The 55589-nt window shown below is 72.8% G+C and carries 54 protein-coding genes, 2 tRNA genes and 1 pseudogene (2 of these 57 cut by a window edge); 23 read left to right on the plus strand and 34 right to left on the minus strand.

Annotation, left to right across the window (positions count from 1 at the left end; genetic code table 11):
• Window positions 1–1248 carry the 3' portion of a tetratricopeptide repeat protein gene (locus tag ACQPYA_RS26405; protein WP_433529758.1) on the plus strand. 558 nt of this gene lie to the left of the window's left edge, so only the last 1248 of its 1806 coding nucleotides appear in the window; its start codon lies beyond the left edge, outside the window; it ends in the stop codon at window positions 1246–1248.
• A gap of 171 nt (window positions 1249–1419) precedes the next feature.
• On the opposite strand, the gene ACQPYA_RS26410 is transcribed toward ACQPYA_RS26405, so the two are convergent.
• Window positions 1420–3000, minus strand: coding sequence for an MDR family MFS transporter (locus ACQPYA_RS26410; RefSeq protein ID WP_433529759.1), 1581 nt, complete (start codon window positions 2998–3000; stop codon window positions 1420–1422).
• Between the two features lie 107 nt (window positions 3001–3107).
• On the opposite strand from ACQPYA_RS26410, the gene ACQPYA_RS26415 reads away from it, so the two are divergent.
• Both ACQPYA_RS26415 and ACQPYA_RS26420 read left to right on the plus strand, forming a co-directional pair.
• Window positions 3108–3701 carry a TetR/AcrR family transcriptional regulator gene (locus ACQPYA_RS26415; protein ID WP_433529760.1) on the plus strand — a complete coding sequence of 198 codons (594 nt, stop codon included), beginning with the start codon at window positions 3108–3110 and terminating at the stop codon, window positions 3699–3701.
• Between the two features lie 34 nt (window positions 3702–3735).
• Window positions 3736–4110, plus strand: a complete 375-nt coding sequence (locus ACQPYA_RS26420; protein ID WP_433529761.1) for a hypothetical protein — start codon at window positions 3736–3738, stop codon at window positions 4108–4110.
• Here the strand turns inward: ACQPYA_RS26420 and ACQPYA_RS26425 are convergent.
• On the minus strand, window positions 4094–4606 hold the full coding sequence (locus tag ACQPYA_RS26425) for a GNAT family N-acetyltransferase (RefSeq protein WP_433529762.1): 513 nt from the start codon (window positions 4604–4606) through the stop codon (window positions 4094–4096). The genes ACQPYA_RS26420 and ACQPYA_RS26425 overlap by 17 nt on opposite strands.
• The gene (locus tag ACQPYA_RS26430; RefSeq protein ID WP_433529763.1) at window positions 4603–4818 is read right to left on the minus strand and encodes a biotin/lipoyl-binding carrier protein; all 216 of its coding nucleotides are present in this window, start codon (window positions 4816–4818) and stop codon (window positions 4603–4605) included. Before ACQPYA_RS26430 ends, ACQPYA_RS26425 begins: the two co-directional genes overlap by 4 nt.
• Window positions 4819–5020: 202 nt before the next feature.
• Between ACQPYA_RS26430 and ACQPYA_RS26435 the strand changes: the two genes are divergently transcribed.
• On the plus strand, window positions 5021–5095 hold the full coding sequence (locus ACQPYA_RS26435) for a 50S ribosomal protein bL37 (RefSeq protein ID WP_370461611.1): 75 nt from the start codon (window positions 5021–5023) through the stop codon (window positions 5093–5095).
• A gap of 145 nt (window positions 5096–5240) precedes the next feature.
• Here ACQPYA_RS26435 and rsrA read toward each other — a convergent pair whose 3' ends face one another.
• The 5 genes from rsrA to ACQPYA_RS26460 form a co-directional block, all read right to left on the minus strand.
• The gene (rsrA, locus tag ACQPYA_RS26440) at window positions 5241–5528 is read right to left on the minus strand and encodes a mycothiol system anti-sigma-R factor (protein ID WP_131303717.1); all 288 of its coding nucleotides are present in this window, start codon (window positions 5526–5528) and stop codon (window positions 5241–5243) included.
• Window position 5529: 1 nt separating this feature from the next.
• Window positions 5530–6345 carry a sigma-70 family RNA polymerase sigma factor gene (locus ACQPYA_RS26445; protein WP_433529764.1) on the minus strand — a complete coding sequence of 272 codons (816 nt, stop codon included), beginning with the start codon at window positions 6343–6345 and terminating at the stop codon, window positions 5530–5532.
• A 341-nt stretch (window positions 6346–6686) separates the two neighbouring features.
• Window positions 6687–7301, minus strand: coding sequence for an alpha/beta hydrolase family protein (locus tag ACQPYA_RS26450; RefSeq protein ID WP_433529765.1), 615 nt, complete (start codon window positions 7299–7301; stop codon window positions 6687–6689).
• Window positions 7302–7333: 32 nt separating this feature from the next.
• On the minus strand, window positions 7334–7726 hold the full coding sequence (locus ACQPYA_RS26455; RefSeq protein ID WP_433529766.1) for a WhiB family transcriptional regulator: 393 nt from the start codon (window positions 7724–7726) through the stop codon (window positions 7334–7336).
• A 193-nt stretch (window positions 7727–7919) separates the two neighbouring features.
• Window positions 7920–8630, minus strand: a complete 711-nt coding sequence (locus tag ACQPYA_RS26460) for an SOS response-associated peptidase (protein WP_433529767.1) — start codon at window positions 8628–8630, stop codon at window positions 7920–7922.
• A 101-nt stretch (window positions 8631–8731) separates the two neighbouring features.
• On the opposite strand from ACQPYA_RS26460, the gene aroA reads away from it, so the two are divergent.
• The 4 genes from aroA to ACQPYA_RS26480 all read left to right on the plus strand — a co-directional run bounded on the left by aroA (window position 8732) and on the right by ACQPYA_RS26480 (window position 13227).
• Entirely contained in the window at window positions 8732–10036 is a 1305-nt protein-coding gene (aroA, locus tag ACQPYA_RS26465) for a 3-phosphoshikimate 1-carboxyvinyltransferase (RefSeq protein WP_433529768.1), read from the plus strand.
• The gene (gene rsgA, locus ACQPYA_RS26470; RefSeq protein WP_433529769.1) at window positions 10006–11130 is read left to right on the plus strand and encodes a ribosome small subunit-dependent GTPase A; all 1125 of its coding nucleotides are present in this window, start codon (window positions 10006–10008) and stop codon (window positions 11128–11130) included. Before aroA ends, rsgA begins: the two co-directional genes overlap by 31 nt.
• A 277-nt stretch (window positions 11131–11407) precedes the next feature.
• Window positions 11408–12211 carry a histidinol-phosphatase gene (gene hisN / locus ACQPYA_RS26475; RefSeq protein ID WP_433529770.1) on the plus strand — a complete coding sequence of 268 codons (804 nt, stop codon included), beginning with the start codon at window positions 11408–11410 and terminating at the stop codon, window positions 12209–12211.
• A gap of 59 nt (window positions 12212–12270) precedes the next feature.
• Entirely contained in the window at window positions 12271–13227 is a 957-nt protein-coding gene (locus tag ACQPYA_RS26480) for a hypothetical protein (protein ID WP_433533634.1), read from the plus strand.
• Here the strand turns inward: ACQPYA_RS26480 and ACQPYA_RS26485 are convergent.
• Entirely contained in the window at window positions 13182–14384 is a 1203-nt protein-coding gene (locus tag ACQPYA_RS26485) for a glycosyltransferase (RefSeq protein WP_433529771.1), read from the minus strand. The genes ACQPYA_RS26480 and ACQPYA_RS26485 overlap by 46 nt on opposite strands.
• Window positions 14385–14520: 136 nt before the next feature.
• On the opposite strand from ACQPYA_RS26485, the gene ACQPYA_RS26490 reads away from it, so the two are divergent.
• Complete coding sequence (locus ACQPYA_RS26490; RefSeq protein WP_433529772.1) at window positions 14521–15513, plus strand: SDR family oxidoreductase; 993 nt, start codon at window positions 14521–14523, stop codon at window positions 15511–15513.
• Between the two features lie 95 nt (window positions 15514–15608).
• Complete coding sequence (locus tag ACQPYA_RS26495; protein WP_433529773.1) at window positions 15609–16181, plus strand: DUF5709 domain-containing protein; 573 nt, start codon at window positions 15609–15611, stop codon at window positions 16179–16181.
• A 14-nt stretch (window positions 16182–16195) separates the two neighbouring features.
• On the opposite strand, the gene ACQPYA_RS26500 is transcribed toward ACQPYA_RS26495, so the two are convergent.
• The gene (locus ACQPYA_RS26500; RefSeq protein ID WP_433529774.1) at window positions 16196–16858 is read right to left on the minus strand and encodes a response regulator; all 663 of its coding nucleotides are present in this window, start codon (window positions 16856–16858) and stop codon (window positions 16196–16198) included.
• Window positions 16855–18117, minus strand: coding sequence for a MacS family sensor histidine kinase (gene macS / locus ACQPYA_RS26505; RefSeq protein WP_433533635.1), 1263 nt, complete (start codon window positions 18115–18117; stop codon window positions 16855–16857). Before macS ends, ACQPYA_RS26500 begins: the two co-directional genes overlap by 4 nt.
• Window positions 18118–18222: 105 nt before the next feature.
• On the opposite strand from macS, the gene ACQPYA_RS26510 reads away from it, so the two are divergent.
• Window positions 18223–18693, plus strand: coding sequence for an ATP-binding protein (locus ACQPYA_RS26510; RefSeq protein ID WP_433529775.1), 471 nt, complete (start codon window positions 18223–18225; stop codon window positions 18691–18693).
• 28 nt (window positions 18694–18721) lie between these two features.
• On the opposite strand, the gene ACQPYA_RS26515 is transcribed toward ACQPYA_RS26510, so the two are convergent.
• The 6 genes from ACQPYA_RS26515 to ACQPYA_RS26540 form a co-directional block, all read right to left on the minus strand.
• A complete protein-coding gene (locus ACQPYA_RS26515) occupies window positions 18722–19555 on the minus strand; it encodes a phosphoribosylaminoimidazolesuccinocarboxamide synthase (protein WP_433529776.1) in 834 nt (277 codons plus the stop codon).
• 108 nt (window positions 19556–19663) lie between these two features.
• Entirely contained in the window at window positions 19664–19906 is a 243-nt protein-coding gene (locus ACQPYA_RS26520; protein WP_433529777.1) for a hypothetical protein, read from the minus strand.
• Window positions 19907–20021: 115 nt separating this feature from the next.
• Window positions 20022–20095, minus strand: a tRNA-Met gene (locus ACQPYA_RS26525).
• Window positions 20096–20388: 293 nt separating this feature from the next.
• Window positions 20389–20462 (minus strand) — tRNA-Met (locus ACQPYA_RS26530).
• A 217-nt stretch (window positions 20463–20679) separates the two neighbouring features.
• Window positions 20680–23673: a UPF0182 family membrane protein gene (locus tag ACQPYA_RS26535; protein ID WP_433529778.1), complete on the minus strand. Its 2994-nt coding sequence runs from the start codon at window positions 23671–23673 to the stop codon at window positions 20680–20682.
• Window positions 23674–23773: 100 nt separating this feature from the next.
• The gene (locus tag ACQPYA_RS26540) at window positions 23774–24787 is read right to left on the minus strand and encodes a YlbL family protein (RefSeq protein WP_433529779.1); all 1014 of its coding nucleotides are present in this window, start codon (window positions 24785–24787) and stop codon (window positions 23774–23776) included.
• A 260-nt stretch (window positions 24788–25047) separates the two neighbouring features.
• On the opposite strand from ACQPYA_RS26540, the gene ACQPYA_RS26545 reads away from it, so the two are divergent.
• Window positions 25048–26277 carry a zinc-dependent metalloprotease gene (locus ACQPYA_RS26545; RefSeq protein WP_433533636.1) on the plus strand — a complete coding sequence of 410 codons (1230 nt, stop codon included), beginning with the start codon at window positions 25048–25050 and terminating at the stop codon, window positions 26275–26277.
• Window positions 26278–26445: 168 nt separating this feature from the next.
• Here ACQPYA_RS26545 and ACQPYA_RS26550 read toward each other — a convergent pair whose 3' ends face one another.
• Window positions 26446–27090 carry a hypothetical protein gene (locus ACQPYA_RS26550; protein WP_433529780.1) on the minus strand — a complete coding sequence of 215 codons (645 nt, stop codon included), beginning with the start codon at window positions 27088–27090 and terminating at the stop codon, window positions 26446–26448.
• Window positions 27091–27207: 117 nt separating this feature from the next.
• Window positions 27208–27729 (minus strand): M48 metallopeptidase family protein, encoded by a 522-nt coding sequence (locus tag ACQPYA_RS26555; protein ID WP_433529781.1) that lies wholly within the window; start codon window positions 27727–27729, stop codon window positions 27208–27210.
• 535 nt (window positions 27730–28264) lie between these two features.
• Here ACQPYA_RS26555 and ACQPYA_RS26560 point away from each other — a divergent pair.
• From ACQPYA_RS26560 to ACQPYA_RS26570, 3 genes are all read left to right on the plus strand, one after another.
• Window positions 28265–28432, plus strand: coding sequence for a DUF5679 domain-containing protein (locus ACQPYA_RS26560; RefSeq protein WP_012014940.1), 168 nt, complete (start codon window positions 28265–28267; stop codon window positions 28430–28432).
• A gap of 193 nt (window positions 28433–28625) precedes the next feature.
• Window positions 28626–29744 carry a TOMM precursor leader peptide-binding protein gene (locus ACQPYA_RS26565; protein ID WP_433529782.1) on the plus strand — a complete coding sequence of 373 codons (1119 nt, stop codon included), beginning with the start codon at window positions 28626–28628 and terminating at the stop codon, window positions 29742–29744.
• Window positions 29741–31069: an ABC1 kinase family protein gene (locus ACQPYA_RS26570; RefSeq protein ID WP_433529783.1), complete on the plus strand. Its 1329-nt coding sequence runs from the start codon at window positions 29741–29743 to the stop codon at window positions 31067–31069. Before ACQPYA_RS26565 ends, ACQPYA_RS26570 begins: the two co-directional genes overlap by 4 nt.
• A gap of 313 nt (window positions 31070–31382) precedes the next feature.
• On the opposite strand, the gene ACQPYA_RS26575 is transcribed toward ACQPYA_RS26570, so the two are convergent.
• The 3 genes from ACQPYA_RS26575 to ACQPYA_RS26585 form a co-directional block, all read right to left on the minus strand.
• On the minus strand, window positions 31383–31748 hold the full coding sequence (locus ACQPYA_RS26575) for a WhiB family transcriptional regulator (RefSeq protein ID WP_433529784.1): 366 nt from the start codon (window positions 31746–31748) through the stop codon (window positions 31383–31385).
• Window positions 31749–31880: 132 nt separating this feature from the next.
• On the minus strand, window positions 31881–32168 hold the full coding sequence (locus tag ACQPYA_RS26580; protein ID WP_433529785.1) for a hypothetical protein: 288 nt from the start codon (window positions 32166–32168) through the stop codon (window positions 31881–31883).
• Between the two features lie 138 nt (window positions 32169–32306).
• A complete protein-coding gene (locus ACQPYA_RS26585; protein WP_433529786.1) occupies window positions 32307–34460 on the minus strand; it encodes an ATP-dependent DNA helicase UvrD2 in 2154 nt (717 codons plus the stop codon).
• 92 nt (window positions 34461–34552) lie between these two features.
• Between ACQPYA_RS26585 and ACQPYA_RS26590 the strand changes: the two genes are divergently transcribed.
• Window positions 34553–34795 carry a mycoredoxin gene (locus ACQPYA_RS26590; RefSeq protein ID WP_433529787.1) on the plus strand — a complete coding sequence of 81 codons (243 nt, stop codon included), beginning with the start codon at window positions 34553–34555 and terminating at the stop codon, window positions 34793–34795.
• 62 nt (window positions 34796–34857) lie between these two features.
• Here ACQPYA_RS26590 and ACQPYA_RS26595 read toward each other — a convergent pair whose 3' ends face one another.
• Window positions 34858–35505 carry a flavoprotein gene (locus tag ACQPYA_RS26595; protein WP_433529788.1) on the minus strand — a complete coding sequence of 216 codons (648 nt, stop codon included), beginning with the start codon at window positions 35503–35505 and terminating at the stop codon, window positions 34858–34860.
• 71 nt (window positions 35506–35576) lie between these two features.
• Between ACQPYA_RS26595 and ACQPYA_RS26600 the strand changes: the two are divergent.
• A pseudogene (locus tag ACQPYA_RS26600) lies at window positions 35577–35735 on the plus strand (helix-turn-helix domain-containing protein); the annotation flags it as partial.
• Window positions 35736–36327: 592 nt separating this feature from the next.
• Entirely contained in the window at window positions 36328–36633 is a 306-nt protein-coding gene (locus ACQPYA_RS26605; RefSeq protein WP_433533724.1) for a hypothetical protein, read from the plus strand.
• Between the two features lie 94 nt (window positions 36634–36727).
• Here ACQPYA_RS26605 and ACQPYA_RS26610 read toward each other — a convergent pair whose 3' ends face one another.
• Window positions 36728–38059, minus strand: coding sequence for an MFS transporter (locus ACQPYA_RS26610; RefSeq protein WP_433529789.1), 1332 nt, complete (start codon window positions 38057–38059; stop codon window positions 36728–36730).
• A 226-nt stretch (window positions 38060–38285) separates the two neighbouring features.
• On the opposite strand from ACQPYA_RS26610, the gene ACQPYA_RS26615 reads away from it, so the two are divergent.
• From ACQPYA_RS26615 to ACQPYA_RS26625, 3 genes are all read left to right on the plus strand, one after another.
• Entirely contained in the window at window positions 38286–39266 is a 981-nt protein-coding gene (locus tag ACQPYA_RS26615; RefSeq protein WP_433533637.1) for a helix-turn-helix domain-containing protein, read from the plus strand.
• Window positions 39267–39339: 73 nt separating this feature from the next.
• Complete coding sequence (locus ACQPYA_RS26620) at window positions 39340–39576, plus strand: DUF397 domain-containing protein (RefSeq protein WP_433529790.1); 237 nt, start codon at window positions 39340–39342, stop codon at window positions 39574–39576.
• A 213-nt stretch (window positions 39577–39789) separates the two neighbouring features.
• The gene (locus ACQPYA_RS26625; protein ID WP_433529791.1) at window positions 39790–40062 is read left to right on the plus strand and encodes a hypothetical protein; all 273 of its coding nucleotides are present in this window, start codon (window positions 39790–39792) and stop codon (window positions 40060–40062) included.
• Window positions 40063–40191: 129 nt separating this feature from the next.
• Here the strand turns inward: ACQPYA_RS26625 and nudC are convergent, their stop codons facing one another.
• From nudC to ACQPYA_RS26670, 9 genes are all read right to left on the minus strand, one after another.
• Window positions 40192–41145 (minus strand): NAD(+) diphosphatase, encoded by a 954-nt coding sequence (gene nudC, locus ACQPYA_RS26630; RefSeq protein WP_433529792.1) that lies wholly within the window; start codon window positions 41143–41145, stop codon window positions 40192–40194.
• A 58-nt stretch (window positions 41146–41203) separates the two neighbouring features.
• Entirely contained in the window at window positions 41204–42529 is a 1326-nt protein-coding gene (locus ACQPYA_RS26635; protein WP_433529793.1) for a M16 family metallopeptidase, read from the minus strand.
• Window positions 42526–43839: a M16 family metallopeptidase gene (locus ACQPYA_RS26640; RefSeq protein WP_433529794.1), complete on the minus strand. Its 1314-nt coding sequence runs from the start codon at window positions 43837–43839 to the stop codon at window positions 42526–42528. Before ACQPYA_RS26640 ends, ACQPYA_RS26635 begins: the two co-directional genes overlap by 4 nt.
• A 43-nt stretch (window positions 43840–43882) precedes the next feature.
• The gene (locus tag ACQPYA_RS26645) at window positions 43883–44071 is read right to left on the minus strand and encodes a hypothetical protein (protein WP_433529795.1); all 189 of its coding nucleotides are present in this window, start codon (window positions 44069–44071) and stop codon (window positions 43883–43885) included.
• Between the two features lie 215 nt (window positions 44072–44286).
• On the minus strand, window positions 44287–44490 hold the full coding sequence (locus ACQPYA_RS26650; protein ID WP_013735772.1) for a cold-shock protein: 204 nt from the start codon (window positions 44488–44490) through the stop codon (window positions 44287–44289).
• Window positions 44491–44719: 229 nt separating this feature from the next.
• Entirely contained in the window at window positions 44720–48136 is a 3417-nt protein-coding gene (locus ACQPYA_RS26655) for an ATP-dependent helicase (protein ID WP_433529796.1), read from the minus strand.
• Between the two features lie 34 nt (window positions 48137–48170).
• The gene (locus ACQPYA_RS26660) at window positions 48171–51662 is read right to left on the minus strand and encodes an ATP-dependent helicase (RefSeq protein WP_433529797.1); all 3492 of its coding nucleotides are present in this window, start codon (window positions 51660–51662) and stop codon (window positions 48171–48173) included.
• Window positions 51663–51814: 152 nt separating this feature from the next.
• On the minus strand, window positions 51815–52375 hold the full coding sequence (locus ACQPYA_RS26665; protein WP_433529798.1) for a TIGR00730 family Rossman fold protein: 561 nt from the start codon (window positions 52373–52375) through the stop codon (window positions 51815–51817).
• 4 nt (window positions 52376–52379) lie between these two features.
• Window positions 52380–53216, minus strand: a complete 837-nt coding sequence (locus tag ACQPYA_RS26670) for a TIGR00730 family Rossman fold protein (RefSeq protein ID WP_433529799.1) — start codon at window positions 53214–53216, stop codon at window positions 52380–52382.
• A gap of 139 nt (window positions 53217–53355) precedes the next feature.
• Between ACQPYA_RS26670 and ACQPYA_RS26675 the strand changes: the two genes are divergently transcribed.
• A complete protein-coding gene (locus ACQPYA_RS26675) occupies window positions 53356–53511 on the plus strand; it encodes a hypothetical protein (protein WP_433529800.1) in 156 nt (51 codons plus the stop codon).
• Window positions 53512–53548: 37 nt separating this feature from the next.
• Here the strand turns inward: ACQPYA_RS26675 and dapE are convergent, their stop codons facing one another.
• Window positions 53549–54622 carry a succinyl-diaminopimelate desuccinylase gene (gene dapE, locus ACQPYA_RS26680; RefSeq protein WP_433529801.1) on the minus strand — a complete coding sequence of 358 codons (1074 nt, stop codon included), beginning with the start codon at window positions 54620–54622 and terminating at the stop codon, window positions 53549–53551.
• A gap of 136 nt (window positions 54623–54758) precedes the next feature.
• Here dapE and dapD point away from each other — a divergent pair, with 136 nt between their 5' ends.
• A protein-coding gene (gene dapD / locus ACQPYA_RS26685) for a 2,3,4,5-tetrahydropyridine-2,6-dicarboxylate N-succinyltransferase (RefSeq protein ID WP_433529802.1) crosses the window boundary here: on the plus strand, window positions 54759–55589 show its 5' portion. It continues 129 nt past the right edge of the window; only the first 831 of its 960 coding nucleotides appear in the window; it begins with the start codon at window positions 54759–54761; the stop codon falls past the right edge of the window.

A 55589-nucleotide genomic window follows, 5' to 3' on the forward strand; every position in this document is an offset into this window, starting at 1 on the left:
GTCCCGCTCGCGGTCCGCTGGGCCAGCCGGAGCGTACGCGCGGCGCCGTCGAAGATGGGCGAGGTCTGGCTCGGGTACGCGCTGCGCAGCGCCGGCCGGACCCGGGAGGCGCTCGCCGCGCTGCGCCGCGCCGTCGACCACGACCCGGACGACCTGGCGGTCTACGCCGACATCGCCGGCACCCTGGCCGACCACGGCCGGCTCGACGAGGCGCTGGGCTGGATCGAGCGCGCACTGGCCCGCAACCCGTCCTTCGACTGCGCGGTGCACACCGCACACCGGCTACGGTTCCAACGCGACGGAGACGTACGTCACCTGGTCGCGCTGGCCGACTTCATCCGGGACAACCCGGACGACTCACACGAGCACGGCGACCTTGCCGAGTGCTGCCGCGGCCGTCCGTGGCTGGGGCAGTTGACCCCCGCCGCACCGGCCGCCGAGGAGCCGGAGCCCACCGGTATCAAGGCGGGGCCGGCCGCCAGAGAGCTGGAGCCGACCACGGCGGAGACGGGGCCCGCCGCCAGGGAATCGGGGGCGGCCGCAGCCGAGGCGGGGCCGACCGCGGACGAGCCGGGTCCGGTCACGGCCGAGGCGGCCACGCTGGCCCCGGTGGCCCGTCCGGCGCCACCGTCGGCGGAGGCGGCGCGCCGGCTGCGGCAGCTCGCCCATCCCGCCTGGCCCCACCCACCGGCGGCGTACGACGCGGCGGTCGCCCTGGCCACCCTCGACCTGCCGGATCTGCTCGGCCTGCTGGCCCACCCGCCCGAGGCCCCGCAGACCGCGCTCGGCCGGGTTCTCGCCGACCAGGACCCGACGCTGTGGGTGCGTTGCGTGCAGGTGTGGACCTGCCTCGGCCTGCTGCACCACCGCACCGACGAGCCGTGGGCGGACTCGACCCGGCAGCGGGTGCTGGTGGGGCTGGCCCGCGGGGCGGAGGTCACCGAGGCGGCCCTGTTCGCCCTGGTGACCGCCGCCTGGGTCGATCCGGCGGTCCGGCCGGATGTGGCCCGGTTGGTCACCGAACGGCTGACCACGGTGGCCGAGGCGGCCCGGGAGCGCCCGGTGCCGGTGGCCGCCTCGCTGGCCCACCTGGCCCTGGCCACCCCCGACCTGGACCCGGGCACCCGCGCGCTGGCCCGGTCGCTGGCGGGCGTGCCCGGCGGCCGGCAGCGCGGCCGGCTACGCGCCCTGCTGCGTCGCCTGCTCCGACCGCTGCGACCGCGCATCCCCGGCCCCCCGATGCCCTGACCGCGACAGCGCGCCCTACCCCCCGCACCGCGTACCCTCCTCCCACCGCGCCCCCGTTCCCCACTGCACGCCCGTTCCCCACCGCGCGCCCGTTTCGCGCCGTGCGCCACGGACGGGTTGTTAAGAGGGGGCCCCTCCTCTACGCGAGGCGTTAAGAAGGGGCCCTTCCTTTCAGGCGGATGGGGAGCGGGCTAGGGCGGTTTCGGCCTGCTCCTCCGGGGTGGCCGGCGTCTCGTTGCTGGTGCGCAGCGGGATCTCCCGGATGAACCAGGCGAGCACCGGCACCACCGCGGCGAAGAGCACCGCCCACAGGAAGACGTGCGAGATCGCGTCGGCGAGCCCGCCCAGCACCAGCTCGCGGGCCTGCGCCGGCAACTCCTTGAGCTGCTCGATGTCCAGGCCCGCGCTGCCCTCGCCCCCGCCGCTGAACGCGCCGCCGGCCGCACTGCCGGCGAGCCGGTTGGCGAAGATGGCACCGAACAGCGAGATGCCGAACGACCCGCCGATGGAGCGGAAGAAGGTGGCCGCGCCGCTGGCCGCGCCGAGGTCCTTCTGCTCGACGCTGTTCTGCGCGATCAGCATCGACGTCTGCATCAGGAAGCCCATGCCGACGCCGAGCACGATCATGTAGAGCGACGACTCGGTCTTGCTGGTGCCGACGTCCAGCAGGCTGAGCAGGGTGAGCCCGAGGGCCATCACCACACCGCCGACGATCGGGTAGATCCGGTACCGCCCGGTGCGGGTGATCGCCCGGCCGACGATCAGCGAGACCACCAGCATGCCGAACATCAGCGGTAGCAGCAGCAGGCCGGAGTTGGTGGCCGAGGCGCCCTGGACGGTCTGCTGGTAGAGCGGTAGGAAGTTCATCGCGCCGAACATCGCGAAGCCGAGCAGGAAGCCGATCACCGAGATGAGGGCGAAGTTCCGGTTGGCGAAGAGCCCCAGCGGCAGGATCGGCTCGACGGCCCGCCGCTCGACGAACCCGAAGGCCACCAGGGCGACGACGGCCAGCCCGGCGAGGCCGAGGATCTGCGGTGAGGCCCAGGCGTACTCGTTGCCGCCCCAGGTGGTGATCAGCACGATGGCGGTGATGCCGACCGAGAGCAGCGCGGCGCCGAGCCAGTCGATCCGGTGCTCGGTGCGGTACTTGGGCAGGTGCATGGTGGCGATGAGCAGCACCAGCGCCACGCCGCCCAGCGGCAGGTTGACGTAGAACGCCCAGCGCCAGGAGAGGTGGTCGGTGATGAAGCCGCCGACCAGCGGGCCGGCCACCATCGCGATGGCCATGATCCCGGCGATCATGCCCTGGTAGCGGCCCCGCTCCCGGGGCGGGACCAGGTCGCCGATGATCGCCATCACCCCGACCATCAGGCCACCGGCGCCCAGACCCTGCACGGCCCGGAAGGCGATCAGCTGGACCATGCCGTCGTCGGGGCCGCCGAAGATTCCCGAGCCGGCCATGCCGCAGAGCGCGGAGCCGATCAGGAAGACCACCACTGCGGTGAGGAAGACCGCCTTGCGGCCGTAGAGGTCGCCGAGCTTGCCCCAGATCGGGGTGGAGACGGTGGTGCCCAGCACGTACGCGGTCACCACCCAGGTGAAGTGGTTGAGCCCGCCGAACTCCCCGACGATGCGGGGCAGCGCCGTGCTGACGATCATATTGTCGAGCATCGCCAGCATCATGGCGATCATCAGACCGAAGAGCACGACCCGGATGTTGGGTCGCACAGCAGCCTGGGTTTGCTGGGCCATCGGTAAACTCTCCCCCCGAGATGTGGCGCACTTACTTGCCGTCCGGCTAGCCACCTTACTAGCCGCACGGTAAGTTTGGCGGCAAGCGACGTCAAGCGGACTAGGTGGTGCGGGTGAGCCAGAGCACAGGCGGCGGCACGCGGGAGCGGATCAAGGCCGTCGCGCTGGAACTCTTCACCGAACAGGGTTACGAGGCGACATCGTTGCGCGAGGTCGCCGAACGGCTGAACGTGACCAAGGCCGCCCTCTACTACCACTTCAAGAGCAAGGACGAGATCGTCACCAGCGTGGTCGAGGACCGGCTGGAGCGGATGGACACGCTGATCGCCTGGGCCGAGTCCCAGCCGGCAACCCTGGCCACCCGCCGTGCGGTCATCGAGCGGTACGCCGACGCGATGTTCAGCGGCGAGGAGCCGTCGGTGATGCGCTTCTTCGAGCAGAACCAGACGGCCCTGAAGAACCTCTCCGCCGGCCGGGAGATACGTGGGCGGATGTTCCGGTTGGCCACCGTGCTGTCCCACGGGGACGACTCCCCCGGCGCCCAACTGCGGGCCGTGCTGGCCATCTTCGCGGTGCACACCAGCTGGTTCGCCGTACGCACCCCGGACATCACCGACGCCGAGCGCAAGCGGATCGCGCTGGAGGTCGCCGACGAACTCCTCGCCGCGATCACCGCGAGGTCACCCTCCGTCAAGGAGTGACCGGCGCGGGCCCGATGATCACTACACTGGCCCGGTGCCCCTCGCTGCGGTCACCCTCGTCGTCCTGCTCGCGGTCCTCGCGGCCGGCCAGGTGGCGCTCGCGCTCGGCGCACCGCTCGGCCGGTTCGCCTGGGGCGGCCAGCACGACGTGCTGCCGCTGCCGCTCCGGATCGGCAGCGCCGTGTCGATCGTCCTGTACGCCCTCATCGCGGCGATCGCCCTCGACCGGGCCGGACTCATCGACGTGTTCGCCGAATCGGTCTCGCGCGTCGCGATGTGGATCCTGGTCGGCTACTTCGCGCTCTCCATCGCGCCGAACGCGCTCTCCCGCAGCCGCTCGGAACGAGCCGCCATGGTGCCGCTCTCGATCACACTGACCGCGCTCGCCCTCCTCATCGCGGTGCGGTGAGGGAGAGGCGGAGGGCCAGCAGGTCGACGCCGGGGATCGGCGTCCAGTCCCGCTCCGGGACGCGGACGAACCCACGACGCCGGTAGAGCCGGTGGGCCGAGGCGGCGAGCCCGTCGCGTACACAGATCAGCAGGGCCGTGCAGCCCAGCTCGGTCGCCCGCGCGACGCACGCCTCGACCAGTGCCGCGCCCGCGCCCTGGCCCTGCGCCGCCGGGTCCACCGCCAGCATCCGGAACTCGGCCTCGCCCGGGCCGCACAGCTCGGCGTACCGGCTGCCGGGCAGGACGAAGATGACCGAGCCGAGCAGCCGGCCGGTGGCCGGGTCGGTGGCGACCAGAATCTCGCCGTGCGCCGCCCGGCCGGCCACGTCGGCCAGCACGTCGCCGTAGCCGTTCTCACCCTTGAGCTGGCCGTCGGCCTCGTACGCCGCGACGGTGAGCCGGGCCACCCCGGCGAAGTCGGCCGGCTCGGCCGAGCGGAGCAGCGGGACGGTCAACCGATCACCGCGATCAGGTCACCGTCCTGCACCACGTCGCCCTCGTTCACGACAAGCTGCTGGACGACACCATCGGACTCGGCGACCACCGGGATCTCCATCTTCATCGACTCCAGGATCACCAGGGTGTCCCCCTCGGACACGGTGTCCCCGGCCGACGCGACGACCTTCCAGACGTTCGCCACCATCTCGGCGCGGATCTCCTCGGCCATCTCCCGGCCCCTTCTCTCGCGACTGCCTGCGACGTATCAAATCATGAGACGACCGCCCGTGGGCGGGGAGCGGCCCCGGCAGCCGCCCACCGGTGTCGACCGCACTAGCATCAACGGGTCGGACCCTGGCGCCGGGAGGACCGGTGCGTGCACCGGCGCCGAGGTCGTGCGCAGGTGATCCGACCATCACGAGGAGGTCAGCATGGCGAAGAAGGCCCGGAAGAAGAAGGCCCGGAAGAAGAGCGCCGCCAACCACGGCAAGCGCCCCAACTCCTGAACGCCCGATCGGCCGCGGCGCGCGGCCGCGGACCGGTCAGCGAAACGCCGGTGGCCCGAAGTCGGGCCACCGGCGTCGTCGTCCGGGATCCCGCTCGGAAACGGAGATCGGGGCGGAAAAGCGGAGGTCGGGGCGGAAACGGGCCTCAGTCGGCCAACTCGCGCGACTCGGTGGTCTCGAAGACGACCAGCTCGCTCAGCCGAACCCGGAGCCGCTCACGCAGTTCGTCCGGCGCGGACTCGTTGCCGCAGCAGCGGGCCACGAGCGCCCTCACCTCCTGCTCGATGCCGTACTCGCGCAGGCACGGGCCGCACTCGTCGAGGTGGTGGCGGATCAGCGTACGACGTTCCTGTGCGCACTCCAGGTCGAGGTAGAGGTAGACCTCGGCGAGAACCTCACGGCAATCCGTCTCGTGCGGGTCTCCACAGCTCACGTCACACCTCCCGGCCACTGGCGGCGGCCGAACTCCGGGCCGACGACGCGGCGGAGAAACCGCGCTCCGCGGCGTAGCCCTCAAGCAGCTTGCGCAGATTACGACGACCGCGGTGCAACCGCGACATCACGGTACCGATCGGCGTGCCCATGATGTCGGCGACCTCCTTGTAGGAGAACCCCTCGACATCGGTGAGGTAGACCGCCAGCCGGAACTCCTCCGGCAACTGCTGGAGGGCCTCCTTGACGTCGCTGTCGGGCAGCCGGTCGAGCGCCTCGGTCTCGGCGGACCGCAGCCCGCTGGAGGTGTGCGACTCCGCCTCGGCGAGCTGCCAGTCGGTGATCTCGTCGGTCGGCGCCTGCACCGGCTGCCGCTGCCGCTTCCGGTACGAGTTGATGTACGTGTTGGTCAGGATCCGGTAGAGCCAGGCCTTGAGGTTCGTGCCCTGCTCGAACTGGTGGAAGGCGGCGTACGCCTTCAGGTAGGTCTCCTGGACCAGGTCCTCGGCATCGGCGGGGTTACGCGTCATCCGCAGGCCGGCCGCGTACAGCTGATCGACGAATGGCATTGCGTCCCGCTCGAACCGGGCCCTGCGCTCGTCCGTCTTCTCGGTGGTCAACCGCACATCCCCTCGGGTCGGATGCTTCTCCGCCGAGGATACGCGTCCGGACCTGTCAGAAGATTCGGTTCCGACGGGTGCGCCCGTCGCCACCTCGACCGGCGGCACCGCTGCCGGCCACTCCGGGCCGGTCAGCAGCTGCCTCAGCTGCCGGGCCTCCCGCTCGTCGCGTTCCCGGTTCCGGACCTCCGTCGCCACCGGTCACCCCCCTCGCACAGTGCTTGTCCGAGGGGTTCAACACCCGTGGAGGGCCGCGACATTCCGTCCCGCCCCCCGTTCCTGGTCCCGGCCACCGGGTACACCCGAGGCCGGGACCAGGAAGGGCCTGGGAGCCCGATGTCGGTCGCCCGGACCGGGCGGGGCGACATCATCGGGTGCAACGACCCGGCGCGGGCGGCGGAAACGGCGGCCGGCACGGCACCCCACCCGGCGGGCCCGCTCGGACCGGGCGCGGTGTGGTCGAGCAAGCTCGCCGGCACCGGCCGTGCCGGGGCTCGCCGGCACGGGCCGATCCGCGACGGCCGCGGGTGGCGGCGGGCTCAGTCCCGCGCCCAGCCGTGCCCGCGCAGCCAGTCGATCACCAGGACGGCCGTGCCGGCCGGGTCGCCGCGCAGGTCGTGCCGCTCACCCGGACGGATCACCACGCGCACCCGCGGGCCCGGTTCCGGCACGCCGAACGGATCCCGGTCGCCGTTGACCACCAGGGTCGGCAGGCCGGTGGAAAGCTCTGCGGCCCGGCTGCGCTCCGGCCGTCCGGGCGGGTGCAACGGGAAGGCGAGCGCGACCACCCCGGCCGCGCCCGTGGCGGTCGCGGTGCGGCAGGCCACCCGAGCCCCGCTGGACCGGCCGCCCACCACCAGGGGTACGCCGGGATCGCGGGCCCGCAGCGCGGTCAGCACCGTGGTCCACGCCTCGTCGAGATGCCCGGCGGGAGCCGGCGCGCGCCGGCCGGCGACCCGGTACGGCTGGGTCACCCGGGCCACGACCAGCCCGGCGGCCACCGCGGCGGCGCGGAGCGCGACCAGGTCCGGAGCGTCCACCCCGCCGCCCGCGCCGTGCCCCAGCGCCAGCAGCGCCCGGGGCGGGCCGACCGGTGTGTCGAGGTCGACCCGCGCCGGACCGCGTGGAGTCTCGATGATGTCGTCGTGCGGCACCCCACCATTCTGCGGCCCCGCACCACTGGTGGTCAGCTCAGCGGCACCAGGGTGAGCAGCCGATCCCGCACCGGCGGGCCCGCCTCGCTGGCGGCGTCCGGATCGGGTTGCACCTCGCCACGCCAGGCCACCAGCATCGCCCGCCGCTCACGCGGGGTGGTGCCACCCCACACGCCGTGGCAGTCGCCGACCTCCAACGCCCAGGCCAGACAGGAGCCCTGCACGTCGCAACTTCGGCACAGCGCCACCGCCGCATCGGCCGGCTCGTTCGGCGCCGGAAAGAACGTCTCCGGATCGACGCTCTGGCAAGTGCCCCTGGTACGCCAGGCCTCGTCCTGTCGGCGATCGCGCAACGCCCGCAGCAGTCGCGGATCACGCCGCGCGGCGGCCACCTCGTGCGGACGGGGCATACGCGCCCGTGTCATCCACCCACCTCCCCCGTGGGACCAGCAATATCGATGGAGGTCGTTCGGCTGACGCGAACGACACCCACCGGCGCTGTGTTCTATCGCACTTGCGCCTGCGGAGACAAGACTCTGGCGGGAAGTTGGCAAAACAGCCGAGTGAACTATCACCCGTAACCGCGGCAAATCACTCCCGACAATGTGCGGTGGGTAATCAGAACAGCGTCAGGTCCGCCGGCTCGACACGAGGCGTCGGCGACACCCGAGCGGTCAGCTCCGGGCCGTCGTTGCGCACGTCGCCCACGGCCGGCCCCACCGGCCGGATCTCCAGGCCGGCGAGCCAGCCCAGCGGGGGCGGGGCGAGCAACTCCGCCGCTGCGCCGGCCGCGTCCAGCCAGCTCGCCCACCGGTCGGGCGGCAACAGCAGCGGCATCCGGTCGTGCACCTCGGCCAGTTCGCCGAGCGCGTCGGTGGTCACCACGCCGCAGGTCAGCAACGGGCCACCAGGGCCGTCCCAGACCGACCAGATGCCGGCGAAGGCGAGCACCGAGCCGTCCAGCGGGGTCATGTAGTACGGCTGCTTCCTCCCGCCCGGCTGGCGGACCCACTCGTACCAGCCGTCGGCAGGGACCAGGCAGCGGCGGCGGGCGAAGGCCCGGGCGTACGCCCGGCTGGTGGCGACCGTCTCGGCGCGGGCATTGATCATGCGGGCGGCGCCGGCGGGCGACCGGGACCACGGCGGCACCAGCCCCCACCGGCCGAGCGAGAGCGCGCGGTGCCCCTCGGGGCTGACCCGGACCAGCGGCACCGGGTCGGTCGGCGCCACGTTGTGGTCGGCGACCAGCCGGCCGTCGGTCTCGTCGGCGGAGTCGAACAGCCCGCTCAGGTCACCAGAGCTCCGGGTCGTGGCGTACCTCCCGCACATGCCGCACACGCTAGCGCGCTCCCGCCGTCCAGGCGGTCCCGTCCACCGGGAGTGGGAAACGGGCGCGACCAACGACGCCCACGGCACGGCAGAATGTAGCTGTGGGGAACCTGACCGCGACCCGGCCGCTACAGCCGTGGACTGCTCCGACGGCCAGCGATCCGGTGTCGGCGTCGCTGCGCCTGCCCGGCTCCAAGTCGATGACCAACCGGGCCCTGGTGCTCAGCGCGCTGGCCACCGGCCCCTCGACGCTGGCCAAGCCGCTGCGCGCCCGGGACACCGAACTCATGGCCGCCGGGCTGCGGGCGATGGGCGCACACGTCTCCATCGCCGACGACGAACGCTGGCTGGTACGGCCGCACCGGCTGGTCGGCCCGGCGCACGTGGACGTGGGGCTCGCCGGCACGATCATGCGCTTCGTGCCACCGGTGGCGGGGCTGGCCGAGGGGCAGGTCACCCTCGACGGCGACCCGTACGCCCGCACCCGGCCACTCGGGCCGCTGATCGAGGCGCTGCGCTCGCTCGGCGTACGCATCGACACCACCGGCGCCGGCAGCCTGCCGCTGGTGGTCCGGGGCACCGGCCGGGTCACCGGCGGCGAGGTGGTGATCGACGCCTCCGCCTCCAGCCAGCTGGTCTCGGGGTTGCTGCTGGCCGCGCCCCGCTTCGACCGCGGGCTGGTGGTCCGGCACGTCGGCCCGCCCGTGCCCTCCGCGCCGCACCTGCGGATGACCGTGCAGATGCTGCGGGCCGCCGGTGCCGCGGTCGACGACAGCACCTCCGACGTCTGGGTGGTCGAGCCGGGCCCGCTGACCGGGCGCGGCTGGGAGATCGAGCCGGACCTCTCCGGCGCGGTGCCGTTCTTCGCCGCCGCCCTGGTCACCGGCGGTGAGGTGACCCTACAGGGCTGGCCGCCGCGCGGCAGTGCCCAGCCGGTGGAGCGGCTCCGCTCCCTGTTCCAGCAGATGGGCGCGGAGGTCTCGCTCAGCACCGAGGGGCTCACCGTGCGGGGCACCGGGACGGTCCGCGGGTTGCGCGCCGACCTGTCGGACGTCAGCGAGCTGACCCCGGCGCTGACCGCGCTGGCGATGCTCGCCGACTCCCCCTCGGTGCTCACCGGGGTCGGCCACATCCGCGGCCACGAGACCGACCGGCTGGCCGCGCTGACCCGCGAGTTCACCGCGCTGGGCGCCGACGTCACCGAGTCGCCCGACGGTCTGGAGATCCGGCCCCGGCCGCTGCGCGGTGGGACGTTCCGCACCTACCACGATCACCGGATGGCGCACGCGGCGGCGGTGGCCGGTCTCGCCGTGCCCGGCATCGAGTTGGACGACGTGGCGTGCACCTCGAAGACCATGCCCGAGTTCCCGGCACTATGGTCGGCGATGGTGACCGGCAAGAGCTGAGCGACGGAGAAGGGGCGGCCCTGGCGACCAGGCGGCGGGAGTACGACGAGGACGACGTCCGGGTCCGGCCCGGCAGGTCCTCGCGTCCGCGTACCCGCACCCGGCCCCGGCACGCCGACGCCCAGGACGGCTTCGTCATCGCGGTGGATCGGGGGCGCTACACCTGCGTGCTCGCCGGCGCCGGGCCGGAGATCCCCACCGTCACCGCGATGCGCGCCCGCGAGCTGGGGCGCAAGTCGGTGGTGGTCGGCGATCGGGTCGGCCTGGTCGGCGACACCTCGGGGGCGCCCGGGGCGCTGGCCCGGATCGTCCGGATCGAGCCACGCCGGTCGGTGCTGCGGCGTACCGCCGAGGACGACGCCAGCACCGCCGAGGGGCGGCTGGAACGGGTGGTCGTCGCCAACGCCGACCAGCTGGTGATCGTCAGCGCGCTCGCCGACCCGCCGCCGCGCACCGGGTTCATTGACCGCTGCCTGGTGGCCGCGTACGACGCGGACATCGAGCCGCTGCTCTGCCTGACCAAGGCCGACCTGGCCGGCCCGGAGGCGGTGCTCGACTACTACACGGAGCTGGAGCTGCCGTACGTGCTGATCCGGCCGGACTCGGCGCTGGACGCCCTGCGCAGCCTGCTCGCCGGCCGGGTGTCGGTGCTCGTCGGGCACTCCGGGGTCGGCAAGTCGACGCTGGTCAACCGCCTGGTGCCGGAGGCCGACCGGGCGATCGGCACGGTCAGCGCGATCGGCCGGGGCCGGCACACCTCGACCAGCGCGGTAGCGCTGCGGCTGCCCGCCCTGCCCGGCGCGCAGGACGATCCCGGCTGGATCGTGGACACCCCCGGCGTACGCAGCTTCGGGCTGGCGCACGTCTCGGCCGAGAGCCTGCTGCACGGCTTCGCGGACCTGGTCGAGGCCACCGTCGACTGCCCGGCGAACTGTCCGCACACCGCCGATGAGGTCGACTGTGCCCTCACCGCCTGGGTCACGCAGGGACGGGCCGACCCGCGCCGGCTGGCCTCGTACCGCCGGTTGCTGGCCTCGCGGGCCGGCGACACCGACCCGCGCGCCGAGACCGACCCGCGCGGGCGCGTGGAGTGACCCGGCCCGCCCGCGCCGTGCCCCGGCCCCGCCCAGGCCGCGCGGCATCGACCGCGGCGCCCCGCCGACCCGCGGCGCCCCACCGACCCGCGGCGCCCCACCGACCCGCGGCGCCCCACCGACCCGCGGCGCCCCACCGACCCGCGGCGCCCCACCGACCCGCGGCGCCCCACCGACCCGCGGCGCCCCACCGACCCGCGGCGCCCCACCGACCTGCGGCGCGCTGCCGGCCGGCCCGCGGTGCCGGGCGGGCACCGGCGTCGCTACCGTGTCCGGCATGACCGGGTACGCCGACGACCTCGCCCTCGCCCACCGGCTCGCCGACGCGGCCGACGCCATCTCCACGGCCCGGTTCCGCGCGCTCGATCTGCGGGTCGAGTCGAAGCCCGACCTGACCCCGGTCTCCGACGCGGACACCGCGGTGGAACGCGAGATCCGCGCCCTGCTGGCCGAGCACCGGCCGGGCGACGGCCTGCTCGGCGAGGAGTACGGCGCCACGCCAACGGCCGGCGCGCGGCAGTGGGTGGTGGATCCGATCGACGGCACCAAGAACTTCGTCCGGGGAGTGCCGATCTGGGCCACCCTGATCGCCCTGTTGGAGGAGGGCCGGCCGATCGCCGGGCTGGTCTCCGCGCCAGCGCTCGGCCGCCGCTGGTGGGCCGCGCGCGGCACCGGGGCGTACGCCGGACCGGACGCGGCCCACGGCGAGCCGATCCGGGTCTCCGCGGTGGCGAAGCTGGCCGACGCGAGCCTGTGTTACTCCTCACTCGGCGGCTGGGAGGCGGCCGGCCGGCTGGAGCCGGTGCTCCAGTTGACGCGGGACACCTGGCGCAGCCGCGCCTACGGCGACTTCTACGGTTACATGCTGTTGGCCGAGGGCGCGCTGGACGTCATGATCGAACCCGAATTGTCACTCTGGGACGTGGCCGCGCTGGTACCCATCGTGACCGAGGCCGGCGGCACGTTCACCGATCTGGCCGGTCACCCCACCCCCAACGGCACCGAGAACAGCGCCGTGGCCAGCAACGGGGCGCTGCATCCTGACATCCTCGACCGGCTCGGTCAGCCGGCCGCGCGCTGACGCCAGGTAACCTCTATCCTCGCCAGGTGGCTACCTCGGGTTGGTGTTTCCTGGCGGCGATGATCGTCGCGTACGGCGTCGCCAACCTGTTGCAGTCGGTCGCCGCGGCCCGCACCACCGTGCACCACACCTTCGACCCCGGGCTGTTGCTCCGGCTGGCCGGCCACCGCACCTACCTGATCGGGTTGGCCTGCCAGGTGGGCGGGTTCGTGCTGGCCTTCCTGGCCCGGCGGGACCTGCCGCTGTTCCTGGTGCAGGCGAGCGTGGCGGCGGGGCTGGGGGTCACCGCCATCCTCGGCGTGCTGGTCCTGAAGTGGCGGCTGCCGGTGGCCGAGGTTCTGCTCCTGCTGCTGCTCTTCGCCGGGATCAGCGCGCTGGTGCTCGCCGCGCGGCCGGCGCCGTCGAAACAGCTCGGCACCGCAGGCATGGTCGCCCTGCTGGTGACCCTCGCGGTCATCGCGGTGCTGGGCTTCTTCGCGGTCCGGCTGCACGGCGCGCCCGGCTCGGTGGCGCTCGGCTCGCTCGCCGGGCTGGCCTTCTCCGCCGCCGCGGTGGCCGCCCGACCGCTGGCCTCCGCCGCGAGCTGGGACGCCTTCCTCGCCGACCCGCTGCTCTACCTGCTCATCGGCCACTCGATCGTCGGCCAGCTGCTGCTCGGGCTGGCGATGCAGCGCGGTTCCACCACTGCGGCGGTGGCCGCCATGGACGCCGCCGGTGCGGTGCCCGCCGCGATCGTCGGCCTGCTGCTGCTCAACGACAAGATCTGGCCGGGCCGGGAGTGGCTCGCCGGCATCGGCTTCCTGGTCACCCTCGCCGCCGTCATCGGCCTCACCCGCTACGCCGAACCACAGCACCACCACGCCGTCGCCCGCCCCCGAAGCAGGGGCCCCCTGTTAACGCCTGCGGTAGAGCAGGGGCCCCTTCTTAACACCCTGCCGGTGGAGCCGGCCAGGCCGGTAAAGCCGGCGACTCAGGCCGCCTCGACCGGTCTGCGTCGACCGACCACCCGCTCGTAGAGCCGTTCCAGGGCACCCGCCGTCCGTTCCCAGGTGTAGCTGCACCGGACCCGGTCCACCGCGGCGTGCCCGTACGCGAACCGCCCCGCGTTGTCGGTGAGCAGCCGGCGCAGGGTCATGCCGAGCGCGCGTACGTCGCCCGGCGGCACCAGCTTGCCGGTGACCTCGTCGACCACGGCGTCGGCGATACCGCCCATGGCGTAGCCGACCACCGGGACACCGCAGGCCATCGCCTCCAGTGACACCCGGCCGGCCGAGGAGTAGCGCGGCGTGCAGGCGACCACGTCGGCCGAGCGGTACCAGGTGGCCATCTGGTCATGTGGCACCGCACCAACCAGGTGCACCTGCTCGCCCACGCCGATCCGCTCGGCCAGTTCGCGCAGCCGGCGGGCCTCGGCGTGGTTGGCCAGGCGTTCGGCCGGCGGACCTCCGGCGATCACCAGCTCCGCGTCGCCGACCAGGCGCATGGCGCGGATCAGGTCGTCCTGGCCGTGGCCGCGGGAGAGGCCACCCACCGAGAGGATCCGGGGCCGCTGGTCGCGCGGGGCCGCCTCGCCGTCAGGGTGGAACTGCCCGGTGTCCACGCCGGTCGGGACCATCGCCACCGAGGTGCGTTGCAGACCCATCCGGGTCAGCTCGTCCACCTCGTCGTTGCACTGCGCGACCGCGATGTCCACCACCCTGGTCAGCGCCCGTTCCAGCGGGATGCGGGTGCCCGGCCCGTCGTACTGCGGGCCGAGGTGACGCAGTTGCTCCATGCCGATCGAGTGGAACGTCTGCACCACCGGGATGTCGGTCTCCCGGACGGCGTGCGCGGCGGCCAGCCCGCCGACCCAGTAGTGGCCGTGCACCACCTCCGGCGTCCAGTCGCCCGCCCACCGCTCGGCCAGCCATCTGCCGAACTCGGCCACGTACGGCACCAGCTCGGCGGTGGGTATCGGCGCGACCGGACCGACCGTCGCCCGCTCCATCCGGTAACCGTCGACGGCGATGCTGTCGGCCGGCTCCGGGTCGTCCCGACGGGCGTACACCCGGACGTCGTGACCTCGCCCGGCCAGTTCGGCGGCCACCCGCGCGATGTGCTGGTAGGTGCCGACGACGGTGCCGTCGTCGGACGGCGGCGCAGCGGCGTGGGCACAGACGAGGCCGACGCGCATGGGTCACCTCCATACGTATGTTGGCGGTGGTCCTCCGGTCAGAGCGTCCCATTAACCCGGGCCCCAGGAGCCGAAACCTGGCAGATCGGGAAGCGGCCGGTGGCATGACCACGACACCGCGGGGTACCGACCAGGAATGCCCCTGACCCGGAGCCTCGCCGACGCCACGGTGGTGATCACCGGCGCGTCCAGCGGCATCGGGACGGCGACCGCGTACGCCCTGGCCCGGCGGGGCAGCGCCGTGGTGCTGGCCGCCCGCACCGAGCCGGCGCTGCGCGAGGTCGCCCGGCGCTGCCGGGAGTTGGGCGGACGGGCCCTGGTGGTGCCCACCGACGTCACCGACCCGGCCGCGGTGCAGCGGCTGGCGGCCACCGCGGCGGCCGAGTTCGGCCGGGTCGACGCCTGGATCAACAACGCGGCGGTCGGCGTGGTCGGGCTCTTCGACGAGATCCCGCTGGCGGAGTTCCGTCGGGTGCTGGAGGTGAACCTGCTCGGCACCGCGCACGGCCTCCGGGCCGCCCTGCCCCATCTCGGCGCGGCCGGTGGCGGGGTCGTGGTCAACAACGCCTCGATGCTGGCCGAGGTGGCGATGCCGTACCAGTCCGCGTACAACGCGGCCAAACACGGCATCCGGGGGCTGGCCGACACGGTCCGCCAGGAGCTGCGGGTCACCGGCCGGGGCAGCATCTCGGTCTGCACCCTGCTGCCGGCCACCGTCGACACACCGTTCTTCCGGCACACCGCCAACCACACCGGCCGGGAGCTGGTGCCGCCTCCGCCGGTCTACCCGCCGGAGGTGGTCGCGGAGACGATCGTCCGGCTGCTGCGCCGGCCCCGCCGCGAGGCGTACGCCGGGGGCGCCGCCCGCCTGATCGGGCTGAAGTGGCGGCTCGCGCCGGCACTGGTCGAGCGCTTCCTCGGCTGGTACGCCCACCGCACCCAGTTCGGGGCGGCGACCGAGTGGGACAACTCCGGGAACGTCTTCCAGCCCGACGCCGGGGCGGTGCCGGAGGGCGGTTGGCACGGCCGACGCCGCCAGCTGGTCCGGATCACCACCGCCTTCGGCCTGGCCGCCGCCGGCACCGCCCTCGCCGCGATGACCCGCCGGAAAGGAAGGGCCCCCTGTTAACGCCTGCGGTAGAGCAGGGGCCCCCGCTTAACACCCGACCGGAAGCGCCGGTGGTGCCGGGTTATCGCGGGAGGGCAGCGGGTAGTGGTCAAGGTATGCGCGACGACGAGTACCCGAGGCCCGTCTCCGATCCCGAGGCCGACGGCCTGCCCGACACGGCCGACGACGACTCGACGGCCGGGGACGACGTACTGACCGGGCGGGAGGCGGACGGCCCGGCACCAGCCCAGTTGCCCGCCGACCGGACGCCGGTGGCCGTCGACGAGTTCGGCACCACCGCCGACGAGCAGCTCGACGGCGAGTCGCTGGACTACAAGCTGGACCGGGAACAGTTCGAGCTTCCGGTCGACGATCCGCTGGCCGGCCCGGTCGACCCGGACATCGCGGCCGAGGCGGACAGCCGGGAGCAGGCGGCGCAGGCGCAACTCGACGCCGACGTGATCGACCCCGGACCCACCTCCGACCCGCATTCGCCGGTCTCGCTCTACGACCACGGCCAGCTGGGCAGCGTCGCGGATGCCACGGTGGGTCGGCTGGTCGAGCCGGACGAGGGGACGCACACCGACCAGGAGACCGATTCGATCGCGTACGACGCGGGTGCCGCCGGCGGCGGGGCGAGCGCCGAGGAACTGGCCGTGCACGAGACCCGACCGCCGCACTCGGTCTGAGCCTTCGGTCGACCTCAGCCGTCGAGGCCGCGTTCGATCGCGTACCGGGTGAGTTCGACCCGGTTGTGCAGCTGGAGCTTGCCGAGCGTGTTCTGCACGTGGTTCTGCACCGTCCGGTGGGACAGCCCGAGCCGTTCGGCGATCTGCTTGTAGGACATCCCCTTGGCCACCAGGCGCATCACCTCGGTCTCCCGTTCGGTGAGCCGGGGTGCGGCGTCCTTGGCGCCGGCCGGTGAGCGCTCCCGGACGGCGGCCAGCCGGCGGTACTCGCCGAGGACCAGCCCGGCCAGTCCGGGCGTGAAGACCGGCTCACCGGCGGCGGTCCGACGCACCGCGTCCAGGAACTCCGCCAACGCGGCGGACTTGAGCAGGTAGCCGGTGGCACCCGCCTTCACCGCGTCCAGCACGCCCTGCTGTTCGCCGCTGGCGGAGAGCATGAGCACCCGCACCTCGGGCCGGGCCGCGCGCAGCCCCCGGATCACCTCCACCCCGGAAATGTCCGGCAGTTGCAGGTCGAGCACCACCACGTCGGGACGCGCCGCGGCGACCACCCGGACCGCCTGGCGCCCCTCGCCGCAACTGGCCACCACCTGATGACCGGCCTCGGCGAGGTCGCGGGCCACCCCTTCGCGCCACATCGGGTGATCGTCGACGACCATGACTCGTACGCCGCTCATGGTTCCCTCCTCGGCACGGTGAGTTCGACCTCGGTGCCGGTGCCCGGCGTGGAGCTGATCGTGGCGGTCCCGCCGAGGTCGGCCAGCCGTCCGCGGATCGCCTGGGCCACGCCCAGCCGGCCCTGGGCGGCGGCCTCGGTGAGCCGATCCGGTGCGAAGCCCGGTCCCTCGTCCCGGATCGACACGGTCACCGCCGAGCCCTCGTCCTCGACCAGCACCCAGGCGCGTCCGCCACCGTGCCGGGCCGCGTTGTCCAACGCCGCGCCGGCCGCGGCCGCCAACTCGCGGGCCACCACCGGGGGCAGCGCCACGGGGGTGGCCGGGGCGGAGAGCGAGACGGTGGCCGAGGCGTACCGGCCGAGCAGCACGCGCAGATCCACCGGCGCCTCGGCCAGGCCAGCGCGGACCGGGCCGGTGCCAAAAATCAACGCGCGCAGGCGCATCGGCGTCCCGGCCACGCCAGCTTGGATCGGGCCGGCACCGAAGATCGACGCGCGCCGGCTCGGCGGTGCGTCGGCGATGCTGGCCGACGCCGCCCCGGTCCCGGAGATCAGCGCACGCAGCGCCACCTCCTGCTCGCCGGCCAGCCGGGCCAGCTCGCCCGCCTCGCCGTCGAGCCGGGCGCCGCGCCGCTGCACCAGGGCGAGCACCTGGAGCACCGAGTCGTGGATGTCCCGGGCCAGCCGCTCCCGTTCCCGGGTGGCGGCCTCCAGTTCGACGGCCCGCTGCAACCGCTCCCCGGCGGTCACCGTCAACCGGGCGACATGCCCGACCACCACGCCGGCGAGCAGCATCAGGATCGCGCCGTTGAGCGCGCTCGGGGTGACCATGCCCCGGGTGGCCAGGTCGGTCGCGCCGAGCACGAGCGCGGCCGTCGCGCCGCGCCGCCGCCCGCCGGAGACCGCCCAGGCCAGCACCGGTCCGCTCAGCCAGGCCACGGCCAGGGTGGGCAGGCCGGCGGCGAGGGCGTCGCGGCCCATCACAACGGGGGTGACCAGCAGGATCGCCTCGACGACCGCCAGGTCGGCCAGGAGCAGCGGCCAGCCGCGCCGGGCCGGAGCGGCGTAGCCGACCGCGGTCACCGCGGTCCAGGCCGCCATCACCAGCACCAGGACACCGGCAGCGAGCGGGTGGTCGTACCGGTCCGCGTCGCGGATCACGATCACGACCACGTACGCCAGGGAGGCCACCCGGAACACCGCGACGGCCCGCCAGAGCGGGACCTCGAAACCACCGGGCGCGGGCACGTGCGTCACGATGCCACAGCCCTGCGGTGCGGCCTACGCCCGATGCGGTCCGATGAACCCTGTCGTACGGTGGTAAATGCCGCGTAAACCTCTGTGATCTCCTGCCGGGACGGGGCCATGACGAACGGAGAAGCCCGCACACCGCGTACGGTGGTGCCCATCGAACACGCCCTCCTGATCGTCGACGCCTTCGACCAGGCCCAGGTGACCGAGCTTCGCCACTCGGTCACCTCCTGCGCGCGCGCCGCCGGGCTGCACGACGAGCGCTTGGACGACTTCGTGCTCGCCGTCAACGAGCTGATCACCAACGCGGTGCGACACGGTGGCGGCCGGGGCTGGCTGCGGCTGTGGGAGGAGCCCGGGCAGGTGCTGTGCGAGGTCTCCGACCACGGTCCGGGCATCAGCGCCCAACGTCTCGACGATCGTCAACGCCCGGCCCCGGACACGGCCGGCGGCTGGGGCCTCTGGCTGGCCCGCGAGCTGACCGACGCGATGGACGTCGAGACCGGCCCGGCCGGCACCACGGTACGCATCACCACCGCGACCGTCCCCACCGAACAGCACATCGGCCGCCACCGCCAGGGCTGAGAAACTGTCGGGAGACCGCGGCGCGGGATCACTCCCAGCGGTTGCCGGTGAGCTTCTCGTAGACGTCCACGTAGCGGGCCCGGGTGGCGTCGACCACCTCGGCGGGCACCTCGGGTGCCGGGCGCTGCTTGTCCCAGCCGCTGCCCGCCGCCCAGTCCCGCAGGTACTGCTTGTCATAGGAGAACTGCGCGCGACCCGGCTGATAGGACTCGGCCGGCCAGAACCGGGACGAGTCGGGCGTGAGTAGCTCGTCGCCGAGAAGCAGGCTGCCGTCCGCCGCCCAGCCCAGCTCGATCTTGGTGTCGGCGACCAGGATGCCCCGCTCGGCGGCCAGTTCGGCACCGCGGCAGTACACGTCGATGGTCAGCTGCCGGAGCCGTTCGGCGGTCTCCGGGCCGACCTTGTCGACCACCCCGGCGAAGGTGATCGGCTCGTCGTGCTCCCCCACCGGCGCCTTGGTCGACGGGGTGAAGATCGGCTCGGGCAGGATGGCCGCCTCGACCAGGCCCCGCGGCAGCACCACGCCGGAGACCGCGCCGGTGTTCTCGTACTCCTTCAGACCGCCGCCGGTGAGGTAGCCCCGGGCGACGCACTCGACGGGGATCATCTCCAGCCTGCGGCAGCGGATCGCCCGGCCGGCGAACTCCGCCGGCACGTCGGTGGCCGAGATGACGTGGTTGGGCACCAGATCGGCCAACTGCTCGAACCACCACAGCGACAGCGCGGTGAGCAGCTTGCCCTTGTCCGGGATCGGGGTCGGCAGCACCACGTCGTAGACGGAGACGCGGTCCGAGGCGACCAGGATCAGGTCGTCGCCGTCGGCGTAGACATCCCTCACCTTGCCCGAGTGCAGAAGTTCCACGCGGACAAGTAGATCACGCGCCAGGCACTGTCCCGCTGCCGGACCTAGCCGCCTCACGCCGAAGGAAGGGCCCCCTATTAACGCCTGATGTAGAGCAGGGGCCCCCTATTAACGCCGACGACCGCGGGTGAGTCGGATCAGCAGCACCACGATCACGGCCACCACCGCCAGGCAGCAGAGCAGGCTCAGGAAACCGAAGAACCCGAAGCCGCGCCCCCGTCGCCGGGCGGCCTCGACAACCAGTTCCCCGGTGCCGGTCGAGGCCCACGCCGCGACCGGAACGAAGACCGCCAGCGTGACCGTACCCAGGAGCGTGCCGAGCCGCCCCCACCACTTGCCGAAGGAAGACATAGGCTCATCCTCGCGGAGACATGCAACCGCGACCGGCGAACAAGCTCCGGTCGGCGGCTGCGTCCGGCCGGAAAAGCACGAGGCCCCGGACGGATCCGGGGCCTCTGTCTTGCAGTAGCGGGGACAGGATTTGAACCTGCGACCTCTGGGTTATGAGCCCAGCGAGCTACCGAGCTGCTCCACCCCGCGTCGGTAGAACCACCCTACCGCACCCACCCGCACCGCCAGCCGCCACCCCCGCCATCGGCGCCCCAACACCCCATCCCCCGCCTTCCAGGCAGGAAGCAGCCGTCCACCGGCCGAGAACTCCGGCTGCTCCGAACGACCGGTGCGACAGTGCGGGCATGGCCGGCCCGGTGCCGGTGACCGGGCACTGGAGCTGCCGCCCGGCGGGCAGCCGCCCCCGGGGCGTCCGTCGCCACCACCGGTCGTGATGGAACAAGACAGAGGCCCCGGACGGATCCGGGGCCTCTGTCTTGCAGTAGCGGGGACAGGATTTGAACCTGCGACCTCTGGGTTATGAGCCCAGCGAGCTACCGAGCTGCTCCACCCCGCGTCGGTAGATCCACCGTAGCGCACCAACCCGGGCCGCCGCAAAACGACTCACGGAACTCTCCACGCCACACCCGCCAGCCCGTCGACGCGGCGGGTTAATAGGGGGCCCCTCCTCTACCGGAGGCGTTAAAAAGGGGCCCTTCCTTACACCTGGGGCATGTGGCGGGGCCTGCGGCGGCGACCGGAGGTCGCGGCCGCAGGCCCTGGAGGTTGGTGGGTCAGCTGGTCGGTGAAGGGCTGACCGGCGCGCCGGCCGCCTGCTGGGCCTGCTGGAACGCGGTCAACGCCTCGTCCAGCGCCTTCAACGCCCGGCCGTACCGCTCGAAGTCGCCGGACGCCTGCGCGGCCCGCACCTCGGTGATCGCCGCCCGTACCTGGTCGGCCGCCGCCCCCAGCTCGCCGGTGATCGGCGGCGCCTCGGTGGGCGACGGGGTGACCGACGGAGTGGGTGACGGGGTGGCCGCTGGCTCCTCGCCCTCACCCGGCGGCTCCTCGCCCCCGGTCGGCGGCGGGTTGCCGGCTGCCGCCCGCTTGCCCTGCTCGACGAGTTGCTTGATGCCGTCGGCCGGGTTGTCGGCCAGCACCACGAAGGAACCACCATCGCCGTACGAGAGCAGCACCTTCTGCAGCAACGGGTACGCGTCCTGCTGGTTGCTCTTCACGTAGACCGGTTCCACGTAGAGCATGCCGTTGCCGAATGGCAGCGAGAGCAGGTTGCCGTACTGCACCTGGGCCTGGTTCGAGGAGAGCAGGTTCAGCTGCTGGCGGATGTTGGCGTTGTTGGTCATCTGCTGGTGCACCTGCACCGGGCCGGAGACCCGGGTCTGGTCGGGCAGCTCCAACACCTGCAACGTCGGCTTGCCGTCGTGGTAGGAACCCGAGATCAACGCGGCCAGGTTCTGCCGGCCGTTCGGCGTGACCGCGCTGGTCAGCTGGAAGCGTGGCGCCTCCTGGCCGGGGAACTGGGTGTAGAGGTAGTACGGCGGCTGCTTCACCCCGCTGTCCGGCGCGTCCGGCACGTTCGGCACCTGCCAGAAGTCCTGGCCGGAGTAGAAGTCACCGGGGTTGGTGACGTGGAACCGGGTCAGCAGGTTGCGCTGCACCTTGAACAGGTCGGCCGGGTAGCGGAAGTGGTCGACCAGCGACGGCGGGATCTCGGCACGCGGCTTGATCAGGTCACCGCCGAACGCCTTGTTCCACGCCTTGAGCACCGGGTCGTTCTCGTCGAACTCGTAGAGGGTGACCGTGCCGTCGTACGCGTCGACGGTCGCCTTGACCGAGTTGCGGATGTAGTTGACGTTCTCCCGGGCCAGCTGGATGGTGCCCCGGCCGGTCAGCTCGTCGGTGGTCTCCTGCTGAAGGTTGACCCGTTCGGCGTACGGATAGGTGGCGGCGGTGGTGTAGCCGTCCACGATCCACTGCACCCGGCCGTCCACCACCGCCGGGTACGGGTCACCGTCGAGGGTGAGGAACGGCGCGACCTTCTCCACCCGGTCCCGCGGGTTACGCACGTAGAGCAGCTTGGAGTTGTCGTTGACCGCCTCGGAGAGCAGGAAGTTCGCCTCCTGCTCCTTGATCGCGTAGAGCAGCCGCCGGCTGAACGACCCGATCTCGACGCCGCCCTCGCCGCTGTAGGTGTAGTACGACTCGCGTCCCTCGCCGCTCTCGCCGGCCGGCCGGTCGAACTCCGCCGGGTTGGCGTCCGGGTTGGGCTTGCCGACGATGGCGTAGTCGCCGTCCTGCATCCGCTCGCCGTAGTAGATCCGGGGCTGGCTGGCCGGGATCTGGTCGGTGGGCGAGGAGCAGGACTCCTGCGCCCGCTCGCCGAGGAAGCCGGAGACGAAGTACGGCTGACCACCGCAGACCACCTGGTTGGCGGGGGCGGCCACCACCCCGTACCCGTGGGTGTAGACGGTGTGCCGGTTGATCCAGTTGCTCTGCTGGGCGGTCAGCTCGCCGTAGTTGATCTCGCGTACGCCGACCACGTAGTCCTGGGTCTTGCCGTTGACCGTGTACCGGTCGATGTCGAGCTTCGGGCCGAAGTCGTAGAAGCCGCGGACCTGTTGGAGCTGGGTGTAGGTCTGGCTGACCAGCTGCGGGTCGAGCAGCCGGGCGTTCGGCACCACCGAGGTGTCGGTGGCCAGGCTCTCCTGCGGGGTCAGGTTGTTGGCCGCGTACGCCGAGGTTTGGGCGCTTTCCAGGCCGAACGACGCGCGGGTGGCGACGATGCTGCGCTCGATGTACTTCGCCTCCTTGTCCCGGGCGCTGGGCTTGACCTCGAAGGTCTGCACCGCCCACGGGTAGATCCCGCCGATCGCCACCGCGGAGACGCCGAGCAGCGCCAGCGAGATGCCCGGCCAGACCAGGTTCCGCATCCAGGCGTTGGAGAAGACGATGATCGCGATCGCCACCACCACCGAGATGTAGGCGAGAATCTCCTTGGCCGGCAGCAGCGCGTTGATGTCGGCGTATCCGGCGCCGTAGACGCCCACGCCGTCGTTGTACTCCAGCAGCATCGACCGCCGGTCGAGCACGTACGCGACCGCCTTGAGCAGCACGAAGACCGCGACCAGCGTGCTCAGGTGGGCCCGGGCCGCGTTGCTCATCCGGTCACCGACGCCCTGTAGGCGCACCCCGCCGAAGAGGTAGTGCACGGCCAGCGAACCGAGCAGCGCCAGCACCACCGCGGTGAAGCCGAGCCCGAGCAGGAACCGCCAGAACGGCAACTGGAAGACGTAGAAGCCGACGTCGATGCCGAACTCCGGATCCGCCACGCCGAAGTCGCCGCCGTTCAGGAAGAGCAGCCACTGGTTCCAGCGGCTCTGCGCCGACAGCCCGGCGAAGAGGCCGACGATCGCGGCGGCCGCCGTGATCCACAGCCCGAGCCGGGGGCCGAGCAGCATCCGGTAGCGCTCCAACGTGGCCTGTTCCGGCGAGTGCGGCCGGTGCCGGGGGCGCAGTCTTTGGGCGAGCCAGAGGTTGCCGCCGACGATCGCCGCCATCGCGAGGGCGGCGGCCAGGAAGAGCAGCAGCCGGGTGACGAGCACCCCCCGGAAGACCGCCGTGTAGTCGACCTCGGAGAACCACAGCCAGTCCGTCCAGGCCTGCACCCCCCAACCGAGCAGGGTGAACAGAACGAACACCCCGATCAGGACCCCGATCGTGACGCGTCCGCGTCGGCTCATCCTCGGCAGGGGGCTGCTGCTACGCATTACCACTGTTGGCTCCGCACGTCGACTTGATCGGCTCCGACCAGGCACCCAGAGTACGGGGTGTTCCTGAATGCGGGCAGCCGGGCGGTCGCGGCACGGGTCAGCAGTGGGTCGGCTCCCCTCCGGAACGCAGCGTCTCCAGGGCGGTCAGCGCCTCGTCGAGCGAGCCCACCTTCACCAGCGGCAGGTCCGGCTGCCGGTTACGCATCGCCTCGGCGCAGTTGGCCGCCGGCACCAGGAAGACGGTTGCGCCGGCCTGCTTCGCCCCGACCAGTTTCTGCGGGATGCCGCCGATCGGGCCGACCTGACCCGAGTCGTCGATGGTGCCGGTGCCCGCGATGATCCGACCGCCGGTGAGGTCCTCCGGGGTCAGCTTGTCGATGATGCCCAGGGCGAACATCAGACCCGCGCTGGGGCCGCCGATGTCCTTCAGGTCGAAGGAGAGGGTGAACGGGTGCGGCTGTTGCTGCTCGATCTCGATGCCGACGCGGGGTCGACCGTCCTGCTCGCGGCTGGTGATCGTGTCGGTGCGGGCGACGCCGTCGCGGGTGTAGCCGATCCGCAGCGCGGTGCCTGCCGGCTTCGCCCGGATCAGCTCGGTCAGCCGGGAGGCCAGCGGCACCGGCTCCCCGTCCACCGAGGTCACCACGTCGCCCGGGCGGAGCACCCCGGCCGCCGGGCCGTCGGCGGCCACCGCCTTCACCACCACCTGCACCTCGTACCCCAGTTTCCGCAACGCGGCGGTCTCCGCGCTGGTCTGCGAGACCTGGAAGTCCTCGGCGTTGCGCTGTTCGACCTGCTCCTGGGTCTCCCCCGGCGGGTAGACCAGCTCGCGCGGCACCACCGCCTGGTCGTCCGAGAGCCAGCCCTGGATGGCCGAGCGCAGCTTCACGGTGGGCTGCACGCCCACCGTGGTCAGCCGCAGCTGACCGGCGGAGGTGGAGGTCTCCCGACCGGTGACCTGGATCACCTCCTTGCCGTCCTCCCGCCCGACCGTGTCGACGGTCGGACCGGGACCGAGCACCACGTACGGGATGGGCGCGCCGAGCACTCCGAGGCTGAGCAGAGCGGTGAGCAGAGCACCCAGCAGGACGGTCAGGCCGCGACGTCTCATGCGGCAGAGCGTACCGAGCGGGACGACGACTCCCGGGCGGCACGACGACGACTTCGCCCTCAGCGCAACGGCGGCAACGGCCAGCCGGGGCACGGCCGGCGTTCATTCGCTCCGCGGCACCGCCAACGTTCCTGGACACCGCGCCAGCGGCGCGGAGGCCGAACTATGGCCGTCGGCGTACCGTAGAGGCCGTGCCTGATATTCCGTTCGGTTTCGCGCTACCGGGTGGGCAGCCGCCCGACCCCAACGACCCCGCGCAGATGCAGCAGTTCATGTCGCAGCTGCAACACCTGCTCGCCGCGCCGGGCAGCGGGCCGGTCAACTGGGACCTGGCCCGCCAGGTGGCGGCCAGCCAGCTCGCCGCGGCCGGCGATCCGGCGGTGTCGCCGTACGAACGCAACGCGGTCGAGGAGGCGCTACGCATCGCCGACCTCTGGCTGGAGCCGGCCTCCGCGCTGCCCTCGGGCATCCGGAACACGGTGGCCTGGAACCGCAACGAGTGGATCTTCAAGACGCTCGACGTCTGGCGCAAGCTCTGCGATCCGGTGGCCAGCCGGATGGTCGGCGCGATGGGCGACCTGGTGCCGCCGGAGGCGCGCGCCCAGCTCGGCCCGATGCAGTCGATGGTGGCGACCTTGGGCGGCGCACTCTTCGGCGGCCAGCTCGGCCAGGCGCTCGGCTCGCTCGCCGCGGAGGTGCTCTCCGCCGGCGACATCGGCCTGCCGCTCGGCCCGGCCGGCACGGCCGCGCTGATCCCGGCCAACATCAAGGCGTACGGCGAGGGCCTGGAGCTGCCCGAGGACGAGGTACGCCTCTACGTGGCCCTGCGCGAGGCGGCGCACCAGCGGCTCTTCGAGCACGTGCCGTGGTTGCGCGGGCACGTGCTCAACGCCGTGGAGACGTACGCCGCCGGCATCCGGGTCAACCGGGAGGCGATCGAGGAGGCGATGGGCCGGGTCGATCCGACCGACCCGGAGTCGATGCAGGCGATCGCCCTGGAGGGCATCTTCACCCCGGAGGACAGCCCGGCGCAGAAGGCGTCGCTGGCCCGGCTGGAGACCGCCCTCGCCCTGGTCGAGGGCTGGGTCTGCCACGTGGTGGACGGTGCCGCCGCGGGCCGGCTGCCGAACGTGGTCTCCCTGGGCGAGGCGTTCCGCCGTCGCCGGGCGGCCGGCGGGCCGGCGGAGCAGACCTTCGCCGCGCTGGTCGGGCTGGAACTGCGGCCCCGCCGGCTGCGCGAGGCCGCCGCGCTCTGGGCGGCGCTCACCAAGCACCGGGGCATCGCCGGCCGGGACGCGCTGTGGGGGCACCCCGACCTGCTGCCCTCCGACGACGACTTCGCCGACCCGGTGGCCTTCGCCATGGCCGATGTCGACCTGATGACCGAGCTGGAGAACTTCGACTTTTCCGCACCGGGCGGCCCGGAGGAGAAGGCGCCGGGCGAGCCAGACCGCCGCGACGACACCGACGACGGCGAAAACCGCACCTGATCGACCGGCTCACCCGCCGCCCCCGGTCCGCGCCCCCCGGTCCGCGCCGGCCGGGTCGGCGCCGGCCGGAGGCCGGGTCCGGCGGTGGGCGGCGTGAAGATCACGCTCGATCCGGGATCGGGTGGTCTCGCGGGGGCGAGGAGGCCACTCGATCCGGGATCGAGCGGGTCACGCGCCGCGTCGGCCGGTGCCGGAGAGTAGGGCCCGGGTGTTGTCCCAGCCGTCCAGGGCCGGGTCGAGCCGGGCCAGGTCCGCCGGGCCACGCAGCCGGTGCCAGGACGGCGTCACCGCCAGATCACCCGGGCGGGGCGCCGCCGCGCGCACGGTCGCCGGCATCGCGGCTGCCATGTCCAGCGCCGGCAGCCACGACGGTACGGGCAGCCGGGCCGCCACCCCCAGCAGGCCGGGCAGGCTGCCCTCGACCGGCGCGACCGCGACCGGTCGGCTGGTCAGCGGGCGCAGCAGCTTGCCGACGGTGAGCCCGGGCAGGTCGGGAGCGTCCCCCGCGATCACCGCCGCCTGCTCGTAGCCCCCGTCCTGCTCGTAGCTCCCGTCGCGGTCACCGGTCAGCGCGGCGAACACGGCGTTCGGGGTCGGCTCGGGCACCTCGTACACGGTGGTGCCCGGCCAGATCACCGCATCGGCCAGCCAACGGTCCGCCGGTGTCACGGCCACCGCGGTGTCCACCTCGTTGAGCATCGCGAGCAGATCGACCACGTCTTCGGCAAGTGCCGTACGCCAGTCCACGGGTTCGACGCCGGGCGGCGCCCAGGCAACCGGCGCGAGCAGCGCCACCACCACACGTCGGGCCATCCCCCGACCCTACGCCGCCGCAAATCCCAGGTTCCGATCCATCCACCCCACCCTCCCCCGCTGGGGAGGTGTCGGGCCGGAAGGTGGCCGGCTCACACGTTGGTCAAGTGGCGGTGGTCAGAGGGCGGGGGTGACGGCTGCCACGCCTTCCAGGTAGCCGCGGGCGCGTTCGGTCTTCGGGTAGCGGCCGACCAGGGCCCAGAACGCGGCGTTGTGACTCGGCACGATGAGATGGGCCAGCTCGTGCAGCAGGACGTAGTCGATCACCCAGTCCGGCATGTCCTGGATGCGGTGCGACAACCGGATCGAGCGGTCCGCCGGGGTACAGGAGCCCCATCGGCCGTTCTGGTTGTCCACCCATCGGACGCTGGCCGGCAGGGCCTGGTCACCGTACTCGGCCAGATAGAGCTTGATCAGCCGGCCGGACCGGGCCAACAGCTCCTCGTCGGAGCGGACCAGGCGCCCCTCCCGGGCGGCGAGCCGGGCGAGCATCCGATCGACCCACTCGCTCTCCTCGGCCCGGGAGAACTGGTCCGGGATGAGAACGACGACCCGTTCACCGTCGCGGTAGGCGGACACCGTCCGTCGCCGGCGCTGGCTGCGCCGTACCTCGACGACCGGCTTCCGCGCCCCAGCCATCAGTGGACCGCGCAGCCTCGGTTTGCTGTCACGCTGGCAAGCTAATGCCCTGTGACCAGGGGTCCGCAAGAGTCAACCCACCGACACGCGTCCGGAAAATGGGGATTGGTCGCCAGGAGTCCCGAAAATTTTCTTGCCGGGCCGGCGGGAGACGTCACGGTCACCCTTCGTGGTGGTGGACGAGGTGTCACACCGACGCCGCCGACCACGGTAGATGATCATCGTGTCCGGCCCGACAGCGGGGTCCGATCCCCGACTCCGGGGCGCTACCAGCGAATTTGCGGGCCCCCGGTCGGCGTGTCCCCGCCAAACTGACTGATCTGACCCAATTCGCCGTGCACACTCTCGACGTCGCCTTGCTCACAGTGGCAACGCGCAGCTGACATGGAACCGCCCACACCTGGGTAGGGTCCGCCAACCAGTGGTCACGTGGGTGGCCGCCGGAAAAGACCCAGCGCCGGACGCCGTACGCGGTCGGCCGCCGGGAACCCCGCCGGACCGGTATCGACCGGCGGACGAGACGAGGAGGCACACCGTGGCCGACCAGGCCCAGACCTACAACGGTTACTGCGTCAAGTGCAAGGAGAAGCGGGACTTCGAGGGCCGCGTCGAGGTCTCGAAGACCGGCATGAACATGGCCAAGGGCAAGTGTCCGGTGTGCGGCACAACAGTGAACCGCATCCTGGGCAAGGCGAAGGTCTGACGTACGCGTACCACGAACGGGGGTGGCCGGTGGCCGCCCCCGTTCACGCTCTCCGGTCACTGTCGGGCGTCCGACTCAGTTACTCGCCAGTTGTGGATATCTCGTCGAATCCTGTGGACAGCCCTGGATCTGAAGCTGCCCACCTGTGGACAACGATCGACGGACAGCAGGGAAACGGTCACTATTCGTACCCATGCAGCTCTCCACCGAGCGCCCGCCGTCGCCCCGCCCCACCCTGCTGCCCGGGCTCAGCCGGCTCTGGCGTGACCGGCACACCCTCCAACTCGGGCTCGGCCCGGAGCGGGCCATTCTGGTCGAGGTGGCGGACCCACGGGCCGCCCGATTGCTCGACCTGCTCGACGGCACCCGCAGCGAACGGCAGGTGCTGACCGGGGCAGGAGTCCGTCCGGAGCACGCCCGCGCCCTGCTCGACGCGCTGCGTACCGCCGGCCTGGTGGTGCCGGCGCACACGCTCCTGCCCCGGGAACTGGCCGGGCCTGGACGGGCCCGGCTCGCCGCGGAGGCCGACGCGCTGGCGCTGGCCGCCGCCCGACTACCGGGGACCCCGGCCCAGGTGCTCCGGCGCCGCCTGGCCGCCCGGGTGACGGTCACCGGCGGCGGCCCGCTCGGTGCCGCCATCGCCGTCGCCCTGGCCCAGTCCGGGGTCGGGCACGTCCATCCCGACCTGCCCGGCCCGGTCCGCCCGGTCGACCTCGTCGGCACCGGCATCGCGGCCGGCGAGATCGGTCGCCCGCTCGACCGGGCGGTTCGGGCGGACGTGGAGCGCGCGGCGCCCGGCACCCGCACCGGCCCGCTGCGCCGGCACCGGCCCGACCTGGTGATCCAGCTCGGCACCGACCGACCGGCCGCGCTGCTGGCCGCCGGTTACGGCCAACGGCGGCAGCCCCACCTGCTGGTCGACGTCCGGGAGGGCGTCCCGGTGGTCGGTCCGCTGGTCCGCCCGCCGGCCGGTCCCTGCCTGCGCTGCCTCGACCTGCACCGCGCCGACCGGGACCCCGACTGGCCGACGCTCGCCGCCCAGCTCGCCAGCGTCCCGGCCGCACCGACCTGCGCGGCGAGCACCCTTCTCGCGGCCACCGGGTACGCCGTGGCCGAGGCGCTGGGCCAGCTGGACGGCGGCACCCCGGAGAGCCTCGGTGGCGCGATCGAGGTGGCGGCGGCGGGCCACGTCCGGCGCCGTCACTGGCCGCCGCACCCCGGCTGTGACTGCGGCGCGTACGGCGGAGCCGGACGTCAACCCCGGCCGCACGGCAGCAGCGGGCACGCCGGTTCGGTAACAATGACCAAGTGACCGACATCCCGCGCCGGGCCGTGTCCCGGACCGCCAAGCTCGCCGCTCTGCCGCTCGGCTTCGCCGGCCGGACCGTCCTCGGCATGGGAAAGCGCGTCACCGGGCTCGCCTCCGACGTGATCTCGGCGGAGATCCAGCAGCGCACCGCCGAGCAGCTGTTCAGCGTCCTCGGCCAGCTCAAGGGCGGGGCGATGAAGTTCGGTCAGGCGCTGTCGGTCTTCGAGGCGGCGCTGCCGGAGGAGATCGCCGCGCCCTACCGGCAGGCCCTCACCAAGCTCCAGGAGGCCGCGCCGCCGCTGCCGGTGGCGAGCGTGCACAAGGTCCTGACCGAGCAGTTGGGCCCGAGCTGGCGGGACCGGTTCGTGACCTTCGACGACTCGCCGGCCGCCGCGGCCAGCATCGGCCAGGTGCACCGCGCGGTGTGGCGGATGCCGGACGGCAGCGGCCGGGACGCGGCTGTCAAGATCCAGTACCCGGGTGCCGGCGACGCCCTGCTCGCCGACCTCAAGCAGCTCTCCCGGCTCGGCGGCATGTTCCGGGCCATCCAGCCCGGGCTGGACGTCAAGCCGCTCCTGGCCGAGCTGCGGGAAAGGATCACCGAGGAGCTGGACTACGAGCTGGAAGCGGAGTCGCAGCGGGCCTTCGCCGCCGCGTACGCCGACGACCCGGAGATCTACGTGCCGGCGGTCTTCTCCGCCTCGCCGCGAGTCCTGATCACCGAATGGGTCGAGGGCACTCCGCTGGCCGACATCATCCGAGAGGGCACCGAGGAGTTGCGGAACGAGGCGGGCCGGCTGATGGCCACCCTGCACCTCTCCGCCCCGGCCCGGGCCGGGCTGCTGCACGCCGACCCGCACCCGGGCAACTTCCGGCTGCTGTCCGACGGCCGGCTCGGCGTGATCGACTTCGGCGCCGTGGCCCGGATGCCCGAGGGGACGCCGGAACCGATCGGCCGCATCGCCGGGCTGGCCCTGCGCGGGGACGCCGATGAGGTGGTCGCCGGACTGCGGGCCGAGGGGTTCGTCAGCTCCGAAGAGCCGATCGACGCCCGCGCGCTGCTGGACTTCCTGCGGCCGATGCTGGAACCGATCGCCGCCGAGGAGTTCCGGTTCACCCGGGCCTGGCTGCGCGCCGAGGCCACCCGGTTGGCGAGCCCACGCTCACCCGCGTACCAACTCAGCCGGCAGCTCAACCTGCCGCCGTCGTACCTGCTCATCCACCGGGTGACGCTCGGGTCGATCGGCGTGCTGTGCCAGTTGGAGGCCCGGGCACCGTACCGCGGCATCCTGGAACGCTGGCTGCCCGGCTTCGCCCCGGTCGCCTGACGGCGCTTCATGTCGGCAAAGCGTTAATAAGGGCCCCCTGTAGTACGCGAGGCGTTAACAGGGGGCCCTTCCTTCACAGAGCGCCCAGTTCGCGGGCCGAGCGGGCGCGGCCGGCCATGGCGACGGTACGGGCGGATCGGGTTGCCTCAGTGCTCGTGGTGATACGACCGGCCTGAGGCCGGAGCATTCGAGCCCTCGACAACGCTTCGTGGAGTAGTTGCATCTCGGCGACTCCGTTCAGCAGGTGCAGCATGGTGATCAGCTTTCTCTCGGCCGGTTCGGCACCGGGGGGTTGGTCCGGATCGGGAACATGTCAGGCAGCCAGCCGGACGGCGCTGCGCGACGTGGCAAGGCCGTTGGCCGCCAGCCGCGCCTCGGCCTCGACCCGCAGCGCGGCGTCGCGGGCGAGGTCCTCCTTGCGCGGACGGCCACGGGGCCGCTTACGCGGGACGACCGCGCCACGCTCGAAGATCTCGCCACCCCAGACGCCCCAGGGCTCGGCCCGCTCGGCCGCCCCGGCGAGGCACTCGACGCGCAGCGGGCAGTCCCCGCAGAGCGACTTGGCGAGTTCCAGGTCGGTGGGCGAGTCGGAGAACCACAGGTCGGGGTCGAACTTCCGGCAGGGCAGGTTCGCCTCCGTCTCGACGCTCAGGTCGAGCGGAGCCAACGCCAGACTCATCGCCCGGTCACCTCTCTCTCACTTCGATCTCGTGGATCGCTGTTCGGACGCACTTTGGCGGTGCAAAAAACTAAGGCCGCGGATCCCGGTATGCGGGTTCCGCGGCCTCAAGGTGAGCCGGTGGTCTGAGGGTCAGACCGGTCTACCTCGAGGTGGAACACCGCGGAGATCCATCCGCTTGTTGGCGCCATCGACGCCCTTGCCCGTGAAGCCACTGATCCCCTGGTCCCCATTCGGCGTCGGTGCGAGGATCAGCTCGGCCTGAACCTCGACCCGGTGCGCCTGCGGAGCCCACGGTCGCGCGGCGGCGACGGTAACCCGACCGGCCGACAGCGGAGCCCCGGCGACAGTCAGGGCAGCCGACAGCGGAGCGACGGCAACGGGCAGCGCCGCCGGACGCTGGTTGACGTAGCTCTCCACTGGTGCCACCTCCCTGACGTTCACTCGTAATCGACTCGGACACAGACCCCGTGAGCAGCCCGAACAGGGCCCCTTGCGAGGTGCGTCCTGAGGCTATGCCGGTCGGTGGGGCGAGGGCAAACGAATTAACGGCCAGATTCAGAAAGTTTTCTGCGGGCAGATCTCGTCGACCGCCACGCCCCCCACCAGCGCCAGCACCGCCTCCCCGTACAGGCCCAACTTGCGCGGCCCGATGCCGGCGATGGCGACGAGTTCCTCGGCCCGCGCCGGCCGCCGTTCGGCGAGCGCGACCAGCGTGGCGTCGGTGAAGACGACGTAGGCGGGCACCTTCTGCGCCCCCGCCACCCGCGACCGCCACTCGCGCAGCCGCTCGTGCAGCTCGTCGTCGATGTCCGACGGGCAGGTGGGGCAGCGGCCGAGCTTGCGGTCCGGCCCGGCGAGCAGGGTCGCCCCGCAGATCCGGCAGGAGACGATCCGGTTGGCGCGCCGCTGCGCGCCGGGTGCCGCCGGACGGCCGCCGGTGGCCCGTTCCGCCCCGCCGATGGGTGCCAGCTGCGGCAGGAACCGGCACGGCCGCCGGGCCCGCCCACCCGGCGAGCGCGCCGAGGCGTACGACAGCCAGAGCCACTGGCGGGCCCGGGTGATGCCGACGTAGAGCAGCCGGCGCTCCTCCTCGACCTGCTCGGCGGTGCGCGCGTACGTGGTGGGCAGGGTGCCCTCGGCGAGGCCGACCAGGAACACCGCATCCCACTCCAGCCCCTTCGCGGAGTGCAGGGAGGCCAGGGTCACCCCCTCCACCGTCGGCGCGTGCTGCTGCGCCGCCCGTCGGGCCAGCTCGTCGGTGAAGTCGGCCAGGGTCACCGGGCGCTCGACCGTGGCGGCCACCCCGAGGGGCATCAGGTCGGGAGTGGCCGCGTACTCCTCGGCGAGCTGGACCAGCGCGGCCAGCGCCTCCCAACGTTCCCGGGCGGCACCGCCCGGCGGGGGCGCGTCGGGTGCCCACCCGACGGCGGCGAGCGCCTCCATCACGGCCGCCGGCAACGGGGTCTCGCCGGGGATGGATCGGGTGGCCGCGCGCAACGCCACCATCGCCTGGCGCACCTCGGCCCGCTCGAAGAACCGCTCGGCCCCCTGCACGACGTACGGCACGCCCGCCTCGGCGAGCGCCTTTTCGTACGCCTCGGACTGCGCGTTCGTGCGGAACAGCACGGCGATCTCGCGGGCCGGCGTACCGGCGTCGACCAGGGCGCGACAGCGGGCGGCGACCGCGTTCGCCTCGGCCGGCTCGTCGGTGAAGATCCGCCGCTCCGGCTCGGGGCCGGGCGGACGCTGGCCGACCAGTTCCAGGCGCAGCCGCGACTCGGTGCCCCGGGCCTGCGAGATGACCGCGTTGGCCAGCCCGACCACCTGCGGGGTGGACCGGTAGTCGCGGACCAGCCGGACCACCGTTGCGCCGCGGTTCCGACGCGGAAAGTCGACCAGGTACGACGAGGTCGCCCCGGTGAACGAGTAGATGGTCTGGCTGGCGTCGCCGACCACGGTCACGTCGTCCCGGCCGCCCAGCCAGGCGTCCAGCAGCCGCTGCTGCAACGGGTTGACGTCCTGGTACTCGTCGACGACGAAGTGCCGGTACTGGTTGCGGACCTGCTCGCCGACGTCCGGGTGCTCCTCGATCCCCCAGACCGCGGCACGGAGCACGTCCTCGAAGTCGATCACGCCACCGGTCCGCTTGAGCTTCTCGTACCCGGCGAAGACCTCGGCGACCTTCGCCGGCTCGTGCGGGGTCTCGCGCAGCGCCTTGGCCGCGGCCACCACGTACTCCCCCGGCTCGACCAGGGACGACTTGGCCCACTCGATCTCACCGGCGAGGTCCCGGGCGGCCGTCCGGTCGGCCCGCAGGCCGGCCCGGGCGGCGGCGAGGGTGACCAGGCGGACCTTGCTGTCCAGCAGCTCCGGCATGGCCCGCCCGTCGAGCAGCCGGGGTGCGAAGTAGCGCACCTGGCGCAGCGCCGCCGCGTGGAAGGTACGCGCCTGCACCCCGGTCACGCCGAGCTGCGCGAGCCGGTGGCGCAGCTCGGCGGCGGCCCGGGCGGTGAAGGTGACCGCGAGCACGTGCCGGGCGGAGATCTCGCCGGTCAGCGACCGGTGCGCGATCCGGGACGTCACCGCCCGGGTCTTGCCGGTGCCGGCACCGGCCAGCACGCAGACCGGCCCGGCCGGTGCAGTCACCGCCGAGCGCTGCTCCGGATCGAGCCCGGCGAGCACGCGTTCGGACGCGGAGTTGACCATCACAACGGGGAATTGTCTCAGCTGCCCGGGACGTTACAGCGGATAGCCTGGGTTTGATCGGCAAGCAGCCGGTCGCGACGTTGGAGGATCTGACCATGCTGACGATGTATTCCACCCCCTGGTGCGGCTACTGCCACCGGCTGAAGTCGCAGCTCGACCGGGAGGGCATCGCCTACCAGGTGGTCGACATCGAGCAGGATCCGGCAGCCGCGGAGTTCGTGATGAGCGTCAACGGCGGCAACCAGACCGTCCCCACGTTGCGCTTCGCCGACGGCAGCGCGCTGACCAACCCGTCGATCAACCAGGTCAAGCAACACCTGGCAAGCATCGCCGCCTGATGCCAGACAATGCCCCCAGCTCTCGCTGGGGGCATTGTGGCGTTGGCCCCGTGCTCGCGGAGTCAGTCGGCCGCGCGATGCGGCCCACCAGCGTCCAGGTGGGTGGCGCTTGGCGAACCCGACGAATGCCAGCCAGGCGGCGGTCCCACGCCAGCGTCGATGGTCCTGCGCAGTTTGCTGACGGCAGAAGCCAGGTCAGCCCACGGGAAAAGCCCGGCAGCGGGCGGCCCCATGTTCGGGGTTGGTAGGGGAAAGCGATCCGGGTCGAAGAGCAGATCGACTCCCCAGGACCGGAGCGCCTGCACACTGGCACGAAAAGCCGGGTGACGGGCGAGGGCCACGTTCGGCGTGGGGACCGCGATGATGGGAAGCGGCAGGCCGATTGCCTCGTTCAGCATGCCGAGTGCGAGCGTGTCACTTGCTCCCGATGCCATCTTGTTGATGGTGTTGAACGTCGCCGGAGCAATCACGTAGGCATCAGGCAACGGCAGCGCATCTGGCTCGTCCGGCTGCTTGTAGTCGTAGCGGACCTGATAGCCGGTGATGGCCGCGAGCGCGTCAAGGTCCATGAACTTCACGGCGGACGGCGTGGCGATGACGCACACGTGCCATCCGTCAGCTTGCGCGTGAGTCACGAAGCTCGGTAGGTCGGCGGCCGGACGTCCGCCGCACGCCACGACGTAGAGCACAGGTTGACCAGCGATTGGCATACCGCTCCATCACTCGATCGATGACCTGGGCCTCGTGGCCCCAGGCCCAATTGCTGACGTATCGTCATGCCATGGTTGCGGAGCGGCATGAATCCGGCACCGCGTTGGACCACATCGGAGTACGGGTCCGCCGTTGGCGACTCAAGCGTAATCTCAGCCAGCGCCTGCTTGCGGATCTGGCGGGGCTGAGTCAGGGGTATATCGCGCAGATAGAGGCCGGAACGGCCCCACTTGACAAACGCAGCACACAGCTGGCCTTGAGCAAAGCGCTGCAAGTTTCCTTGGCTGACCTGACCGGGCAGCCCTATGACCCGACGACGTTGGAGCATGGGACCGCCGCACGGCACCTTCCCGCGCTAAGGGCGGCGATCGCAGAGCTGGCGTACGGTCCAACCAATGCTCCGGAGGACAGCCCGTCAGACATCGCGGCTACCGTGAACACGATCACTGAACTACACAACGCCTGCCGTTACGACCATCTTCTAGCCGCCCTCCCGAGGTTGCTCTTGACGCTGGGCGGCAAGCGGAACGATCCGGTGTCGGTCCGGCGCCTGGTCTGGGTGACGTATGCCGCGACGTTCGCGGCGAAGTATCTCGGACATTCCGATCTTGCGATGTTGTCTGCCCAACAGTGTTGGGCGGTCGCGGCGCTGCTGACAGACGAACCGGAGTGGTTGGGGATGGCGGAGTTCGCCGTCGTCCACACCCTGCCCGCCGAGTCAGGAGCGCTGCCCTTGCAGCGCGCCGTAAAAGCGATCGATCTTCTGGAGATGGCTGCTGATCATCCCCGCGCCGGGCAGGTACCTGAGGCCAGGGCAGTCGATGCTCCTGCCGAGAGGCTGGGTGCACAACCCCTTCAACGCGGCAGATCGCCCCAGCCTGCACCTGACCTTCGCCATCCGCGAGCGCACACCCTACTGGATCGCCGAGAAACTGGCCGGCGGCGTGATCGGAGAACTGGCTTTCCGGCAGATCCTCCTACCTGGCGACATTCACGGGGACGCCCTGTCCGGCATCATCGCGGACACCCGCGACGCGCTGGTCGCGTACCTCCAGAGCCTCGACGTTCGTCGGATGGCCGAGACGCTGCGCCGCCTCGCGCGGACCGAGCTGGAGTACACGACGTAGCTTCGTTTCGTGTACAAGGGAACCGTTCGTGGTGGGTACATCTGTTGTCGCCATAGGCGCAACAGATGTACCCAACCATGCCGCCGGGGAGCGGTCAGCGGCCCGGGTTACGGGCGAGGGTGCTGACCTTGACGTTGCGGTCTTCGGGGGCCGGGCGCGGCGCCGGGACGCGGAAACGCCCCGATGGGCCGGTCGGCGGGCTCAGCTGCCGGCCGCGCCAGAGGTAGGCGCCGGCGAGCAGGGTGGCGACGCCGACCAACGCGAAGACCAACCGGTAGTCGAGCACGCCGACGACCAGGGCACCCACGCCGATCGAGAACGCCTGCGGGCACCTGATCGCGGCCTCGGCGGCGGCGGCGACCCGGCCGGTCAGCTCGGGCGGGGTCCGTCGCTGGATCAGCGTGTGCAGCCCGACCAGGGTCAGCGGCAGCGAGACGCCCGCCATCAGCACCGCGGCGAAGCCGAGCCAGAGATTCGGGTACGCCAGTGCCAGCGCGGCGGGTCCGAAGAACGCTACCCCGGCGGCGAGGGTGCCCAGCTCGCCCACCCGACGCAGCACCGCCGCCGAGCACAGCCCGCCGACCAGCCCGCCGATGCCCTGCACGGTGACGAGTACGCCGACGAACGCCGCGTCCCGGCCCAGCCCCCGGTCGACGTAGGCGAAGATCAGCGACTCGGTGAAGCCCATCACCAGCGAGCCGAGCCCGTAGCCGACCAACGCCCGACGCAACGCCGGTTCACTGGCGAGGTGGCGGAGCCCGGCGACCAGCTCGACCGGCCAGCGCCCCACCCGTGTGCCGCCACCGACAGCGCGGGCCGGAAGCGCGCCGATCGGAGGCGCGTCGGCCGGTTGGGCCGGGGTGTCGGCCACCCGCAGCGTGCCGACCACGGCGGCGGCGAGCACGAAACCGGCCATCCCGACGGCGGCCAGCATCCAGCCGCCGAGGGCCGCGTAGAGCCCGGCGCCGGCCAGCGGGCCGATCAGCCGCAGCCCCTGACGGACCGTCTGGAGTACGCCGTTGGCCTCACCGAGCAGATCGGACGGGACCAGCTCCCGGATCAGTCGGCTGAGTACCGCGCCGACGGTGAGGTTCGACAGGCCGTAGAGGGCGGCCACGCCGTAGATGATCCACATGTGGCCCGCGTCGCGGACCGCGAAGAGCGGGGTGAGCAGCAGCGCCGTGGTGAGGTTGGTCGCCACGAAGAGGGGCCGCCGTGGATACCGGTCGACGAACCAGCCGACCAGCGGCGCGAGCATCCGCGGAGCGAGGATCACGAAGATGGTGGCGCCGGCCAGGCCGTCCGATCCGGTCAGGTCCTTCACCCAGATGGCGAGCGCCAGCAGCAGGATCGACTCGGCGGTCATGCTGGCCAGCAGTCCGCCGAAGAGCAGGCGGAAGTCCGGGCGACTCAGGACGGTGCGCATTGGTCCCTCCGGGGGGGGTGGCGCGACTCGGGCGCGGCAGACAGCTCGGCCGGGGTCCGGCGACGCAGGTCGTGGCATCTCCGTCCGGTGTCAGGTGTCCGCATTTCTGATGACACGCCCCTCGCCGGTACCTCCGGCGCCGGTCGCGACGTCCATACTGACCGTGGGGGGCGAGTTTCATACAGTTACCGTCGTGTTCACGGCGGTCGACGGAAAAGAGGACACCGTGCCTCCTGCCGCACCCAGCCCGATCCTGCGACGTCGCCGGCTCGGCGTCGAACTGCGCCGGTTGCGCGAGACCGCCCACCTCACCGGGGACCAGGTCATCGACCACCTCGGCTGGGCCTCCGCATCCAAGTTGTCCCGGCTGGAGAACGGTCGCAGCCGGCCGGACCCGCAGGACGTCCGCAAACTGCTCGATCTCTACCACGCCGACGAGGCGCTCCGGGTGGAGCTGCTCGGCTTCACGCACGAGGCCGGCGACATACGCGGCTGGCTGAAAAGCTATCCGGCGATGACGCAGCAGCAGCGTGGCTTCGCCGAACTGGAGGCGGGCTGTGCCGAGATCTCCGAGTACAACCCGGTGCTGGTGCCGGGGCTGTTGCAGACCACCGGGTACGCCCGGGTACGGATCTCCTCGGCCCGGCTGGTCGACCAGGAGGCCGGCGGTCCGGAGGTCGAGGAGGACATCGAGACCGAGATCAAGGCCCGGCTGGCGAGGCAGTCGCTGCTCCTTCGGGAGACCGATGCGCCGCGGTACACGGCCGTGCTGGAGGAGACCGCGCTCGGCCACCGGGCCGGCCCGCCCAAGGTGCTCGGGGAGCAGTTGGCGCAGCTGTGCGAGCTGGCCATGCTGCCGAACGTGACGCTGCACGTGCTGCCCCGGGACACCCCGATCGGCCGGTGGTACTTACCACCGACCGCCTTCTCGCTCTACCGGTTCGCCGACCCGCTCGATCCGGAGACGCTGGCCATCGAAGGCGGCTTCACCGACGTCATGTCGACCGAGGCAATCGCCCTAAATCGCTATAAAGTGGTGTTCGAGTGGCTATGCACGGCGGCGCTCTCCGCAACGGACACCCTCTCCTGGCTGATGGAGTCGTCGGGGCGGCTGTCCGGGGCGGTGATCCCGTCCACTGTGGTGAATGGCCCGGCAACGGCGCCGGTCCAGCGCCGCGGGTACTCCGGGCGCCTGACGGAGCGGTGACCGACCGGGAGCCGACGTCGGGACGTGTGCGCCACTCGTCCCATCGGTTCGGTTCACACTCAGGAGCGCAACGATGAACGAGATCCGCAACACGCCGTCCGTCCTCGCCCAGCTGGCGCATGCCCCCTGGCGCACCAGCACGCGCAGCCAGACCTCCAACTGCGTCGAGGTCGCGCCACTGCGTACCGGCCCCGCCGCGATGGCACTGCGGGACAGCAAGGACCGCGGCGGCCCGGTGCTGCTGTTCAACCGGGCCGGCTGGTTGGGCTTCATCTCCGGTGCGAAGGACGGACAGTTCGACCGGAACTAGCGTCCCGACGCCTCGCGGGGCCGCCGGCAACTGCCGGCGGCCCCGTCGTCGTCCATCCCCGACAACCCCGGTGACCAGGGGTCGGATGATCGGTCGGGCCTGCGAACAAATGGGCGCGTTTGACTTGCTGGGATGCCGGCCGGGCGTACGATGGCGGCGTAGTGACATGGAACTTCCACCGTTCCACCCGTCGCGGCACATCCGGAGACCCACATGCGGTTCCTGATCGTTCGCACCGACATCCGCTCCGCCGCCGAGACCGACATCACGGCCGCCTGGGCCTGTGGTCACCGGCTGCGGGACGAGACCACCCGGCCCGAGCCGCGCCGCCAGGTCGTCCACGCCGAGGACCGCGACGCCGCGCTGCTGCTCGCCCGGGCGATCGCCACGGTCGGCGCCGTACGCTCCGGCAAGCAGCGGGTCAAGGTGCTGCCACTCGACGATCCGGGGCACGGTCGGGCCCGCCCGGACGCGCCCGACACCTGACCCACCCGACGTCCGTCGTGGTCGACCGGCTCCCCCGCCGTGTTCCTGCCCAGCCGACCACGACGGGCCCGTGTCCCCGGCCCGTGTCCGCCGCGGCAACGACGGTCACGGGTCGGGGCCGCACCCCGATCAGCAGTGCCCGTCGAACCAGCGGTGGATCAGGAACAACGCGATCGACGACGGCGGGGGCAGCAACAGCCGGGCATCATCGCCCACGTCGACCGCCCGGCCCGCCAGCGCCAAGCCGATCTCCTGCCGGGAGAACCAGCGGGCGTGGGCGATCTCGACGGGGTCGACCCGCAGCGGATGCGCCGGGTCGGCGGTGGCCAGGAAGCCGAGCATCAGCGAGCCGGGAAACGGCCACGCCTGGCTGCCCGCGTACGCGATGTCGGCCACCGGGACGCCGACCTCCTCGCGTACCTCCCGGAGCACCGCGGCCTCGGCCGACTCCCCCGGCTCCACGTACCCGGCCAGGCAGGAGAAGCGGCGTCGACCCTCGGCGCTGGGCCAGGTGGCGTTGTTGCCCAGCAGGCACCGCCCGTCGACGCCGTCGACGCCGTCGTGCACGAGCACGATCATCGCCGGATCGGTACGCGGCCACACCCGCTCGCCTCCGGCGTCCACCCGGGACCAGCCGGCCTCGTCCGTACGGGTCGGCGCGCCGGTGATCGGGTGGTAGAGGTGGCGCAGGTGCCAGTTGGTCAGGGCCAGCGCCGTGGTGAACAGCCCCGCGTCCCGGTCGCCGAGCAGGTGCCCGATCTCCCGCAGGTGGGCCGGGCGGGTCTCCGGCACCGCCGCCAGCGTGGTGTGCACGCAGAAGACCGGCACCCCGTCCGGTTCCACACCGAGGAACATCGCCTCGGTGGCCAGCGCCGGCGGCAGGCCGTCCGCCTCCACCAACACCAGCGCCGGCACCGGGGTGTCGGTACGCACCAGGGCCCGTCCGCCGGCCTCGACGTCGAGCACCAGCACCCGCGCCCCGGCCCATGCCTGCGCCAACCACCCCGGATCGGTACGCCGATGCGCCGCCCGATCCAGCGTCGACCGCGCCAACGGCGGGGTGATCTCCCCCCGCTCGCTCATGCCGGCGCTCCGCCGCGCCGCGTACCGCCAGGAGGCACCGCACCGGTGATCCGCTCGCTCATGGGCGTACCGGTTTGGTGTCGATCGAGGTCAGCGTGGCCAGCGACGGCGCGATCCGCTCGGCGTCACCGAGCACGACGGTGACCGCCCGCGATGGGGCGAGATACCGGGCCGCCGCCTCGGCCACGTCCTCGACGCTCGCCTTGGCCAGCCGGGCCGCGTGCTCGGAGAGGAAGTCCAGCCGCAGCCCGCTGCCGGCGTACGCACTGACGAACGACGCCAGCCCGGCCTGGGTGGAGATGCCGAGTTGCAGCGTGCCTAGGGCGTACTGGCGGGCCTGTTCCAGCTCGTCCGGCCCGGGTGGCACGGTGGCGAGCCGGCCCAGTTCGTAGCTGGTCTCCAGCAGTGCCGGCGCGGTCACCTCGGTGGCCACCTCGGCGGCGGCCACCAGCACCGAACCGGCCACCGAATGCTCGACCAGCGAGTGCGGCCCGTACGTGTAGCCCTTGTCCTCGCGGATGTTCTCCACCCAGCGGGAGGAGAAGTAGCCGCCGAAGATCAGGTTGGCCAGTTGCAGCGCGGCGTGGTCCGGATGGGTCCGCGGCACCGCCGGCAACGCCACCCGCAGCGACGACTGCACCGACCCCGGCCGGTCGACCAGCAGCAGGGGCCCCGGCTCCAGCGGCGGAGCGGGGGGCAGCTCGGCGGCGTGCCCGTCGCCGTTCCAGCCGCCGAGGGCCTTCTCGGCCGCGTCCAGCGCCCGCTCCGGACGCACGTCGCCGACCAGCACCAGCACCGCGCCCGCCGGATGCACCCGTTGGCCGTGCAGCGTACGCAGCGCCGCCGGCCGGACCGCCCGGACCTGCTCCGGGTCCGGCGTCTGCACCGCGTACGGGTGCCGACCGTAGATCCGCTTGAGCAGCGCGGTACGGGCCAGGTGCGCCGGCTGGCTCTGGGCGACCTGGATCCCGTCGACCAGCCGGTCCCGCTCGACCTCCACCCACTTGGCCGGATAGGTGGCGCCGGTGAGCACCTCGGCGAGGATCTCCAGCATCCGGTCCAGCCCGGTGGCCAGGCCGGTGCCGGAGAGCATCAGCCGGTCCGGATCGAGACCGGCGGAGAGCCCGCCACCGATCCTCTGTAGCTCGGCGGCGATCTGCATGCTGGTCATCGTCTCCGTGCCGGAGAGCATGGTCTGCGCGAGCAGGTGCCCGCGGGCCAGGTTGGCCCGGCCGAAGGGCATCCAGAGCCGCAGCTCCACCAGCGGAACCGCCGGTCGGCGTACCACGATCACGGTGAGCCCGTTGCCCAGCGTGCGCTCGGCCTGGCCGGGCAGCTTGAGCCGGCGGGTCGGGCCGAGCGGCGGCAGCGGTCGCACGCTCACTGGACTGCACCTCCGGGAATGACCTCGATGGACGCGCGGCGCTCTGGCCGCAGGGTGGCGGCGGCGGCGCGGACCTGCTCGTCGGTGACCTCACCGACCAGCCGGGGCAGCTCGCCGAGCAGGCCGGGCTCACCGCGTTGCTGCTCCAGCACCGCCATCCGGAGCGCGCGGCCGAGCACCGCGTCGGTGTCACGTAGCAGGTGGGTGGCCATCCGGGCCTGGGTGCGGGCCAGCTCGCCGTCGGTCAGCCCGTCGGTGGCGAGCCGGTCCAGCTCCTCGTCGAGGGTGCGCAGCACCTTGTCGACGTCGCCACCGGGCGGCAGGTGCGACTGGAGCAGCAGGGCGGTGGGGTCGCGTACGTCGTACGGGTCGCCCATGAAGCCCAGGTAGCCGCCCACGCTGGTCACCGCCCGGTCCCGGTGGACCAGCCGCTCGACCAGCCGGGACGCGTCGCCGTCGGTGAGCACCTCGGCCAGCACCACGTACGGCAGGTAGGCGGCGAAGTCGCCGATCGGGTCGGGCACCCGCCACGCCGAGGCCACCGCCGGCAGCGGGGCCAGCTTGTCGGTGTACGCCGCGCGCCGCTCGACGGTCAGCTCCGGCTCGGCGAAGTCCGGCCGGTCGGGCGCGGGCCGGGCCGGCACGTCGCCGAAGTGCCGTTCGATCAGCGTCACCGCCTCGGTGGTGTCGATGTCGCCGCTGACCGACAGGACCGCGTTGCCGCTGGCGTAGTAGCGCCGGAAGAAGTCGGCGGCGTCGGCGACGGTGGCCGACTCCAGGTCGTCGAAGGAGCCGTAGCCGTCGTGCGCGTTGGGGAAGGTGTCGAAGATCACCGGCGGCAGGGTCAGCCAGGGGAACCCACCATAGGGCCGGTTGAGCACGTTGACCCGGATCTCCTCCTTGACCACGTCGACCTGGTTACGCAGGTTCTCCTGGGTCAGCCGGGGGCCGCGCATCCGGTCGGCCTCCAGGAAGAGCGCCCGCTCCAGGGCGTTGCTCGGCAGGGTCTCGAAGTAGTCGGTGTAGTCCAGGTGGGTGGAGCCGTTGAAGGTGCCGCCCGCGCCCTGCACGTGCCGGAAGTGGGCGAGCTTCTCCAGGTTCTCCGAGCCCTGAAACATCAGGTGCTCGAAGAGGTGGGCGAAGCCGGTGCGCCCCTCGGGTTCGGAACGTATGCCGACGTCGTAGACGACCGCCACCCCGATGACCGGGGCGCTGCGATCGGGGGCGAGGACCACCCGCAGGCCGTTGTCGAGCGTGAACCGCTCGACCGGATACCTCGTCGCTGGGATTCTCGCTCTGCGCGTCGGCACGGATCCGACCCTAACGCCTCCGCGCTCCCGGCGAAGGCACGTATCAGCCGACGGCGTTGCCCGGCCGTTCGGTCGGAGCCGGGGGGCCGTGCAGTTCCACCAGGCCGGACGGGGCGGACCCGCCCGGTGTGACCGGCCACGGCGCGAACGCCGCCGCCACCGCGAGCAGCAGCCCGACGGCCGCCACCGCGACCACCAGGAGCAGCTCCCGCACCGCTGCGGAACCCACCATGGCCGTCCCTCCCCGCACCGAGCCGATCCCCCCGGCTCATCCCCCTGGCCCAGCCTTTCCCAGCCGGGCGGTGGTGACAGTCGCCCACCCGACGGTTGGACGGCTGATTACCGACTCAGGGTTCCATCGCCGGGTGTCCAGGTGCGGACGGCCGGGCCGCCACCGGTCGAACGTGCACCGGCGGTGGCCCGGCCGTCGCGGGCGATCCGTACGGATCAGAGCGGACGGATGTTCTCCGCCTGCGGGCCCTTCTGGCCCTGGACGACCTCGAACTCCACCCGCTGGTTCTCGTCCAGGCTCCGGTAGCCGGAGGACTGGATCGCCGAGAAGTGGGCGAAGACGTCGGCGCCGCCGCCGTCCGGGGTGATGAAGCCGAAGCCCTTGTCAGCGTTGAACCACTTGACGGTGCCAATAGCCATGCTTGTTTCGTCTCCTTGACGGAACGTCGGACCCGTACCTGTTACGGGGCCGAAAGAGGAATGTTCCGCGCGGACCTGCCCGGAACGCCTGTCGCTGCTGGTCGCCCCGCCCGGAGATCCGGACACAACAAAGTGCGCCTGGGGCCACAATCCGCCAGGCGCACACAGAGCTGGTAACCAAAACTGCAACGCGGGCACCATAGCACGGATCCGGCCGAGTGCCACCAACTCAGGACAGCTCCGGGACCGCGGCGAGCAACCCGGTCAGCCCGTCGACGTCGAGCAGGTCCGCCGGCCGGACGGTCGTCCCGTCCCGCACGTAGTGGAAGGCCGCGCCGACCCGGTCGACCGGCACGCCGGCCAGCTCCGCCCAGGCCAGCCGGTAGACCGCCAACTGCACCGCGGCCACCTCGGCCGCCGCGCCGGACGGGCGGGCACCGGTCTTCCAGTCGACCACGTCGAAGCGGTCGCCGGGCCGGCGGAACACGGCGTCCATCCGGCCGCGCACCACCACGCCGCCGATCACGGTGGCGAACGGCACCTCCACCTCGATCGGCGTCCGGTCCGCCCACTCGCTGGCCAGGAAACGCTGCTGAAGCTCGGCCAACGCCTCGTCCGGCGCGGCGTCGGCGTCCGCCGCCCCGGGCAGCTCGTCGGTGTCGAGCAGCCGGTCCGCCCCGAACCGCTGCTCCAGCCAGGCGTGGAAGGCGGTCCCCCGGCGGGCGTACGGGTTGGGCTCGCTGGGCAGCGGGCGGCGCAGTGCCCGGGCCAGCGCCGCCGGATCCCGGCGCAGCGCGACCAACTGCGTCACCGACAGCTGCTCGGGCAGCGCCACGTCGATCGGACCGGAGAGCTGGCTCAGCTCGGCCCGCTCGGCCAGCAAGAGGTCGGCCTCCCGCCGCCACCGGGCCACCTCCGGGTCCGGCACCGGCGCACCCGCGTCGTCACCACCGCCGCCCGGCTCGCCGTCGGTGCCGCCGCCGGCCGGCTCGCCGTCGGTCAGGAAGCGGCGCACCAGCCCCGCCGCCCCGGCGAGCGTCGGACGGCGTACGCCGAGCGGGTCCGCCGGCCACTCGGCCCGCAGCACCACCTCGGTGGTCGGGTTCACCGCGTCCGGCGTCGGCTCCGGCGCCCATTCGTCGACCAGGTGGCCGTCGCCGGCGTCCAGGCCGGCGTCGTGCACCTCGCGCAGCAGCGCCGACGGCCCCCGCGGCCGTTTGGTGCCCTCGCCCCACCAGTGCCCGGAGCAGAGCAGCAGGCGGCGTGGACGGGTCACCGCCACGTACGCCAGCCGCCGTTCCTCCCGCTCGTCGTGCGCCCGCCAGGCGTCGGTGAAGTCCGTCACCGCCCGGGCCACGGCGCGCTGGTCGTCGGCCTCGGCCAGGGCCAGCTCGGGCAGGCCGTCGGCGTCGCCGCGCAGCGGGAACGGCAGCACACCCAGCCCGCCGAGCCAGTGGTCGGAGTTGCGCACCGGCCCCGGCCACACCCCCCGGCTTAGCCCGGCCACCGCGACCACGTCCCATTCCAGCCCCTTGGCGGCGTGCGCGGTGAGGATCTGCACCGCGCCCTCGACCACCTCCACCTCGCCCGGGGCGAGGCCCCGCTCCTCGTCCTCGGCGGCGGCGAGGTAGGCCAGGAAACCGGCGAGCGTGGCGCCCGGGGTCTCCCCGCTGAACCGGGCGGCCACGTCGCCCAGCGCGTCCAGGTGACCCCGGGCCAGGCCGGCGTCGCCGGCACCGTCCCGGCCGGCCCGTACCGCCACCTCCACGTCCAGGCCGGTGGTCCGCTCGATGTCCGCGATCAGCTCCGGCAACGACTGGTCCAGCCGGTATCGGAGCAGGCCCAGCTCCCGGGCGTACGCGCGCAACCGCGCGTACCCCTCGGCCGAGTACGCCTGCGCCGGGCCGAGGTCGGCCAGCGCCTCGACCAGGGTCGCCTCGTCGAGTCGGTCCGGGGTGATCTCCGGGGCGCCGTCGTCGGCGAGCCGGCGGCGGGCCACCGCGATGGCCTTCGCCCGGCGGTGCAGGGCGACCAGGTCGCGCGGCCCGATCCGCCACCTGGCACCGGTCAGCAGGCGCAACAGCGCCGCGCCGTCGGTCGGGTCGGAGAGCACCCGCAGGGTGCACACCACGTCCCGCACCTCCGGGGTGTCCAGCAGGCCGCCCAGGCCCACCACCTCGACCGGCAGTCCGCGCTCGCGCAGCGCGTCGGCGATCGCCGGGATCTGGCTGCGCAGCCGGACCAGCACCGCGGTCGTCGGGCGGCGGGTGACCGGGATCTGCTCGGGCATCGCGCCGGGCATCCCGGCCGCGCCCCGCCAGGCGGCCAGCAGGCTGTCGGCGATCCAGTCGGCCTCGTCGGCGTAGGTCGGCAGCAGCGCGCAGTGCACGGTGCCGGCGGCGGACCCGCGCGGGCTGCGGTGCGGGACGGGCTCGTCGACGCTGAGCGCGGCATGCAGCTCGGGCACCCGGGCGCCGGCCGCCCGCAGCGGGGTGGCCAACGCGTTCGCCACCGCGAGGATCTCCGGCCGGTTGCGCCAACTGGTGGTCAGCCCCAGCACCCGGGCCGGCTCGCCGTCGGCGCGGGCGAACTCGGTCGGGAAGCGGTCCAGGGTGCCGGCGCTGGCCCCCCGCCAGCCGTAGATGGACTGGCAGGGGTCGCCCACGGCGGTCACCGGGTGCCCGCCGCCGAACAGCGCGCCGAGCAGCACCACCTGGGCGTGGCTGGTGTCCTGGTACTCGTCGAGCAGCACCACCCGGTAGCGACCGCGCTCGATCTCGCCGACGCCCGGATGGTCCCGGGCCACCCGGGCGGCCCGGGCGAGCTGGTCGGCGAAGTCCATCGCCTCGAAGTCGTCCTTGCGCCGGGCGTACGCCCGCGCCAGCGGCAGCAGTTTCAACCGGACCTGCTGGAGCGCGAGGGCCTTGCGCACGTCGGCGTAGACCCGACCCGGGCGGGACTGCACGTCGGCGAAGAACCGGCCCGTCCAGGCGGCCAGATCGTCCGGGTCGACCAGGTGGTCGTCCAGCTCACCGGCGAGCGCGAGGACCGCGTCGGTGACCGTGCTGGGCATCCGGTCCACCTCGGACATGTCCCCGTCGTAGTTGCGCACGATCAGGTCGACCAGCTGCCAGCGGGACGCCTCGGTGAGCAGCCGGGTGGAGGGCTCGTAGCCGGCGCGCAGGCCGTGCTCGGTGACGATCCGCCCGGCGTACGAGTGGTAGGTGGCCACCGTCGGATCGCCGGCCAGCGGATCGTCGAGCGGGTCGCGCCCGCGCCGGCCGAGCCGGCGGACCAGCTGGTCGAGCCGGGTACGCACCCGGTGTGCCAGCTCACCGGCGGCCTTGCGGGTGAAGGTGAGGCCGAGCACCTGCTCCGGCCGGACGTACGAGTTGGCCACCAGCCAGACCACCCGGGCGGCCATCGTCTCGGTCTTGCCCGAACCGGCGCCGGCGACCACCAGCAGCGGCTCCACCGGCGCGGCGATGATCGCCGCCTGCTCCCGGGTCGGTGCCGGCCGGCCCAGCAGTTTGGCCAACTCGACCGGGGTGTAGCGGGGACCGGCGTCGGCCGCCCGGGGTGCCGGGGCGGCGGGGTCGAACAGGGCGGGCTGCGCCTTCTTCGTTCGCGACTGCGGGGCTCGCAAGCTCACTCCTCGCGCTTCACCGGTGCTGACACGGCTACTCCCCCGGCTCCGGGCGCCGGACGGTCGGCGGCTCGACCACCTGCCGCCCCTGCCCGGAGACCGGGCAGCTGGTGCGCACCGGGCACACCCGGCACTTCGAGTTGGCGACCGCGGCGAAGGTGGCGGCGGCCATCGTATCGGCGGTGCGGCGGACCAGCGCGGTCGCCCAACCAGCCTGCGGCCCGTCGGTGGCGGGTGGCTGGGCCTGCTCCCGGGCGTCCTTCGCGCCGGTGCCGAGCTGCACCAGCGCCGCCCCGCCCGGCTCGTCGCCGAACTCGGCGAACGCCCCCGCCTCCACCGCCGCCTGGTACGCGCCCAGCTGCGGATGCTCGGCCACCTCACGCTCGGTGATGGCGGTGGACTTGCCGGTCTTCAGGTCCACCACCACGAGCCGACCCTCCTGGTCGACCTCCAGCCGGTCCACCCGGCCGGCCAGCTCGACCGGCCGGTGCGGGTCGTCGAGGCGTACCGCGAACTCGTGCTCGATGGCGAGCAGCCGGCGCGGATTCGCGGCCAGCCAGCGCAGCAGCTTGTCGACCATCGCCTCGGCACGGACCTGCTCCGGCCCGACCATCCAGCGGGCGGCCAGCTCGATCGCGTCGAACCGGGCGGCGACATAGTCCAGCAACGCGCCCCGGTCGACGCTGGCGTTCTCGGCGAGCATCGCCGCCGCGTGCACCAGGTTGCCGACGCCCTGCGCCGTGCTGGCCGGCGCGCTGCCGCCATGCCGCTCCAGCAGCCAGCGCAGGCTGCACCGCAGCGCGCTCTCCATCGCCGACGGGGTGACCCGGACCGGCTCACCGTCGTCCACCAGCGGCCGGTCGTCGGAGAGCGGCCGCAGCCCCCACCAGTCGTCGGGGTGCGCCCCGGAGACCCCGGCGGCGGCCAGCCGGGCCAGCTCGGCCGCTGCCGCGCGCCGCCGGGCCGGCGGGGCCGCCGGGTCGGCCAGCGCGGTACGCAGCTCCGCCACCAGCGCCGGCAGGGTGAGTGCCCGTGGCGGCCGGCTCACCGGCAGCGTGCGCGGCCCGGCGGTACCGTCGTCGGGCCCTCCCATCAGGTCGGATTCGCTCGCCGGGCCGACCGCCGCCGGCCCGGCGCGGCCCGCCGGTCCGCCGCTCGGCGGCGGCTGCCCGGGTGGTCCGGGCTCCGCCGCCGGCCGCTCCGGCGGGCCGCCGGAGCCCTCGTCCGCGGCCGGTTCGTCGTCAATCGGGTCGGTGCGGCCGAGTTCGTAGAGGAAGCGGCTGGGCTGCTCCTCGTGGTCGTCGCCGCCGACGGCCGCCGAGGCGACCGCGCTGACCAGCAGCCGACGTCGGGCCCGGGTCACCGCGACGTGGAACAGCCGCCGCTCCTCGTCCAGCAGGGCGGAGGTCTGCCCGACCAGGGTGGCGACCCGGCCGGTGCTGTCCGACCGGCCGGCCAGCACGTCGACGAGACGCTCCGAACCGAGCAGGCTGCCGCGCAGCCGCAGGTCCGGCCAGACGCCCTCCTGCACCCCGACCACCGCGACCAGGTCCCACTCCAGGCCCTTGGCGGCGTGCGCGGTGAGCAGCCGGACGGCGTCGGGCCGGTCGGCGGTCGGGGCGAGGGTGTCGGCGGGTAGCTCCTGACCGAGCACGTGATCGAGGAAGACCTCGGTACGCGCGCCCGGCAGCCGGTCGGTGAACCGGGCGGCGGCATCGAAGAGGACCATCACCGCGTCGAGGTCACGGTCGGCCGCCTCGGCCCGCCGTCGCCGGGCGAGATCGCCCTCGCCGGCCACGGCCGGGCCCCGGGTCAACGCGGCGGACCAGAGCTCGGTCAGCCCGCTGGCCCGCCAGACGGCCCAGAGCACGTCCTCGACGGTGGCGCCGGCCCGACCGGCCGTCTCCCGGGCCACCGCCAGCAGCCCCGCCACGGTCTGCGCCGGCTCGGCCCAGCGCCGCTCGACGCCGGCCAGCTCGGCCGGGTCGCGCAGCGCCTCGACGATCAGCTCACCGGAGGGCCGGCGGTCGCCGCCGGCCAGGGCGAGGGCCCGCAGGCCCTGCCGCAGCCGCCGCTCGGCCAGCGGGTCGGCGCCGCCGAGCGGCGAATGCAGCAACGCGACGGCGGCCTCCTCGTCGAGCCGCTCCGGCTCCAGCGCGCAGCGCAGCAGGAGCAGCAGCGGCGCCACCGCCGGTTGCAGGTGCAGCGGCAGGTCCTCGCCGTGCACCACGGTCGGCACGCCGGCCGCGTGCAGCGCACGGCGCAGCCCGGGAAGCTGCCGGCCGGTGGAGCGGACCAGCACCGCCATCCCCGCCCAGGGCAACCCGCCGAGCAGGTGCGCCTCGCGCAGGGCGTGTGCCAGCCAGGCCGCCTCGCTGGTGGCCGAGCGGAAGGTGCGTACCTCCACCGAGCCCGGTGGCGCGTCCGCCAGGGGACGCAACCGACGGTGCGCCGCCGGGCCGCGCAGTCGCCGGGCCAGCCGCGTCGCGGCGGCCAGCAGCCGGTCACCGGCGCGGTAGCTGATGGTCAGCAGCACCTGCGCGGCGGGCGCGCCGGAGGCGGTCCGGAACCGGTGCGGGAAGGCCGTCACGCCACCGGGGTCGGCGCCCCGGAAGGCGTAGGTGGACGAGTCGGGGTCGGCGAAGGCGACCAGTGGCAGGCCACCACCGGCAACCGTGTCCAGCAGATCGAGCTGGGCGGGGTCGGTGTCGGCCAGCTCGTCGACGTAGACGTGGGCGAACCGGCGTCGCTCGGCGGCCAGCAGCTCCGGGTCGTCGCGCAGCATCCCGGTGGCCGCCCGGACCAGCTCCGCCGGGTCGTACGCGACCGAACCCCGGTTGGCGACGTCCCGCAGGGCCAGCACGGCAACATATTCCCGGATGAACCGGGCGGCGGCCGGCCAGTCGGCCCGCCCGAGCTTCTCGCCGAGCCGGGCCAGTTCGACCGGGCCCACCCCGCGCTCGGCCGCGCGCATCAACAGGTCGCGCAGCTGGGCGGCGAACGCCCGGGTACGCAACGCCGGGCGCAGTTCCTCCGGCCAGCCGACCGGGTCGTCGCCGGGCTCCTCGCCGACCACGTCCAGCAGCTCGCGAATGATCAGATCCTGTTCGGGGCCGGTGAGCAGCCGGGGTGACGGCTCACCCCGCTCGGCGGCGGCCCGCCGCAACAGCCCGAAGGCGTACGCGGGAAAGGTCCGCACCAGCGGCTCGCGCAGCACCCGCTGCCCGCCCGCGGCGATCCGCGCCTCGATCCGGTGCCGCAGGTCGGTGGCGCCCCGCCGACTGAAGGTGAGGACCAGGATCCGCTCCGGATCGACTCCCTCGGCCACCCGGGTGGCGACCGCCTCGACGAGCGTGCGGGTCTTGCCGGTGCCCGGTCCGCCGAGGACCAGCAGCGGCCCGTCGGTGTGCGCGACCACCTCCGCCTGCCCGGGGGCGGCTTCCGGCTGGGCGGTGGGACGCCCGGTGAGCGGGCCGCTCCCCTCGGTCGGCCCGGCGGGCCGCCGCACCAACCGGTACGCCTGCATCCCGCCATCCCATCACGTCCCTGCGACACACCCCGACCCGCCACACTTACCCCCCGCCCCGTGTCGATCATGCAGTTGTGGCGGGCGAATTGTCATGAGACAGGTCATTTGCACGGCACCACAACTGCATGATCGGCGGAACGGGGAGACGGCTACCGGGGGTGGGGCGGGGTGAGGCGGGATTCCAGGAGGTCCAGGGCGGTGGGGACGGTGTCGGCGAGGCGGAGCAGGTCGAAGCCGGCGGGCTTGAGGAATGCCTGGTCGGTCAGGTTGCGCAGCCAGTCGAGCAGTGGGGCGTAGAAGCCGTCGGTGTCCACCAGCACCATCGGCTTGTGGTGCAGGGCGAGCGTGGCGGTGGTCCAGACCTCGAAGAGCTCGTCGAGGGTGCCGAGCCCACCGGGCAGGGTGAGAAAGGCGTCCGACTTGTCGATCATGAGGATCTTCCGGCTGGCCATCGACTCGGTGACCAGCAGTTCGTCGGAGGCGAGATCGGCGACCTCCAGATCGACCAACGACTGCGGGATCACGCCGATCGTCCGGCCGCCCGCCGAGCGGGCGCCGTCGACCAGCGCGCCCATCATCCCGACGCAGCCGCCGCCACTGACCAGGGTGTGACCGCGACGGGCGATCTCCGCGCCGGTGGCCGCCGCGAGGTCGAGCCAGCGCCGGTCGAGTCTCCGGGAGGAGGCGCAGAACACGCAGATGGCGGCCACCTGCTCAGCGCTCCGCCCGGTCGGCCGCCGCCTGCTGATCGGCGGCGGTACGGGCCACGGCGTCCTCGCGTACCGCCTCCTGTTCGGAGCTCAGGGCGGCCTCGGCCTCCACGATGTGCCGCACCGCCGCGGCCACGTCGTCGGTGACGCAGATCAGATCCAGGTCGACCGGCCCGATCTTGCCCTCCCCGGCCATGGTGTCCCGCAGCCAGTCGAGCAGGCCCTGCCAGTAGTCCACGCCCATCAGCACCACCGGGAACCGGGTGACCTTGCCGGTCTGCACCAGGGTGAGCGCCTCGAACAGCTCGTCCATGGTGCCGAAGCCGCCCGGCAGCACGACGAACGCCTGGGCGTACTTGACGAACATGGTCTTGCGGGCAAAGAAGTAGCGGAAGTCGATCGCCAGGTCGACCCAGTCGTTGATGCCCTGCTCGAAGGGGAGTTCGATGCCGAGGCCGACGGAGAGCCCGCCGGCCTCGATCGCACCGCGGTTGGCCGCCTCCATCACGCCGGGACCACCACCGGTGATCACCGCGTAACCGGCCCGGGCCAGGGCCGCACCCATCGCCTCGGCGAGCTGGCACTCCGGACTCTCCGGCTTGCTCCGGGCCGAGCCGAACACGCTGACCGCCGGCGGCAGGTCGGCGAGGGTGTCGAAGCCCTCGACGAACTCGGAGAGTATCCGCAGCGCCCGCCAGGCGTCCCTGGTCTTCCAGTCGGCGCGCGCCCGCGAATCCAGCAACCGCTGATCAGCGGTGCTGGTGGGGATCGCCTGTCGACGCAGTGTGACGGCACCGCGATGCCGCTCCCGTCCCGGTTCGCGGCGGTTGCTCTGAGTCATGGGAGCAACCGTAGTGGAGTCGGGCCGGCGAACCCGGCAAACACTTCGCGATCTTGTGCAACCAAATCGCTTTCCCGTACGTCTTACTATTCATATACCGGGTATGCCCCGGCACGCGGGCTTCGGGGGAGGAGACAGCGTGATCACCAACAACGAACGGATCCGGATCCGGCGCCAGATGCAGCGGCGCATCCAGGACGTGGTGGCCGAGCGCCGCCGAGCGCGCCTGCTGCTTGAGGACCTGCCCGAGCCGCCGGCGGAACCCGCCACCGGCGCCCACCTCACCGCCGTCTGACCGCCCGCCACCGCCAGGTGTCGATCACCAGCGGGGATCAGGCGGGGGCGAGCCAGCGGTGCAGGGTGGCCGCGCCGTCGCGGATCTTGCCGATCTCGACGTGCTCGTCGGGATGGTGGGCGAGGTTCGGGTCGCCGGGGCCGAAGTTCAGCGCCGAGATCCCCATCGCCGCGAAGCGGGCCACGTCGGTCCAGCCGAGCTTGCCGATCGGCGCGGCGCCCACCGCGGCCAGGAACTCCCGCGCGGGCGGGGCGTCCAGCCCGGGCAGGGCACCGGCCGCGGAGTCGGTCACCGTGAGTTCGTAGCCCGCGAAGACCTCACGCAGGTGCGCCTCGGCCTCGGCCGGCGTACGGTCCGGCGCGAAACGGTAGTTGACCTCGATCTCGCACCGGTCCGGCACCACGTTGCCGGCGACCCCGCCGTGGATCCGCACCGCGTTCATGCCCTCCCGGTACTCACACCCGTCGATGGTGACCCGCCGGGCCTGGTACGCCGACAGCCGGCGGAGCACCTCACCGGCCCCGTGCACGGCGTTGACCCCGTGCCACGATCGGGCCGAGTGCGCCCGGACTCCGGTGGTGACCACCATCGCCCGCATGGTGCCCTGGCAGCCGGCCTCCACGATGCCGTACGTCGGCTCCAGCAGCACCGCGAAGTCGGCCTGGAGCCACTCCGGGTGGGCCTGGGAGACGAGGGTGAGGCCGTTGTATCGGGACTCGATCTCCTCCGCCTCGTAGAAGAGGTACGTCAGGTCGTAGCGCGGCTCGGGCAGGGTCGCCGCGAGGTGCAGCGCGAAGGCCACCCCGGACTTCATGTCCGAGGTGCCGCAGCCGTACATCAGGTCGCCCCGCATGGTCGACGGGAAGTTGTTGTTCAGCGGGACGGTGTCCAGGTGCCCGGCCAGCACCACCCGGGAGGTCCGGCCCAGGTCGGTACGCGCCATCACCGTGTTGCCGTGCCGGGAGGTGGCCAGGTGCGGCACCGCCCGCAGGACCTCCTCGACGCAGTCGGCGATGGCCTTCTCGTTGAGGGACACGGACTCGATGTCGACCAGTGCGCGGGTCAACGCCACCGGATCGGCGAGGACCTCGGGGGTAAGCGGGTTCTCCATGGTCCGCACGGTACCGTCACAAGCGGCGACCGCGAGACGCGAGCCCGCGAGCCCTTCGGCGAAGCGCGAGGAGTGAGCTTGTGAGCCCCGCAGTCGCGAGCAGCAGCCAGCCCAGATGGGAACGAGAGGTGAGTAAGTGACGTCCACACAACCCGCGTGGGGCATCGGCCTGGCCACCGTCACCGCCGACGACCAGGTGCTCGACACCTGGTACCCGACCGGCAAGCTGGGCCTCGGCGACCTGCCGCTGGTGCCCGGTGAGGGCGAGGCCGACGTGCTGGACCTGCCGCCGGGGGCGATCGGTGAGCGGGTCCTGCCGGGTCTGCGTAGCGTCCAGGTGGTCACCGTGATCGGCTCGCTGGACGACCCGATCAAGGACGCGGCCGACGCGTACCTGCGGCTGCACCTGCTCTCCCACCGCCTGGTGCGGCCCAACGAGCTCAACCTCGACGGCATCTTCGGCAAGCTGGCCAACGTGGCCTGGACCTCGGCCGGGCCGTGCCCGCCGGAGCGGGTGGACGAGCTGCGGGTGATCGAGCGGGCCGCCGGCCGCCACCTGGCGGTGTACGGGGTGGACAAGTTCCCCCGGATGACCGACTACGTGGTGCCCTCCGGGGTACGGCTCGCCGACGCCGACCGGGTCCGCCTCGGTGCCCACCTCGCCGCCGGCACCACCGTCATGCACGAGGGCTTCGTCAACTTCAACGCCGGCACCCTCGGCGCCTCGATGGTAGAGGGCCGGATCGTGCAGGGCGTGGTGGTCGGCGACGGCTCGGACATCGGCGGCGGCGCCTCGATCATGGGCACCCTCTCCGGCGGCGGCACCGCGAAGGTGCGCGTCGGCGAGCGCAGCCTGATCGGGGCGAACGCCGGTGTCGGCATTTCGCTCGGCGACGACTGCGTGGTGGAGGCGGGCTGCTACATCACCGCCGCCTCGAAGATCAGCCTGCCGGACGGCCGGGTGGTC

The organism is Micromonospora sp. CA-263727 (genome assembly GCF_050942455.1).
GTDB lineage: Bacteria > Actinomycetota > Actinomycetes > Mycobacteriales > Micromonosporaceae > Micromonospora.

Excerpts from the sequence above, each read along its gene's own strand:
- ACQPYA_RS26670 (WP_433529799.1), bottom strand. The coding sequence starts at position 53,216 with ATGACTCAGAGCAACCGCCGCGAACCGGGACGGGAGCGGCATCGCGGT.
- ACQPYA_RS26620 (WP_433529790.1), top strand. The coding sequence starts at position 39,340 with ATGAACGAGATCCGCAACACGCCGTCCGTCCTCGCCCAGCTGGCGCAT.
- ACQPYA_RS26590 (WP_433529787.1), top strand. The coding sequence starts at position 34,553 with ATGCTGACGATGTATTCCACCCCCTGGTGCGGCTACTGCCACCGGCTG.
- hisN (WP_433529770.1), top strand. The coding sequence starts at position 11,408 with ATGACCGGGTACGCCGACGACCTCGCCCTCGCCCACCGGCTCGCCGAC.
- ACQPYA_RS26510 (WP_433529775.1), top strand. The coding sequence starts at position 18,223 with ATGACGAACGGAGAAGCCCGCACACCGCGTACGGTGGTGCCCATCGAA.
- ACQPYA_RS26545 (WP_433533636.1), top strand. The coding sequence starts at position 25,048 with ATGCAGCAGTTCATGTCGCAGCTGCAACACCTGCTCGCCGCGCCGGGC.
- ACQPYA_RS26455 (WP_433529766.1), bottom strand. The coding sequence starts at position 7,726 with ATGACACGGGCGCGTATGCCCCGTCCGCACGAGGTGGCCGCCGCGCGG.
- ACQPYA_RS26430 (WP_433529763.1), bottom strand. The coding sequence starts at position 4,818 with ATGGCCGAGGAGATCCGCGCCGAGATGGTGGCGAACGTCTGGAAGGTC.
- ACQPYA_RS26565 (WP_433529782.1), top strand. The coding sequence starts at position 28,626 with ATGCAGCTCTCCACCGAGCGCCCGCCGTCGCCCCGCCCCACCCTGCTG.
- ACQPYA_RS26535 (WP_433529778.1), bottom strand. The coding sequence starts at position 23,673 with ATGCGTAGCAGCAGCCCCCTGCCGAGGATGAGCCGACGCGGACGCGTC.
- rsgA (WP_433529769.1), top strand. The coding sequence starts at position 10,006 with ATGGTCGGCGATGGTGACCGGCAAGAGCTGAGCGACGGAGAAGGGGCG.
- ACQPYA_RS26660 (WP_433529797.1), bottom strand. The coding sequence starts at position 51,662 with ATGCAGGCGTACCGGTTGGTGCGGCGGCCCGCCGGGCCGACCGAGGGG.
- ACQPYA_RS26495 (WP_433529773.1), top strand. The coding sequence starts at position 15,609 with ATGCGCGACGACGAGTACCCGAGGCCCGTCTCCGATCCCGAGGCCGAC.
- ACQPYA_RS26460 (WP_433529767.1), bottom strand. The coding sequence starts at position 8,630 with ATGTGCGGGAGGTACGCCACGACCCGGAGCTCTGGTGACCTGAGCGGG.
- ACQPYA_RS26650 (WP_013735772.1), bottom strand. The coding sequence starts at position 44,490 with ATGGCTATTGGCACCGTCAAGTGGTTCAACGCTGACAAGGGCTTCGGC.
- ACQPYA_RS26410 (WP_433529759.1), bottom strand. The coding sequence starts at position 3,000 with ATGGCCCAGCAAACCCAGGCTGCTGTGCGACCCAACATCCGGGTCGTG.
- ACQPYA_RS26490 (WP_433529772.1), top strand. The coding sequence starts at position 14,521 with ATGCCCCTGACCCGGAGCCTCGCCGACGCCACGGTGGTGATCACCGGC.
- nudC (WP_433529792.1), bottom strand. The coding sequence starts at position 41,145 with ATGAGCGAGCGGGGGGAGATCACCCCGCCGTTGGCGCGGTCGACGCTG.
- ACQPYA_RS26575 (WP_433529784.1), bottom strand. The coding sequence starts at position 31,748 with ATGAGTCTGGCGTTGGCTCCGCTCGACCTGAGCGTCGAGACGGAGGCG.
- dapE (WP_433529801.1), bottom strand. The coding sequence starts at position 54,622 with ATGGAGAACCCGCTTACCCCCGAGGTCCTCGCCGATCCGGTGGCGTTG.
- ACQPYA_RS26540 (WP_433529779.1), bottom strand. The coding sequence starts at position 24,787 with ATGAGACGTCGCGGCCTGACCGTCCTGCTGGGTGCTCTGCTCACCGCT.
- ACQPYA_RS26595 (WP_433529788.1), bottom strand. The coding sequence starts at position 35,505 with ATGCCAATCGCTGGTCAACCTGTGCTCTACGTCGTGGCGTGCGGCGGA.
- ACQPYA_RS26485 (WP_433529771.1), bottom strand. The coding sequence starts at position 14,384 with ATGCGCGTCGGCCTCGTCTGTGCCCACGCCGCTGCGCCGCCGTCCGAC.
- ACQPYA_RS26550 (WP_433529780.1), bottom strand. The coding sequence starts at position 27,090 with ATGGCCCGACGTGTGGTGGTGGCGCTGCTCGCGCCGGTTGCCTGGGCG.
- ACQPYA_RS26480 (WP_433533634.1), top strand. The coding sequence starts at position 12,271 with ATGATCGTCGCGTACGGCGTCGCCAACCTGTTGCAGTCGGTCGCCGCG.
- ACQPYA_RS26555 (WP_433529781.1), bottom strand. The coding sequence starts at position 27,729 with ATGGCTGGGGCGCGGAAGCCGGTCGTCGAGGTACGGCGCAGCCAGCGC.
- ACQPYA_RS26625 (WP_433529791.1), top strand. The coding sequence starts at position 39,790 with ATGCGGTTCCTGATCGTTCGCACCGACATCCGCTCCGCCGCCGAGACC.
- ACQPYA_RS26605 (WP_433533724.1), top strand. The coding sequence starts at position 36,328 with ATGCTCCTGCCGAGAGGCTGGGTGCACAACCCCTTCAACGCGGCAGAT.
- ACQPYA_RS26500 (WP_433529774.1), bottom strand. The coding sequence starts at position 16,858 with ATGAGCGGCGTACGAGTCATGGTCGTCGACGATCACCCGATGTGGCGC.
- ACQPYA_RS26610 (WP_433529789.1), bottom strand. The coding sequence starts at position 38,059 with ATGCGCACCGTCCTGAGTCGCCCGGACTTCCGCCTGCTCTTCGGCGGA.
- ACQPYA_RS26645 (WP_433529795.1), bottom strand. The coding sequence starts at position 44,071 with ATGGTGGGTTCCGCAGCGGTGCGGGAGCTGCTCCTGGTGGTCGCGGTG.
- ACQPYA_RS26520 (WP_433529777.1), bottom strand. The coding sequence starts at position 19,906 with ATGTCTTCCTTCGGCAAGTGGTGGGGGCGGCTCGGCACGCTCCTGGGT.